Origin of the sequence: Promicromonospora sp. NPDC023805 (assembly GCF_040639635.1) — a bacterium.
Taxonomy (GTDB): Bacteria; Actinomycetota; Actinomycetes; order Actinomycetales; family Cellulomonadaceae; genus Promicromonospora.
Genome location: NZ_JBFAAH010000004.1, coordinates 56,323 through 113,837, shown reverse-complemented (window position 1 = coordinate 113,837; position 57,515 = coordinate 56,323). Strand labels below are relative to the sequence as shown.

The 57,515-nt window shown below is 70.9% G+C and carries 50 protein-coding genes (2 of these 50 only partly in view); 18 read left to right on the top strand and 32 right to left on the bottom strand.

Features of this window, described 5'->3' with window-relative positions; genetic code table 11:
* Positions 1-820: the start of a polysaccharide lyase 8 family protein gene (locus AB0F70_RS06685; RefSeq protein WP_357445052.1), read on the bottom strand. Its footprint begins 1,616 nt before the window's first position; 820 of the gene's 2,436 nt are visible here — the first part of the coding sequence; the start codon lies at positions 818-820; its stop codon lies beyond the left edge, outside the window.
* A gap of 187 nt (positions 821-1,007) precedes the next feature.
* On the opposite strand from AB0F70_RS06685, the gene AB0F70_RS06680 reads away from it, so the two are divergent.
* The 4 genes from AB0F70_RS06680 to AB0F70_RS06665 are packed head-to-tail and all read left to right on the top strand — an operon-like array spanning position 1,008 to position 7,977.
* Positions 1,008-3,962 carry a glycosyltransferase gene (locus AB0F70_RS06680; RefSeq protein ID WP_357445049.1) on the top strand — a complete coding sequence of 985 codons (2,955 nt, stop codon included), beginning with the start codon at positions 1,008-1,010 and terminating at the stop codon, positions 3,960-3,962.
* Entirely contained in the window at positions 3,955-5,508 is a 1,554-nt protein-coding gene (locus tag AB0F70_RS06675; RefSeq protein WP_357445046.1) for a polysaccharide pyruvyl transferase family protein, read from the top strand. The genes AB0F70_RS06680 and AB0F70_RS06675 overlap by 8 nt, the downstream gene beginning before the upstream one ends.
* 1 nt (position 5,509) lies before the next feature.
* Entirely contained in the window at positions 5,510-6,571 is a 1,062-nt protein-coding gene (locus AB0F70_RS06670) for a glycosyltransferase family 4 protein (protein ID WP_357445043.1), read from the top strand.
* Positions 6,568-7,977 (top strand): hypothetical protein, encoded by a 1,410-nt coding sequence (locus AB0F70_RS06665; RefSeq protein WP_357445040.1) that lies wholly within the window; start codon positions 6,568-6,570, stop codon positions 7,975-7,977. The genes AB0F70_RS06670 and AB0F70_RS06665 overlap by 4 nt, the downstream gene beginning before the upstream one ends.
* A 15-nt stretch (positions 7,978-7,992) precedes the next feature.
* Here AB0F70_RS06665 and AB0F70_RS06660 read toward each other — a convergent pair whose 3' ends face one another.
* The 11 genes from AB0F70_RS06660 to AB0F70_RS06610 are packed head-to-tail and all read right to left on the bottom strand — an operon-like array spanning position 7,993 to position 20,437.
* Entirely contained in the window at positions 7,993-9,099 is a 1,107-nt protein-coding gene (locus tag AB0F70_RS06660; RefSeq protein ID WP_357445037.1) for a hypothetical protein, read from the bottom strand.
* Positions 9,100-9,110: 11 nt separating this feature from the next.
* Positions 9,111-9,890 carry a hypothetical protein gene (locus tag AB0F70_RS06655; protein WP_357445034.1) on the bottom strand — a complete coding sequence of 260 codons (780 nt, stop codon included), beginning with the start codon at positions 9,888-9,890 and terminating at the stop codon, positions 9,111-9,113.
* On the bottom strand, positions 9,887-10,948 hold the full coding sequence (locus tag AB0F70_RS06650) for a GSCFA domain-containing protein (protein ID WP_357445031.1): 1,062 nt from the start codon (positions 10,946-10,948) through the stop codon (positions 9,887-9,889). The genes AB0F70_RS06655 and AB0F70_RS06650 overlap by 4 nt, the downstream gene beginning before the upstream one ends.
* A gap of 4 nt (positions 10,949-10,952) precedes the next feature.
* The gene (locus tag AB0F70_RS06645) at positions 10,953-11,777 is read right to left on the bottom strand and encodes a hypothetical protein (protein ID WP_357445028.1); all 825 of its coding nucleotides are present in this window, start codon (positions 11,775-11,777) and stop codon (positions 10,953-10,955) included.
* On the bottom strand, positions 11,746-12,423 hold the full coding sequence (locus AB0F70_RS06640; RefSeq protein ID WP_357445025.1) for a sulfotransferase: 678 nt from the start codon (positions 12,421-12,423) through the stop codon (positions 11,746-11,748). Before AB0F70_RS06640 ends, AB0F70_RS06645 begins: the two co-directional genes overlap by 32 nt.
* A 4-nt stretch (positions 12,424-12,427) precedes the next feature.
* On the bottom strand, positions 12,428-14,164 hold the full coding sequence (locus AB0F70_RS06635) for a DUF6270 domain-containing protein (RefSeq protein WP_357445022.1): 1,737 nt from the start codon (positions 14,162-14,164) through the stop codon (positions 12,428-12,430).
* Positions 14,161-15,354, bottom strand: a complete 1,194-nt coding sequence (wecB, locus tag AB0F70_RS06630) for a UDP-N-acetylglucosamine 2-epimerase (non-hydrolyzing) (RefSeq protein WP_357445369.1) — start codon at positions 15,352-15,354, stop codon at positions 14,161-14,163. The genes AB0F70_RS06635 and wecB overlap by 4 nt, the downstream gene beginning before the upstream one ends.
* A gap of 14 nt (positions 15,355-15,368) precedes the next feature.
* A complete protein-coding gene (locus AB0F70_RS06625) occupies positions 15,369-16,499 on the bottom strand; it encodes an ATP-binding cassette domain-containing protein (RefSeq protein WP_357445019.1) in 1,131 nt (376 codons plus the stop codon).
* Positions 16,489-17,391, bottom strand: coding sequence for an ABC transporter permease (locus AB0F70_RS06620; protein WP_357445016.1), 903 nt, complete (start codon positions 17,389-17,391; stop codon positions 16,489-16,491). The genes AB0F70_RS06625 and AB0F70_RS06620 overlap by 11 nt, the downstream gene beginning before the upstream one ends.
* Positions 17,388-19,127 carry a glycosyltransferase family 4 protein gene (locus tag AB0F70_RS06615; RefSeq protein WP_357445013.1) on the bottom strand — a complete coding sequence of 580 codons (1,740 nt, stop codon included), beginning with the start codon at positions 19,125-19,127 and terminating at the stop codon, positions 17,388-17,390. The genes AB0F70_RS06620 and AB0F70_RS06615 overlap by 4 nt, the downstream gene beginning before the upstream one ends.
* Entirely contained in the window at positions 19,127-20,437 is a 1,311-nt protein-coding gene (locus tag AB0F70_RS06610; RefSeq protein WP_357445010.1) for a glycosyltransferase family 4 protein, read from the bottom strand. The genes AB0F70_RS06615 and AB0F70_RS06610 overlap by 1 nt, the downstream gene beginning before the upstream one ends.
* A gap of 122 nt (positions 20,438-20,559) precedes the next feature.
* On the opposite strand from AB0F70_RS06610, the gene AB0F70_RS06605 reads away from it, so the two are divergent.
* A complete protein-coding gene (locus tag AB0F70_RS06605) occupies positions 20,560-21,633 on the top strand; it encodes an LCP family protein (RefSeq protein WP_357445007.1) in 1,074 nt (357 codons plus the stop codon).
* A 71-nt stretch (positions 21,634-21,704) separates the two neighbouring features.
* Here the strand turns inward: AB0F70_RS06605 and AB0F70_RS06600 are convergent, their stop codons facing one another.
* Together AB0F70_RS06600 and AB0F70_RS06595 are read right to left on the bottom strand one after the other, a co-directional pair.
* Positions 21,705-23,414: a phospho-sugar mutase gene (locus tag AB0F70_RS06600; protein ID WP_357445366.1), complete on the bottom strand. Its 1,710-nt coding sequence runs from the start codon at positions 23,412-23,414 to the stop codon at positions 21,705-21,707.
* Positions 23,415-23,491: 77 nt separating this feature from the next.
* Positions 23,492-24,331 carry a purine-nucleoside phosphorylase gene (locus AB0F70_RS06595; RefSeq protein ID WP_357445004.1) on the bottom strand — a complete coding sequence of 280 codons (840 nt, stop codon included), beginning with the start codon at positions 24,329-24,331 and terminating at the stop codon, positions 23,492-23,494.
* Between the two features lie 89 nt (positions 24,332-24,420).
* On the opposite strand from AB0F70_RS06595, the gene AB0F70_RS06590 reads away from it, so the two are divergent.
* Positions 24,421-25,983 (top strand): NAD(P)H-quinone dehydrogenase, encoded by a 1,563-nt coding sequence (locus AB0F70_RS06590; protein ID WP_357445002.1) that lies wholly within the window; start codon positions 24,421-24,423, stop codon positions 25,981-25,983.
* A gap of 8 nt (positions 25,984-25,991) precedes the next feature.
* Here the strand turns inward: AB0F70_RS06590 and AB0F70_RS06585 are convergent, their stop codons facing one another.
* The 4 genes from AB0F70_RS06585 to AB0F70_RS06570 all read right to left on the bottom strand — a co-directional run bounded on the left by AB0F70_RS06585 (position 25,992) and on the right by AB0F70_RS06570 (position 29,600).
* Complete coding sequence (locus AB0F70_RS06585; protein WP_357444999.1) at positions 25,992-26,456, bottom strand: hypothetical protein; 465 nt, start codon at positions 26,454-26,456, stop codon at positions 25,992-25,994.
* 9 nt (positions 26,457-26,465) lie between these two features.
* Positions 26,466-26,966, bottom strand: coding sequence for an NUDIX domain-containing protein (locus tag AB0F70_RS06580; protein WP_357444996.1), 501 nt, complete (start codon positions 26,964-26,966; stop codon positions 26,466-26,468).
* 239 nt (positions 26,967-27,205) lie between these two features.
* Entirely contained in the window at positions 27,206-27,670 is a 465-nt protein-coding gene (locus AB0F70_RS06575) for a hypothetical protein (protein ID WP_357444993.1), read from the bottom strand.
* A 124-nt stretch (positions 27,671-27,794) separates the two neighbouring features.
* Entirely contained in the window at positions 27,795-29,600 is a 1,806-nt protein-coding gene (locus AB0F70_RS06570; protein ID WP_357444990.1) for a biotin carboxylase N-terminal domain-containing protein, read from the bottom strand.
* A gap of 441 nt (positions 29,601-30,041) precedes the next feature.
* Between AB0F70_RS06570 and AB0F70_RS06565 the strand changes: the two genes are divergently transcribed.
* Complete coding sequence (locus AB0F70_RS06565; RefSeq protein WP_357444987.1) at positions 30,042-31,091, top strand: type IV toxin-antitoxin system AbiEi family antitoxin domain-containing protein; 1,050 nt, start codon at positions 30,042-30,044, stop codon at positions 31,089-31,091.
* 57 nt (positions 31,092-31,148) lie between these two features.
* On the opposite strand, the gene AB0F70_RS06560 is transcribed toward AB0F70_RS06565, so the two are convergent.
* The 5 genes from AB0F70_RS06560 to AB0F70_RS06540 all read right to left on the bottom strand — a co-directional run bounded on the left by AB0F70_RS06560 (position 31,149) and on the right by AB0F70_RS06540 (position 36,158).
* The gene (locus AB0F70_RS06560; protein ID WP_357444984.1) at positions 31,149-31,859 is read right to left on the bottom strand and encodes a nucleoside triphosphate pyrophosphatase; all 711 of its coding nucleotides are present in this window, start codon (positions 31,857-31,859) and stop codon (positions 31,149-31,151) included.
* A gap of 148 nt (positions 31,860-32,007) precedes the next feature.
* Positions 32,008-33,690, bottom strand: coding sequence for a DUF885 domain-containing protein (locus AB0F70_RS06555; RefSeq protein WP_357444981.1), 1,683 nt, complete (start codon positions 33,688-33,690; stop codon positions 32,008-32,010).
* 66 nt (positions 33,691-33,756) lie between these two features.
* Positions 33,757-33,996 (bottom strand): acyl-CoA carboxylase epsilon subunit, encoded by a 240-nt coding sequence (locus tag AB0F70_RS06550; protein ID WP_357444978.1) that lies wholly within the window; start codon positions 33,994-33,996, stop codon positions 33,757-33,759.
* Entirely contained in the window at positions 33,993-34,517 is a 525-nt protein-coding gene (locus tag AB0F70_RS06545; protein WP_357444975.1) for a hypothetical protein, read from the bottom strand. Before AB0F70_RS06545 ends, AB0F70_RS06550 begins: the two co-directional genes overlap by 4 nt.
* 42 nt (positions 34,518-34,559) lie before the next feature.
* Positions 34,560-36,158, bottom strand: a complete 1,599-nt coding sequence (locus AB0F70_RS06540) for an acyl-CoA carboxylase subunit beta (RefSeq protein WP_357444972.1) — start codon at positions 36,156-36,158, stop codon at positions 34,560-34,562.
* A 119-nt stretch (positions 36,159-36,277) separates the two neighbouring features.
* Here AB0F70_RS06540 and AB0F70_RS06535 point away from each other — a divergent pair, with 119 nt between their 5' ends.
* The 3 genes from AB0F70_RS06535 (at position 36,278) to AB0F70_RS06525 (ending at position 38,746) form a co-directional block, all read left to right on the top strand.
* Positions 36,278-37,129 carry a biotin--[acetyl-CoA-carboxylase] ligase gene (locus tag AB0F70_RS06535; protein WP_357444969.1) on the top strand — a complete coding sequence of 284 codons (852 nt, stop codon included), beginning with the start codon at positions 36,278-36,280 and terminating at the stop codon, positions 37,127-37,129.
* A 130-nt stretch (positions 37,130-37,259) separates the two neighbouring features.
* Positions 37,260-37,556 carry a hypothetical protein gene (locus tag AB0F70_RS06530; protein WP_357444966.1) on the top strand — a complete coding sequence of 99 codons (297 nt, stop codon included), beginning with the start codon at positions 37,260-37,262 and terminating at the stop codon, positions 37,554-37,556.
* Between the two features lie 122 nt (positions 37,557-37,678).
* Complete coding sequence (locus AB0F70_RS06525) at positions 37,679-38,746, top strand: adenylate/guanylate cyclase domain-containing protein (protein ID WP_357444963.1); 1,068 nt, start codon at positions 37,679-37,681, stop codon at positions 38,744-38,746.
* 7 nt (positions 38,747-38,753) lie between these two features.
* Here the strand turns inward: AB0F70_RS06525 and AB0F70_RS06520 are convergent, their stop codons facing one another.
* Positions 38,754-39,530, bottom strand: coding sequence for a crotonase/enoyl-CoA hydratase family protein (locus AB0F70_RS06520; protein WP_357444960.1), 777 nt, complete (start codon positions 39,528-39,530; stop codon positions 38,754-38,756).
* Positions 39,531-39,587: 57 nt separating this feature from the next.
* On the bottom strand, positions 39,588-41,312 hold the full coding sequence (locus AB0F70_RS06515) for a lysyl oxidase family protein (RefSeq protein ID WP_357444957.1): 1,725 nt from the start codon (positions 41,310-41,312) through the stop codon (positions 39,588-39,590).
* A gap of 132 nt (positions 41,313-41,444) precedes the next feature.
* Between AB0F70_RS06515 and AB0F70_RS06510 the strand changes: the two genes are divergently transcribed.
* Positions 41,445-42,116 carry an HAD family hydrolase gene (locus AB0F70_RS06510; protein WP_357444954.1) on the top strand — a complete coding sequence of 224 codons (672 nt, stop codon included), beginning with the start codon at positions 41,445-41,447 and terminating at the stop codon, positions 42,114-42,116.
* 154 nt (positions 42,117-42,270) lie between these two features.
* Here AB0F70_RS06510 and AB0F70_RS06505 read toward each other — a convergent pair whose 3' ends face one another.
* Entirely contained in the window at positions 42,271-43,029 is a 759-nt protein-coding gene (locus tag AB0F70_RS06505; RefSeq protein WP_357444951.1) for an SOS response-associated peptidase, read from the bottom strand.
* 116 nt (positions 43,030-43,145) lie between these two features.
* On the opposite strand from AB0F70_RS06505, the gene AB0F70_RS06500 reads away from it, so the two are divergent.
* From AB0F70_RS06500 to AB0F70_RS06485, 4 genes are all read left to right on the top strand, one after another.
* Entirely contained in the window at positions 43,146-44,405 is a 1,260-nt protein-coding gene (locus tag AB0F70_RS06500) for a multidrug effflux MFS transporter (RefSeq protein ID WP_357444948.1), read from the top strand.
* A gap of 64 nt (positions 44,406-44,469) precedes the next feature.
* Positions 44,470-46,716 carry an esterase-like activity of phytase family protein gene (locus AB0F70_RS06495; RefSeq protein ID WP_357444945.1) on the top strand — a complete coding sequence of 749 codons (2,247 nt, stop codon included), beginning with the start codon at positions 44,470-44,472 and terminating at the stop codon, positions 46,714-46,716.
* Positions 46,717-46,770: 54 nt separating this feature from the next.
* Positions 46,771-48,027 carry an LCP family protein gene (locus AB0F70_RS06490; protein ID WP_357444943.1) on the top strand — a complete coding sequence of 419 codons (1,257 nt, stop codon included), beginning with the start codon at positions 46,771-46,773 and terminating at the stop codon, positions 48,025-48,027.
* A 179-nt stretch (positions 48,028-48,206) separates the two neighbouring features.
* Entirely contained in the window at positions 48,207-49,517 is a 1,311-nt protein-coding gene (locus AB0F70_RS06485; RefSeq protein WP_357444940.1) for an LCP family protein, read from the top strand.
* Between the two features lie 4 nt (positions 49,518-49,521).
* Here AB0F70_RS06485 and AB0F70_RS06480 read toward each other — a convergent pair whose 3' ends face one another.
* Together AB0F70_RS06480 and AB0F70_RS06475 are read right to left on the bottom strand one after the other, a co-directional pair.
* Positions 49,522-50,130 (bottom strand): LysE/ArgO family amino acid transporter, encoded by a 609-nt coding sequence (locus AB0F70_RS06480; RefSeq protein ID WP_357444937.1) that lies wholly within the window; start codon positions 50,128-50,130, stop codon positions 49,522-49,524.
* Positions 50,131-50,226: 96 nt separating this feature from the next.
* Complete coding sequence (locus AB0F70_RS06475; RefSeq protein WP_357444934.1) at positions 50,227-51,153, bottom strand: LysR family transcriptional regulator ArgP; 927 nt, start codon at positions 51,151-51,153, stop codon at positions 50,227-50,229.
* A 90-nt stretch (positions 51,154-51,243) separates the two neighbouring features.
* Here AB0F70_RS06475 and AB0F70_RS06470 point away from each other — a divergent pair, with 90 nt between their 5' ends.
* Complete coding sequence (locus AB0F70_RS06470; RefSeq protein WP_357444932.1) at positions 51,244-51,861, top strand: LysE/ArgO family amino acid transporter; 618 nt, start codon at positions 51,244-51,246, stop codon at positions 51,859-51,861.
* Positions 51,862-51,890: 29 nt separating this feature from the next.
* Here the strand turns inward: AB0F70_RS06470 and AB0F70_RS06465 are convergent, their stop codons facing one another.
* From AB0F70_RS06465 to AB0F70_RS06450, 4 genes are all read right to left on the bottom strand, one after another.
* A complete protein-coding gene (locus AB0F70_RS06465; RefSeq protein ID WP_357444929.1) occupies positions 51,891-53,138 on the bottom strand; it encodes an aminotransferase class I/II-fold pyridoxal phosphate-dependent enzyme in 1,248 nt (415 codons plus the stop codon).
* Positions 53,139-53,324: 186 nt separating this feature from the next.
* Complete coding sequence (locus tag AB0F70_RS06460; RefSeq protein ID WP_357444926.1) at positions 53,325-54,155, bottom strand: hypothetical protein; 831 nt, start codon at positions 54,153-54,155, stop codon at positions 53,325-53,327.
* Positions 54,156-54,616: 461 nt separating this feature from the next.
* Positions 54,617-54,892 carry a DUF5615 family PIN-like protein gene (locus AB0F70_RS06455; RefSeq protein WP_357444923.1) on the bottom strand — a complete coding sequence of 92 codons (276 nt, stop codon included), beginning with the start codon at positions 54,890-54,892 and terminating at the stop codon, positions 54,617-54,619.
* A complete protein-coding gene (locus AB0F70_RS06450) occupies positions 54,889-55,119 on the bottom strand; it encodes a DUF433 domain-containing protein (RefSeq protein ID WP_357444920.1) in 231 nt (76 codons plus the stop codon). Before AB0F70_RS06450 ends, AB0F70_RS06455 begins: the two co-directional genes overlap by 4 nt.
* Before the next feature lie 322 nt (positions 55,120-55,441).
* Here AB0F70_RS06450 and AB0F70_RS06445 point away from each other — a divergent pair, with 322 nt between their 5' ends.
* Positions 55,442-56,818: an ATPase, T2SS/T4P/T4SS family gene (locus tag AB0F70_RS06445; RefSeq protein ID WP_357444917.1), complete on the top strand. Its 1,377-nt coding sequence runs from the start codon at positions 55,442-55,444 to the stop codon at positions 56,816-56,818.
* On the top strand, positions 56,818-57,515 hold the 5' portion of the coding sequence (locus AB0F70_RS06440) for a type II secretion system F family protein (RefSeq protein WP_357444914.1). 160 nt of this gene lie beyond the right edge of the window; the window shows 698 of its 858 coding nt (coding positions 1-698); its start codon is at positions 56,818-56,820; its stop codon lies off the right edge, out of view. Before AB0F70_RS06445 ends, AB0F70_RS06440 begins: the two co-directional genes overlap by 1 nt.

Below are 57,515 nucleotides of genomic sequence, written 5' to 3'. Positions count from 1 at the left end.
AGCCGTCGGGGTAGACGCCGTTGCCTGACGTCACGGTGCGGAGCGCCTGCTGCAGGCCCTCGCGAGCCGCGTCGAGCTTGGCGCCGTCGTCGAGGAGGATCGCGCGTTCGGCGACGACCTGAGAGGTCCAGACCAGGTTGGCCCCCTCCTTCGATGGCTCCGGCGTGAACGAGTCGACGGGTGCCAGGTACCGCTCGAGGCGGTCCGTGGCCAGGTCGTCACGCAGCAGCAGGCAGATCGAGGTGAGCGCGAGCGGGACGCTGATCTCCCGGTCGAACCAGGGTTCCTCCAGCGTGGTCTCGTAACCCGCGTAGCGTTCGTGCAGGAGGTCGAGCCCGTCGACGAGACGGGTCCGCAGCTCGCGGTCCCCGTACAGCGTGCTGCCTGCCGTCCCGTAGGCGAGGGCCATGGAGTTGAGGCGGCCCGACGTGTGGCGCAGCGCCACGGCGCGCGTGCGGCCGGTGCCGTCGAGGGGGAGGTCCGGCCAGACGCCTGCGCTGTCCCCGCGTGGGGACATGTCGGCGAGAGCATTCCTGGCAGCGGCGTCGACGCCTTCTACCGCCTGGGCGATCTCGGGTACCGACAGATCGACGTCACCGCCGGTGAGCTGGGCGTACCAGCGCGCCCGCAGCCGCGCGTACGGGGTAGTCGCAGTAACCTCGGCGGGTGGTGTCGGACTGCTCGTCGGGTCAGGTTCGCCCCGGCGCAGATACGTGACGCCGATGCCTGCCCCGGCCACGGCCAGACCACCCACGAGCAGTAGCTGGCGGCGGCCGATGATCGGGCGGCGGTTCGGCTGTTCGCCGTCGGTGGAGGTCATCAACGTGCGAGGGTACCCGTGCCGCGAGCGTTCGGTTCGCGGCGAGCGTCCCCGGGGGAGTTGGCTGCTTTCGCCGGTTGGACACATTTCCGTGCTGGTCAGCCGCTAGCATGGGCCGACCGCTGGCGCATCTTGAAACTGTGATTTTCCACGCTGGAAGCTGGATCACGAAGGGGAGCAGAAGATCTTGACGGGGACTCCCGGGATACGGGACGAGCAGATACCGCTCCTGTCGGTCGTGGTGCCGGTCTATGGGGTGGAGAGGTACCTGGACGACTGCTTGAACAGCCTCGTCGACGAGGACGTCTCGCAGGAGATCATCGTCGTCATCGACGCGTCACCGGACCGTTCGGTGCTGATCGCGCGTGAGTTCGAGGCAGCGTACGACCAGGTCCGCGTGGTGGAGAATCCCGTGAACATCGGGCTGGGCGCCGCCCGTAACGTAGGCCTGGGCCACGCACGGGGAAAGTACGTGACCTTCCCGGACAGCGACGACATGGTCGTTCCGGGTGCGTACGCGTCGCTGGTCGCCTCGCTCGAGCGGTCCGGCTCGGACTTCGCCACCGCCTACGCGGACGAGTTCGGCACGTCGTCGGGCCGGCACCGGTACTGGACCACGCGCCCCGCGGTGTACGCGACGGGTGCGGAGGGCGCGACGCTGGCCGACCTTCCTGAGCTGGTGTACGACCACACCGCCTGGACCAAGGTGTTCCGGCGCGAGTTCCTGGTGCACGAGGACATCCGCTGGCCGGAGGCCACCAAGTGCGAGGACGTCGTGCCGTCGGTGCGCGCCTACGCGGCGGCGTCGGCCTTCGACGTCGTGCCCCTCTGCATGTACCTGTACCGGCGCCGGCCGGGGTCCATCACGACCGCGCTGACGTCGTCCCGGACCATCCTGGACTGGGCGGTCCAGGTCCGAGAGGCGTTTCGCGTCCTCGCCGGGGCCAACGTCCCGGAAGCCGTCCAGCTCTTCGTGGAGAAGGTGCTGCGCTACGAGGTCGCGTCGCGCATCAAGTCGCTCGACGAGGTCGACGGCGAGACGCGGCTGATGGCCACGACGCTGGTGACGGAGCTGCTCGAGGCGAGCGAGGCCGCGACCCTGCTCAGGGTGCCGACGCCGACGCTCACGGCTGCCCTCTCTCTCCTGGCCGGCCCCGAGCCGGAGGCGCGGCACGACGGGCTGCCGGCGGCGTTGCTCGAGGCGCTCAGCCTGACCGCCGACGGTCCCGCCGCGGAGCGTCCGGCGTCCGAGCAGATCGCCCTCGGCTCTGACCCGGCCGCGCGGACGGGACCGATGGTCTCGGTCGTCATGCCCACGTTCGACGTGGACCCGTGGATCGACGCGTGCCTCCGCTCCGTGCTGGAGCAGACGATGGGCGACCTCGAGCTGATCGTCGTCGACGACCACTCGACGGACGGCACGTGGGAGAAGGTCCTCGACTGGGCGCGCCGGGATGCCCGGGTCGTGCCGGTGCGCAACCCCGGCAGCGGAGGTGCGCAGGCCAGGAACGCGGGGCTCGAGCTGGCCGCCGGCAGGTACGTCATCTTCTGCGACGGCGACGACCTCGTACCGCGGCACGCGTACCGGACGCTCCTCGACCTCGCGGAGAGCAGCGCGGCCGACGTCACCGTCGGCGGCTTCCAGCGGGTGTGGACCTCGACGACGTGGAGCGACCCGACGAAGTACGGGCTGGAGACGCGGCTCGAACGGACGACGCTCGACCTCAACCCCCGCCTGATCCGGAACCGGACCTGCTGGAACCGGCTCGTCCGCAGGGACTTCTGGGTGGAGCACAAGCTGCACTTCCCGACCACGCCGCGTGGCAACGACATGCTCCCCATGACCGCCGCCATGCGGTTCGCGCGGAGCATCGCCGTGACGCCGGAGGTGGTCTACCACTACCGTGCGCGCCCCGGCGCGAGCTCGATGACCGCGCGCCTCGGCGACGTGCGGTCGCTGATCGGCTACTTCGTGCAGGAACGCCTCTGCGCGGTGCTGGTGGCGGAGGACGACCGGAGCGAGCTCGCGCGCGAGTACTGGCATGCGGCGCTCGGCTCCGACGCGTGGGCGACGCTCGGGAAGCTGCTGCAGGACGGGTTCGACCAGCTGGAGAAGGAAGACCTCGTGGCGGTCTCGGCCGCCGTCGCCGGGCTGGTCTCGCTCGCACCCTTCGAGGCGCTGGAGCGGATCGGCGCGCGCCGCGCGCTCGTCTTCCACCTCGCCGCCCACGGTCACCTCGACCTGGCGCGCACCGTGTGGGAACGCGAGGTGGGCAAGAGCTTCGCCGGTGGTTCGGACACGATCACCAGGCTCGCCGAGGCGCTCTCGACCGCCATGGCCGACGGGTTCGACCGCCGTCTGGCCGGGAAGCTCTGGCGCAACGACGTGATGCGCCCGTTCATCGACGTGTCCCATGCCTGGGACGACGAGCTCGGCGAGCGGATGATGGTCTTCGCGAGCAAGTTCGATCCGGAGATCTCGCTGCGGTCGACGGCGACCCCGGCGACGAGGGAGGTCCGCGTCGCGGAGGCCCTGCTGCACGGGGAGCTGAACGACGTCTGGCGCGAGTCCCAGTACAACCCGTACAAGTACCGGCCGAAGTTCGCCGCCACCATCACGGGGATCCGGGGCCGCGTGCTGCACCTCAGGGGCAGCGGACCGGTCCGCCCGGGCGTGCGCGTGCTCCGGCTCGTCGCGCTCGGCTCCGTGGGCAAGCAGCGGGACGTGCACAGCCAGCGGCTCTTCGGCCGCGTCTCGGTGAACGAGAAGGGCTGGTCGGTCGACGCGGATCTCACGGCCCTCGAGCCGGGGTACGACTGGCGGCTTCGGGTGATCGTCCAGGACGCGTTCGGCGAGCTCGAGCTGCCGGTCCGCATCGAGTGGCCGGGTGGAGCCTCGTCGCTGAGCGTGGTCCGGCCCATGAGGCTGGCGGACGGCGACGAGCTCGGCCTGCGCACGTTCGCCTCCGGGACGGCACGCGTCGCCACCGCGGTGCGCTGGCGCGGTATCCGGGTCGGTCGGCGCGCCAGAAAGCTGCGCGCCTACCGCGCCGTCGAGTGGCGGATCCAGCGAGCCGCGAAGAACCGCAGGAACCGGAAGAAGGCTGAGCTACAGATTGCGTCTCGGAGGAACGATGCCTGACGTGAGCGGCCTGCTCGCAGAGCCGGGTACCGCTGTGCCCGCTGCTGCCGCCACGGTAGGTGCGCCCGGGGGAGACCGGGCCATCACCCGGATCGCAGGGGTACCGGTGGTGCACTGGAACCCGATCCGTTCCGGTGCACCGGTGGCGAACTTCGGCGACGTCCTGGGCCCGGCGATAGTGTCCCGCCTGGTCGGATCCTCCGCACGCACCGTCGCACCCGACGGACCGGCGCTCCTGTCGGTCGGCTCGATCCTGCACCTCGCGCCGGAGCGATCCGTCGTATGGGGGTCCGGGGTGAACGGCAAGATGCTCGCGGCGACCAAGGACATCCCGGACGGGGTGGCGTTCCGGGCCGTTCGTGGCCCGCTGAGCCGGCGCTTCCTGTCGGGCCACGGGTTCGACGTACCGGAGGTCTACGGCGACCCGGTCCTGCTCCTCGCCGACGTCATGCCGGAGCTGCTCCGGGTGAGCCGCGCTCCGGTGCGGGACGTGCTCTTCGTGCCCAACTTCAACGACAAGGACGACGTCTCCGCGGTGGCCGGTGACCACGTGCTGGAGACGCTCGACTCGCAGGACCACGTCGACTCGGTGCTCCTCCAGATCGCCTCGAGCCGGTTCGTGATCAGCACGTCGCTGCACGCCGTCATCGTCGCGGAGGCGCTCGGGATCCCGGCACGCTTCGTGCGGTCCGCGCACGAGCACCCGTTCAAGTACCGCGACTACCTCGCCGGCACGGGCAGGGCGTTCGAGCCGATCGCCGAGACCGTCGAGGAGGCGTTCGTGCTGGGCGGCCAGCCAGAGCCGAGATTCGACGCCGACGCGCTGCTCGAGGCGTTCCCCTGGGAGCTGTGGTCGTCGGGCGACGAGACGCCGTGGGCGGCTCCGGAACGAGGGCGAACGGACCCCGACGACCGGGACCGAATATGGATCGCCGCCATGGAGGACTCCCGTGGCGCGGCTCTCGACCGTGCGCGGGCCGAGTACGAGGGCCTCCTGCGCGCCCTCACCGACGAGGCCGGCCGCACCACCGGCGCGGCCGAGCTCGCTGACCTGCGGCAGTGGCACTACGCCGAGGTCGCGCCGGACTCCCTGCCGGCCGAGCTCAGGAGCGTCGACGCCGCGGTGCGCACGTTTTCCGTCGCACGGATCGAGGAGGCCGCCCGGCGGGTCCGGGACGGGCTGCGCGCCGTGGCGTACGCGGCGGTGTCCCGGCCGCGGGGGACCGTGCTGAGCCTCGCGCTGCTGCTGGCCGACACGCAGACCCCGATCGGCGAGGTGCGGCTCACGAACGAGGCGCTCGGCGAGCACGTCGCCGTGCCGCAGCACATGCTGCCGCCCAGGACCGCGCAGCTCGACCTCGACGTCGTCCTGCCGCCCGCCTGGGGTGCGCCGGAGGCCGTGCGGTGCCTGGTCTCCGTCCGGTACGACGACGGGACGGTCCGGACGACGGAGCTGGCCTGGTCCGAGGACCTGCCCCGGCTCGCGCCCGAACCGGTGCACGTACCGCCGTCGACCCTGGTCGGCGCCCAGGAACAGGAGCGATGACGTGGCCAGGATCAGTGTGTTCCCCTACTGGACCACGAACCCCTATCTGAACATGCTCTACATGGAGGCTCGTTCGCAGGGCTGGCGGGTCGACGGGAAGTGGCGCTACCACGAGCTGCTGAACGAGCTCAAGGCGCTCGAGGCCGGTGACATCCTGCACATCCACTGGACGAGCCCGGTCGCCGAGAACGTCAAGAACGCGGCAGAGCTCCGGTCGCGCATCGCGCGGCTCGACGGCGCGCTGTCCGATGCCCGGTCCCGTGGCGTGGAGGTCTTCTGGACCGTGCACAACACCATCTCCCACGACACGGGCTACCACGCGGAGGAGGTCGAGCTCGCGAAGGTGCTCGCCCGCCGGTCGTCCCGGATCATCGTGCTCAACTCCCAGACCGCCGAGGTGGTCTCGGAGTACTACGAGCTCCCGGCCGAGAAGGTGTCTCGAGTGCGGCACGCGAGCTACCAGGGTGTCTACGAGCCGTCACCAGGGCGTCGAGCGGCACGACGGCGGATCGGCACCATCCCTCCCGGTGACCTGGTCATCGGGATAGTGGGCGGGATCCGCCCGTACAAGGGCCTCGGGGACCTGCTGCGGGCGGCGGGCCTCCTCGCCGAGCGCAACCCCCGCGTCTCGATGCTGCTCGCCGGTGGCACCACCGCCGACGCGATGGCGGAGATCGAGGCGGCGATGCCGGGGAACGTCACGGTGCACCGGCGCCACGGACAGCTCACCGACGAGGAGGTGGTCACCTGGGCCTCCGCATGCGACCTGTTCGCGCTGCCCTACACGCGGATCCTGAACTCGGGGAGCATGTTGCTGGCCGCTACCCTCGGTGTCCCGTGCGTGGTTCCGGGAGAACCGCACCTGCTCGCGGAGTACGGCGACGAGCAGTGGATCGAGTTCTTCGACATCGAGGCCACGTCCCGGGTGGACGCGCTGGCCGAGGCCATCGAACGCGGTCTGGACCGGCAGAACGGTGCACGGGCACGGGCCGCTGAGCAGTTCGCGGCGTCCTACACGATGCACGACATGTCCGTGGACTTCGCGGAGCTGCTGCCGAGATGACCGTCGAAACAGGCAGGTCGGAGGACATCGTGAACGAGGTACCAGCACTGCCCCGGGGCACCACGCTGCTCCACATCGGCGCACCCAAGACCGGCACGACGTCGCTGCAGCAGTCGGCGGCCGGATCCCGGGCGCGGCTCCGTGAGGGCGGGGTGATGTACCCCGGTCGGCACGAGAACCATCGCCGGTTCGCGAGGTCGTTGCTCGGCTACCGCAAGGAACCCGGGCTCGCGGAGCTCGCGCCGGCCCACTGGTCGACGGGCATCCTCAAGCAGCTCGTGAACAACGAACGCGACTACGCGCTCGTGAGCAGCGAGGCCTTCTCGACCGCCGGCGCGCGCGACGTCGCGCGGGTCCGGGCGGCGTTCACGATGCCGACCCATGTAGTACTGACACTTCGGCCACTGCCCGGGATGCTCCTGTCCACGTGGCAGCAGTGCGTCAAGAGCGGAGAGTTCAAGCCCTTCGACGCCTGGCTGAACCATGCCTTCCGTGACCTGCCGATGCTGCACATGCCCGGCGCGGACGTCTTCGACGAGAGCGACGGCACGAACCTCGTGGGACGGTGGGCGGACGCCTTCGGCCCGGAGAACATGACGGTGGTCGTGCTCGATCCCACGGATCGCGACCACATCTTCCGGGTCTTCGAGGACCTGCTCGGACAGCGCCGCGGGGCGCTGGAGCGGGTCACCGCCAACTCGGGCATGAGCGCTGTCGAGACCGAGTTCTTCAGGCAGGCCGCCGAGCGGATCTTCCAGGAGACGGGGTCCCGCGCCCGCCGGGGACTCTTCCACGGCGGTGCGGTGAACACCGTCATCTCCGTGCGGCCGCGGCAGACGGACGAACCTTCGCTGCGGGTGCCGGAACGCGTGATCAGACATACGGCGACCGCGGCGATCCGGATCGCCGAACAGATCGAGTCCGCCGGAGTCCGCGTCGTCGGTGACCTCTCCGATCTCGCGGCGGCGGGACGGGTCGGTGACCAGGCGCCCTTGCCGGACGAGGTGCCGAGCGACCTCGCTCTGATCGCGGCCGGTGGACTGGCGCGACGCGCCGTCCAGCTCCGCGGGACGGGATCGGACGGCGCCACGACGGCCGACGTCTACCGGCCTGACGAGTCCGACGGGATCCCCGCCGGCAGGCTGAGCGCCGCCGAGGTCGAGCTCCTCGACGCCCTCGCCGAGCATCTGACCGGCGACGGGAACCTGGACGAGGCAGACGTGCGCCAGTTGCGCGCGTCCGCCGCACGGCGGATCGTCGGCGCACGGACGGAGGGCGCCGACGCGGGTCTGGCCACCGTGCCGCATCCGGGAACGGCTCCGGCAGGCCGGCCGGAGCGGATCCCGAGCGAGCTCGCGCTGCAGGCGGTCATAGGCGTCTACGAGGGCGCACAGCGCCTGAGCTGACCCGAACCAAGCCTTCTATTGCTTGAGCGGCGCGGTGTGGTCTGCCGTCCAGCCTGTTGAGCGGGCGAACATGCCCAGCAGTGCCTGTACCGCGAAGTCGAAGGGGACCGTGTCGGGGGGCGCGAGCGCCTCGTCGTCGGCGGTGGGTACAGGACGCTCCAGCTCTGCCAGGTCTCCGACGACCCGTACACCCGTCGACCGCACGCTGTCGGCCAGGATGCGCCCCGCCTCGGCGCACGACTCGGCGGCCCACCCCGGGATCCGCAGCTTGCCCTCGGACTCCGCGGGCTCGCGGCTGGACAGCAGGCGGCCCACGACGCCGTGGTGCACGAGGTTCCGGTGCTCGCGCGAGGAAGCGTGCCACTCGCCGATGATCTGTTCGTTGAGCCGGCGGACGAGCGCTGCTTCCGCCGCGGACATGCCCCGGTTGGCGCCGGCGCCGACCGGAGGCTCGGAGTGCAGGATCCCCGCCGGGAGGGCGAGCATCGACTCGAACGTGTCGAGCAGGCGCGTGGGACGGGCCTTCTCGAGGACGATGACCGTGACGTTCTCCGGGCCGACGATCTCGGACCAGCGTTCTACAAGACCTAGGCCGTCGCGTCGGTGGAAGGCCCCAGAGGCGTCCACGGCGGCGGGGTCCTTGAGAGCCCGTCGCAGATACTCTTCGAGCGACGCGCTGTTTCCCCGCTTGAGGCTCTCCTGCCAGTAGGACGGGAGAAACGTTCCGATATTGCGAAGTACCAGGGTCACATGGACGGGAATCCGCCCGCGGTCTCCGATCTCGTCGACCGTCCGCCGCGCACCATCGGAATCGGTAGTGCAGATCATCTCGAACGACAAGAATCCGCGGTGCTGCGGATGGAGGTCGAGCTCCCGTTCGAGATTCAGCCACCACCGTTCCTGCGGTGTCGGATCGGGGAGGTAGGCGACATTGAGGCCCGCGAGCCATGAGGCGCCCTTGTGGTGGTTTTCACCCTTGCCCGGATATAGCACGCCTTCACGCCGAAGCCTCTTCTTGAGCTGCGACGCAGCATATTGCAACGCTGTGGACCCGGTTTTCGGCAAACCGATATGTACCAGGCGAGCACCGGGCGGGATGGGATCGACCGTGTCGGCGGCCATGGGCGCAGGAATCATGGGTTCTGGCGGGCTACATGTTCGGCGATACGGGCAACCATGAGCTCCCCGTACAGCTCGTTCCCGTGGATGCGGTCGGCCTCGCCCTCTTCCCGCACATTCTCGAACTCGGGTCGCAGGAAGCCGTCGGCGTCGGCCGCTTCGGCGGGAGGCTCGATCAGCGCGAGGCCTCGGCCGGCGAGCCACTCGCGCCACACTTCCCGCGCGAGCGAGTCAAGGTGCAGCAGGAGTTCGGGTCGGTAGCCGTCCTCGGTCATGGCTGGGTGAGCGCGTCGAGGCTGTGGCCCGGAGATCGCGAAGGCGGGAATGCCGAGAACGGCGAGCCGTTCGTAGACCATCCGTGCGCCTCGGTGATCCGATTCGAGCATGGCTCTGATCGCGTCGTCCGTCACGGGGGTAAGTCCGCCCTGCGCCAGATGGGTCGGCGCGAAGGTCCGCCACATCGCGTCACGGTAGAGCCGCCGCGAGGCGTTTCCGACGTTGCAGAGGCCCCACGGGCTCGTCGCAGGGACCGTCTTCTCACCGGTCCATTCGGCAAGGTCCTGCTGGAAGCGTTGGTCGGTGAACTTGAGCGACCCCTGGTCGACAGCGCCGAAGATGCCCGGTGTGAGCAGGTCCTTCGTGATGCCGGTGAAGAAGATTCCGGTGTCACCGACCGCGAAGTGGCGTGGGGCGACCCGCTTGGCCTTGAGGTGGGTCGCACGGCCGGCGACGGACTCTCTGGCCGCGCCAACGAGGCAGATGACGTGGGAGTTGCCCGCGATGTATGCAGTCATCGTCCAAAAGCCTCAAGGATCAGTTCGTCGCAGACGACGTCGTCCGCAGTTTGCTCAGGCATCGTCGGGGCTACGGCCTTGTCCGCTTCTCGAACAGGTTCCGGCTTGCCGGCGTCGCCGTGCGCCGAGAAGAAGACATCCATCACCTGCGCGACGCCTGCGGCGGAGACCGACCGCAGGTTGGGCTCGTACGCCAGGGCTCGCATCGGATGCGAGGAAACGAGTTCGTAGGAGGGGAAGTAGTCCACGAAGTCGTACGTGTCGTGCAGCTCGCTGCACACAGCACGAAGGATCGACTTCGAAGCGACAGTGGCGGGAAGAACGTGGTTACCGGACGCCGTGGCGGTCAGGGGAACCGGTGACACCGTGATCAGGAATCGCATTGCCGGGTTGATCGACCGCGCGTAGGCGATGAAGGACTCGAAGTCCTCGAGCACCTGTCGAAACCTGAAGTTGACGAATCGGTGCCTGGTCTCGTCGAAGTCGCCGTGGACCGTGCCTGGGCACGTCGGGTAGATCGTCCCGTCCTCCAGGTTCTCCCACGCCTCGGTGAGTCCGAACGTGAAGACGAAGAGGTCGGTCTGGGCGAGGAGCGAGCTCACGGCTCTCAGGTGTGCGTCGCGGTGGATGCGAAGCTCCTCGAGGCTCGAGTACCCACGGGGCTCGATCGAAGGTCGGTACGGGTCATAGAAACGCTCACCGTCGGTCCAGTACTCGTCGACGGGTGTGTGCTCGCCGCGCGCACGCGCGAAGGTCTGCACGAGCTGCCGCGCGCTGTAGATGTTCCCGTATCGAGCGGAGTACATCCCGAAGCCGAACTTGTTGTGCTGTTCCTCTGGCAGTGCGACCGGGGCGGGCTCGACGTCCATGAACCGGTACCCGCGCTTCTTGAACTGCTTGCCGATGTGCTGCGCGAAGCAGCTGCCGGCAGCCGTGATCCGTGTAGTCCGGGAGATCTCGAAGCGCGGGACGTACACGTCAGCGAGCTCCATGGCGTTGCGCTGGGCGACCGCCTGCTTCCAGAACGCGCGGCTGGGGAGATCCTCGTAGGGGTGCACTGGTTCAGGCTGCCTTTCGGACGGTGTTCACGTGTTGGGTGATCTCGGTGACGAGCATGCGGCCGTACGCCGCGTTGCCGTGGGACACGTCCGGGGGCAGCGTGTCGCGGACGTGGTACAGCTCCTCCCGCAGGAAGCCGTCCTCGTCGACCGTTCGGGCGGGCGGCTCGATCACGGTGATACCGCGCTCGCCCAGCCACTCGTGCCAGATGTCCCTGGAGAGGGTGTCGAGGTAGAGCGCGAGGTCACGGCCGTACTGGGTGCGAGCGGTCGGGTGGTCGCGCCGGGGAGGGGGTGCGGAGATGGCGAAGAACTCCACTCCGACCTTCTTGAGCTGTTCGAAGAAGACTCGGACGCCGTGGTGGTCGTGCTCCACGATGGCACGCACGGCGTCGTACGAGAGCGGGCTCGCTCCGGGGTGCGCCAGGTGCGTGGGTGCGTACTTCTGCCACATCGGCCGGCGGAAGTTCCGCGAGTTGTTGTTGATGTTGCAGAAGCCCCAGAGATGTTCGGGGGAGACAAAAGGTGTCCCCGACAGCTTGCGAAACTGTTTCCGGTAGGCGGGGTCGATGAGCGTCACCTTGCCGTCGACGACCTTGCTGAAGACCTCGGTCTCGATCTTTCCGCTGCCGAACCGGGCGAAGGCGAGCGTGGTGTCATCGACCGTCCACCGCTTCTCCTCGCCGTCGCCCACCCAGTTCTTCCGTGGCGCGCCGAGGGAGCCCTCGCGCGCGAGGAGCATGGAGATCAGGTGCGAGTTGCCCGCGATCCAGGCGTCCGGCGTGGCCGTCGGGCTCTCAGTAGGAGTGCTTGCGAGTGAGGACGTCATTGATGCGTTCCTTGTCGAACGGTTCGCCGAGCCACTCGAAGAGGCTTTCGAGCGAGCTGGGGTCGGTGGTGTAGTCGTTGTAGTGCACACGGTGCGTGCGGTTCGGGTACGCGGCTTCCAGCTCGGCGAACTGGGCCTCCGCGCGATCGAGGATGGCGGCGCCGTTCTCCCGCTCCCTCCACCACTTGCTCGCCAGCACGTCGGCGTGGTCACGGGTGTTGATGACGAACCGCGCCCGGGGGAAGAGGCGGATCAGGAAGTCCGCGTAGGGGCGCCAGTTGGAGTGCACCCAGCGGATCTCCTTGAAGCCCGTCACGCGGGTTCCTGCCGGAGGCTGCAACAGCGAGGCCAGGACGAGTGAGCGCAGCAGAGCGAGCGTCGTCTCGGGCGAGAACTGGTTGATCCCGAACCACGGGTGCGACGGCGTGTCCGGCGACTTCTTCTTCGGGTCGGTGTGCTCGCGGCTCGCCTTGTCGAGCGTGTTGAAGTACGCGAACAGGCTGTACAAGGAGTCGCCGTTCTCGCCGCGGATCACGTAGCCGGGGATCGAGTTGAGGATCCCTTGGAGCAGGGTCGAACCGGATCGCCCGTACGTGACGATGAAGACGCAACCGAGAGGGTCGCGCGCGGCGGCTGAGTCGTACACGGTTCTACTTTCCTTCGGCGGTGTACTGCTTGACGAGGCGCCCGACGTTGTGCCATCTCGGCAGCTTGCGGCCGAGGAGTTCCTCCATGAACCGGATGTCGTCGGCGTAGAGCGCGTAGAGCGCCGCGATCTCCTGAGCGGTGATCGGGCTCTGCTTCCTGAACTGCGGGAGCCAGTCGACGTTACCGACCTTGACCTTGGGCTTGAGGGACTCCCAGAACTCCGGCGCGTCGTCGGCCCGCAGGGCGCCGAGCGCGTCCTGCAGGTACTCGCGCGGACGGTCGACGAGGTCGTCGAAGACGAGGACACGCAGGCGCTCCGGGCCGAGCGTGCGCGCCCAGTCCTCGTAGTGCCGCCGGTAGAAACCGAGGTCGACGATGCCGAGCCGGGCCGGGCTCTGGAAGATGCCGGCGCCCAGCTCGATCTGGGCGTTCGAGAAATGCCGCCAGTACGCCGAGATCGCTCGTTCGACGGGGCTGCGCAGGCTGAGCAGGACGGGAGCGCCCGGGTCCAGCATGTCCCGGATCGCGGCAGCCGTGTCGTGCTTCCGTGGCGGGGAGAACTCGCTCCGGGGATCGGCCACCCAGAAGTACCCGGGTGAGCGGTGGCCCCGCAGCGGCTTGCCGCCGTCCGCGAAGGGCTGGAGGAACTTCTGGATCTCCTCGTCCTTGGCGAGCCGCGTGGGCCGGCTGAAGAACGGAGCGGCGTCCTTGGCCACGTCAACCTGCGGATGACGGCTGAGCTGGTGCTGCAGCCACTGCGTCCCACCCTGCTGGGTGCCCGCGATGAGGAAGTTCGGACCGCCCTCCAGCCGCCGGAGCGGCGCGGCGGCACCCTGTGCGCCCTGCGTGTCCTGCGCGGCATCGGGGACCCGCTGCTGGACGGTTGCGCGTTCGGGCACGGCAGCGCTCGGGTCGGCCGCCGGGGCCGTGCCACCGGCGTCCTGCTGCACCGGCAGGTCCGCGGTCATCGTCCGGGTCGCGCCCGTCCCCCAGATCACCCGGCCCTCGGCACCCGTGAGCTGCTGCACGATGTTCAGGTACACGTTCTCCGCGTAGTGGAACGGCGCGTCGCCCCACGGATGGGTAGCGCTGGACACCACCTCGGACGGGTCCAGCGAGATCACCTGCCTGGCCAGTGTCTGCGCCGCGAACTGTGCGTACGACTGGAACACCGGGTTCGCGTCCCGGGCCGAGACGCCGAAGGACTCCGGCGTCTTCTCGCCGGTCTCGGACCACTCCGCCCACGGGATGTCCAGCAGCACCACGTTGGCCTGCGGCATGTAGTGCCGCACGCGTTCCCCGATGTAGCTGATCGCCGTCTGCCAGTACTCGAAGTGCTGCTGCGTGCCGAACGCGAGGTACTGGGCACCCTGGGGCAGGTACTGCTCGGAGCCGGACTGGATGAGCTCCAGCGAGCGGGTGATCACCGACCCGTCGGGCAGCAGGTAGGCGCCCAGGCGCTCGTCGACGAGGTCGACCAGCACGAGGTCGGTGCCCGCCGCGGCCGAGGCGATCTGCGGCCGCAGGCTCGACGCGAAGTCACCGGAGAGCATCCGCTGCTGGAACTGCGACTCGAGGGTCGGCGGCGCCATGAGCTCGACCGGGCGGGTGTAGGCGCTCAGCGCCGACTGGCGCGCCACGTACGCGACGAGCTCGAACTTCTCGGGATCGAGATGTTCGAACGTGTCCCGCGACACGCACGAGCCGTAGATGAAGACCCTGGTCTTGCTCTTGCTCATACCCCACCCTCTGCGGAAACTGCCTCTGCGGTCACGGCGGTGAACTGCTCGTCCACCAGGTCGAAGTCGGGCAGCACGTCGGGCAGCACCGGCGCGAGCACGCGCGCCGTCGCGTCCAGTACCCGCTTCGCGCTGTGCCCGTCCCCGTACGGGTTGACGGCCTGCGCCATGGCGGCGTAGGCCGCCTCGTTCGTCAGCAGCCGGTGCACCTCGGCCACCACACGCTCCTCGGCGGTCCCGATCAGGCGGGCCGTGCCTGCCTCGACGGCCTCGGGGCGCTCGGTGTTGTCCCGCATCACCAGCACCGGCTTGCCGAGGCTCGGCGCCTCCTCCTGGAGCCCGCCGGAATCGGTGAGCACCAGGGTGGAGAGCGACAGCAGATGGGTGAACTCGCCGTAGCCCAGCGGCTCGGTCACCGTGACGTTCGACAGCCCGGCGAGGTGCGGCAGCACGGCGTCCCGCACCACGGGGTTGCGGTGCACGGGCAGCACCACCTCGACGTCGGGGAACCGCCTGGCGATCCGCGCCAGGGCGCGGCCGACGCCCTGCATGGCATCGCCCCAGTTCTCCCGGCGATGGGTGGTCACGAGCACCACCCGGCGGCCCGACGACGCCACCCGGGCGACCGCCGGGTCCGTGAACGCCGTCCGGCGCTGCACCGCGAGGTAGAGGGCGTCGATGACCGTGTTGCCGGTCACCACTATGTTCTCCAGCTGGACGCCCTCGGCCACGAGGTTGGCGAGGCTCCGCAGGGTCGGCGCCAGGTGCAGCGCGGCGATCTGCGAGGTGATCTTGCGGTTCGCCTCCTCCGGGAACGGCGACATGATGTCGCCGCTGCGCAGCCCCGCCTCCAGGTGCACCACCGGGATCTGCCGGTAGAACGCGGCGAGCGCGGCGGCCGCCGACGTCGACGTGTCGCCCTGGACGATGACGGCGTCGGGCCGGTGCTCCGCGAGGATCGGGTCGAGCCGGCTCATGACACGGGCGAAGATCTGCCCGAGCGTCTGGCCGTGGCTCATGATGTCGAGGTCGTGGTCCGGCACGATGCCGAAGACCTCGTTGACCTGGTCGAGCATCTCCCGGTGCTGGCCGGTGACGACCGTCAGCGAGTCGAACCGGTCGTCGGCCTCGAGGGCAGCGATGACCGGCGCGACCTTGATGGCCTCGGGGCGCGTCCCGTAGACGGTCATGACGAGGGGCCGGTTCACAGGTCGCCCGCCTCCGTCTGGAGCGCCGCGATACGCGCTGCCCTGGTCTTCGCCTGCTTGGCGTCGCGGCCCCTGGGCCGGGCATGCCGCTCGCGTACCGGTCCCTTGGCCGGCTCGGGCGTGTCGAACCGCACCTCTGTCTCCCGTCGTTCGGCGAAGGCTTCTTCGAGGATCCGCTTGGCGTCGTCCGGCTTGTCCTTCGCGTGGGCCCACGCCCACTTGCGGTACCGGACGGCGACGTCCTGGGCCTCGCCGTCGAGCACGAGGCGGCCGTGGTGCAGCCAGATGGCGCGCGTGCACGACTCCTCGATGGTCTGTGCGGCGTGGCTCACGAGGAACACAGTTCCCGCTTCCTTCCGTAGGCGCTCCATGCGGACCTCGCTGCGTTCCTTGAACGCGGCGTCACCGGTGGCCAGGGCCTCGTCGATGAGCAGGATGTGGGGGCGTGCAGCCGTCGCGATGGCGAAGCGCAGGCGTGCCGCCATACCCGAGGAGTAGGTGCGCATGGGCAGGTAGATGGACTTGCCGAGGCCGGCCAGCTCGATGACGTCGGGGATGGCGGCCTGCGCCTCGGCGGGGGACAGGCCCATCGCCAGGCAGCCGAGCCGTACGTTCTCCTCGCCGGGCAGGTCGGGGACCAGCGCGGCGTTCACGCCGATGAGCACCGGCGTGCTCTCGGCCAGCACCTGGCCCTTGGTGGGCTTCTCCAGCCCCGCGATGATCCGCAGGAGCGTGCTCTTGCCGGAGCCGTTCTGGCCGACGATGCCTATCTGCTCGCCGGAGTTGGCGACGAACGAGATGTCCGTCAGCGCGCGCACCGTCACCTTGGGCTCCTGGCCCAGGGCGTTGAGCACCGTCCGCCTGAGCTTGGCGCGGCGGCCGCTGGACGTGTCCGTCGACGGCGTGCGGTAGAACATGCGCAGGCCCTGGACGGCGACCGTCGGCCACAGCACAGGAGTGCTCCCGGACCGCGGCGCGACGGCGGCGAGCTGGCCGGTGTGCGGCGGGGCCTGCACCGACATCGGGATCGCTCCCGTCAGCGGCCGCTGCACCGGCACAGGCATCGACGCGGGCCGGCCCTTGCTGAGCTGCGGCGGCGGCATGGGGTAGTCGAGGTCAGCGGCCATAGCTCTCCTCCGCCTGCCAGAAGGTGATGAACCCGATCAGCAGCATGCCGACGGCCCAGCCGCCGAGCCACACCCAGCGCATCGGGTCGGGCGTCGTGGCGTACAGGACGCAGTCGCGCACGATGTCCAGCACGATGAACATCGGGTTGGTCTCGAGCACCCTCTGTATGTCGGGCCGGTCCTCGAGAAGGGTGTCGAACGAGAAGAACACCGCTGACGCGTACAGCCAGATACGCATCGACATCCGGATGAGGTTCGCGACGTCGGGCAGCGCGGCCGCCCACCGGGCCACCAGGAGCGCGAGCCCCGTCGTGAACATGACCTGCAGTGCCAGGGCGGCGGGCACCAGGGCGAGGCGCCAGGTGTACTCCTCCACAGGGGCGATGAAGTAGATGAGGGCGGCCAGCGTCACGAGCGTGGGGCCGAGGTTGAGCAGGTTGCGCAGCACCACCGAGATCGGCAGCGCCGCCCGCGGGAAGGTGAACGCACGGATCAGGTTCTTGCCGGTCTGCACCGAGCGCGCACCACCGTTGATCGACGCGGTGGTGAACTGGAACAGGAACACACCGATCAGGAGGTACCCGATGAAGTTCTCGATACCTCGCCCACCCTTCATCAGCAGGCCGAACACCACGAAGTACACGGCACCGTTGATCAGCGGGTCCAGGACCAGCCAGGCCTGGCCCAGCAGGCTCTGCCGGGTTCCGCTGGTGACCTTGGCCCGCGCGTCCGCCCACAGGAAGTGCCGGCGCGCCCAGAGCAGGCGCACGTACTGCCCCAGCGGGGGCCGTGCGCCGACGCGGGACAGGTTGCCGAGCGTCACGAGCTTGGTGGTCGTCGGCGACGCGTCGAACAGGGCCGTGTACGACCCGGTCTCCGGGCCCGAGCTCATGCCTTGACCCCCAGACACTCCCGGTAGATCCCCAGATACGTCTCCGCGTTCCTCACCCATGTCCTCTCGATGGCCACCGCCCGGCCCAGCTCGACCAGCTCGGCACGCCGTCCGGCGTCGTCCAGGAGGGTAGCGACCACATCGGCCCAGCCGGTCAGATCATCCGCGCCGACGTGCAGCCCGGCGCCGCCGACGGCCTCCACCAGCGCGGGCAGGTCGCTGGCGACCACCGGGCGGCCTACGGCCATCGCCTCGACCGGCTTGAGCGGGGTCACCAGGCGCGTGACCTCGTGGTCGCGGCGCGGCACCAGCACGACGTCGAGCGCGGCCAGCCAGGTCTGTGCCACACCGGGCGGCACCCGTCCGGGCAGCACCACGTGGTCGGCGACGCCGAGCTCGTCCGCGAGGCGGGCCAGGCCGGGCCGCGAGACGCCGTCGCCCACCAGCAGGCCCGTGACCTCGTGCCCGCGGGCGCGCAGCGTCGCCACCGTGCGGACCACCGTCTCCAGACCCTCGTAGTCGACAAGGCTGCTCACCGTCCCGATCGCCGGACCGGCAGGCAGGCCGAGCGCGGCCCGCGCCGCCTCCGGCGTCGGGTGCTGGGCGGCGAGCAGGCTGTCGGGTACCGCGTTGGGCACCACGGTGATGTGGTCGGCGGGGACGCCGCGCGTCACCAGCGCGTCGCGCATGGTTCCGCTGAGCGTCACCACGGCGTCGGCCGCGAGCGCGAGCTCGGTCTCCTTGGCCTGCATCAGTGCCCGACGGCGGGACGCCGCCGCCCGGGCGCGCGCCGCGGGCGTGCCGTGCGACGCCACCCAGGTCTCCTCGGGCAGCCCGCGCACCTCGTAGACCCACGGGATCCCGAGCCGCCGTGCGGCGGCGCGCGCCAGGCTGCCGTTGGTCGACGGCGTGGTGGTGTGCAGGGCGTCCGCGCCCGCGTCCCGCGCGGCCTCGGTGAGCAGGTCCGTCTCCTGCGCGATCCGGCGCGCGACGTCGGACGCCACGCGGTCAGGGACCAGGCGGTGGTAGGTGACGCCGTCGACGACGTCGGTCCCGCGGGCCGTGAGCGACCCGATGGTCAGCGGGTAGCCGGGGCGCGTGGTCGCGACCGCGGGCGTCCCCGCGGCGCGCTGCGCCAGCAGGATCGCGTGCGAGCGGAGCGTGTAGCCGCTCTGCGTGTGCGGCAGGGAGTTGGTCAGGTGGTGCAGCACGGTGATGCCGCCCGGGCCCGGTGGTCCCGGCAGCCCCGGCACGGTGCCGGGTGCCTGGCTCCCTCCGTCGTCTGCTGGCTCCGGCTGCAGCACGGCCAGCTGGGCGCGGAGCCCGGCGGGTGCGTCCGGTCCGATGGAGTCGGCGTCGCCCAGCAGCCAGGCCGCCCGGTAGCGCGCGGGTCCGGCCTCGTCGATGTCGTCGAGCAGCTCAGGTCTGCCCACCGCGACGGCTACCTCTGCCGCGACCCGGCGGCCGCGGCCGTCGTGCCGTTCCAGCAGCTGCTCCGCCTCGTCCGCCGCGTGTGCCGTGTCGCCGGCCAGCATCAGCCCCAGCGCGTGCGGGGCCGACGGCGACTGCGCGAACCCAAGTGCACGCACCAGGGGCCGGCGCAGCGGCTCCGGAGCCCGCCGGGCCGCCTGGACGGCGAGCCACAGCGGGTCCTCGACGAGCGTGCGCGCCACGAACGACGCGGTGAAACGGAGGTTGCGCGCGAGCTCGCCCGCGCGCTGGAACGGCAGCGCCATCAGACCCTTGCCCTCCGGTCGAGCGGGGCGTCCGGCACCGGGCTCGGGAACAGGGCGTCGAGGAGCTCGGCGTACCGGTGGCCCAGCACCCCGTCGCTCGCGTGCTCGGCGACCCAGGCCGCGGCGTCGGACGATGCGGCGGGCACAACGCCGTCGGACAGCCAGCCGCACCACAGGTCGGCGAGGCCCTCGACGTCGCCGGGGCGCACGACAGCGCCCGCGCCGTTCATCGTGACCAGGTTCGCTGCCTCGCCGGCCAGGCTCGCCGAGGCGAGGACGCCGGACGCCATCACCTCGTACAGCTTGGACGGGACCGTCCATTCGAACGGTTCCCAGTCCCGCAGGGAGACGACGACGGTGTCCGCCCACGCGTACAGCTCGCGCACCTGGGTGGACGGCACCGACGGCTCGACGCGTACCGGCGCGCCGAGCTCGGCCGCCAGGCGCCGGAGCGGCTCCAGCTCGTTGCCGTGCCCGACTATGCGGACGTCCAGCGCGTGACCGCGCTCCTGGACCAGTGCGGCGGCGCGTACGGCGACGTCGAGGCCCTGCGACCGGCCGACGGTGCCCGCGTAGACGACCCGCAGCGGGCGGCCGGCAAGACGCACCGGAGCGTTCCCGCGCACCGGTTCGAACGCCGTCCCGTTGCGGACAACCGCCACGTTGCGGACGCCACGTGCGCGCAGGATCTCGGCGAAGGCGGCGGTGGTGGTGACCACGAGGTCCGCCCGGGTCTGGAGGCGCGTGACGGTGCGGTGCACCACGCGCGCCACGAGATCACGGAGCCGACGGCGCAGGCCGCCGGGCCGGTCCCGGCGCAGGAGGATGCCGCTGGGCTGGATGAGGTCCGGCCAGGCGTCACGCATCTCGACCACGAACCGGGACCGGTGCCAGCGGGCGAGCGCCCAGCCGGCGACGACGCTCGGGATTCCGGGGACCGTCGCGATCACCACGGCCGGCCGGCCGGCGGAAGGCCGGATGCCGTACAGGACCGAGCTGATCGCTGCGACCGTCTGGTCCGCGGCCCGAGAACCGAGCCCATGAGAATGCTCGCGAAAATTCACCCGGATGATCTTCTCGCCGTTGGTGCCCTTCTGCACGGAACCAGGCAGGTGCGAAGGTGAAGAGTGGGTGATCTTTCCCGACGGGTAGTGTGGCGGAGGCGTCAGGACGGTCACCGGAAAACCCGCTGTGACCAGGTGTTCGGTGAGTGCTCCCCAGCGCCGCTGGGGGGCTCCCGTCTCGGGTGCGAAATGGTGCGTGACCAGGAGGATCGAGCGGTCCTGCGGCTGTTTCGCGGCAGCGTTCACTGCGACTCCCCTCGCTGTTCGGTGCCACCTGGGCGGGCACCGAGATTCACCCCTGAAACGACGCTCCGGTTGCAGGCCAGGCTCAAGAGTAGTAGTCACGTTCGCCACTATGATCAACACCTATGGCCGCACCCGATCGAATGAGCGATCTTCTCGCCCCGCCCAACCCGGTGGACGGCGATCTTCGTCACGCCCGGCGCGCACCTCGGAGCCGCGGATTTGTCGCCGGCCTCGTGGTCGGTGCTCTGCTGCTCGTGGGCGGGGGAGGCGTCGCGGCCTACTACGCGTACCGGATGTCGCTCGACGACAACCTGGAGCGGATCGACGACCCGTTCGCCGACGTAGATCCCTCGACGCGGCCCAGCGCCCCCGCGGTCGAGGGCCCGACCGCACCCGTGAACATCCTGGTGCTCGGCTCCGACAGCCGGATCTCGGCCGGCGACCCGACCGCATGGAAGGCCGGTGCGCAGCGCACCGACGCGATCATGCTCGTGCACCTGGCAGCGGACCGGAAGTCGGCGGCGGCGATCTCCATCCCCCGCGACTCCTGGGTTCCCGTCCCCGGCTACGGCGAGGCCAAGATCAACGCCGCGTTCTCCTACGGCGGCCCGGCCCTGATGATCCAGACTGTCGAGAACCTGACGGGCGTCCGGATCGACCACTTCGCGGTGACGGACTTCGAGTCGTTCGAGGCTCTTACCGACTCCCTGGACGGTGTCGAGATCACCGTGCCCGACGGCAACGGCGGCTCCGTGCGGCAGGCGATGACCGGCGAGGAAGCACTTGAGTTCGCGCGTGAGCGGTACGCGCTGGCGAACGGCGACTTCGGCCGTGTGCAGCGGCAGCAGGCCTGGATGCGGGCGATCGTGGCCAAGGCGAAGAACAGCATGAGCGAACCCCTGAAGATGGCCAACTTCCTCGAGGCCATCACCAGCTCGGTGGCCGTCGACGAGGGCCTCACTATCGACAAGATCCAGGATCTCGTCATGGGCGCCCAGGGCATGGCCACGAACGACATCACGTTCATGACCGCGCCCTACTCCGGCACCGGGCGCAGCGCCGACGGGCAGTCCATAGTCGTGCTGGACCGGGCGGTGTTCGACCCGCTCATGCAGGCGGTGGCCAAGGACGAGGTGCCGGAGTTCGTCGAGGCCAACCCGGACGCCATGGACGTCCTGCCGGCGGTCGTGCAGTAGCTCGTCCAGCCGCTCGTCCGACAGCAGCTGACCGGTCCCGCCACCCCGCGAGGGTGGCGGGACCGCTGTCGTCAGAGGCCCAGCGCCGACCGGAGGTCCGCCTGCACCCGGGCCAGGCGGTCGCGCGCGGCCACCCGCGCCGCGGACAGGGTGTTGGCCGAGGCGTCCGGAGCGACCGGCGACACCACCTCGATGTAGCACTTGACCTTGGGCTCGGTGCCGCTCGGCCGCACGATCACGCGGGTGTCGTCGGCCGTCAGCAGCACGACGCCGTCGGTGGGCGGCAGGCCGTCGAGGCCTTCGGCGAGGTCGCGCACCGAGTCGACGGGCGAACCCGCCAGGACGGCCGGCGGCGACGTGCGGAGCGCCGTCATCGTCGACTCGATCAGCGCGAGGTCCTCGAACCGGGCCGACACCTGGCCGGTGACGTGCAGCCCGCAGGTGCGGGCGACGTCGTCCAGGCGGTCCAGGAGCGTGCGGCCGTCCGCGGCGAGGCGGTTGGCCAGCTGGGCGACGGCGACCGCCGCCGAGAGCCCGTCCTTGTCCCGCACGTGCTCGGGGTCGACGCAGTAGCCCAGGGCCTCCTCGTACCCGAACACGAGGTCCGGGGTGCGCGAGATCCACTTGAAGCCGGTGAGCGTCGTGGCGTGCGCCAGGCCGTGCCGGGCGGCGATGGCCGCCAGCGCGCGCGACGACACGATCGAGCAGGCCAGCGTGCCACCCGTGCCCGCGCGGGCCGTGCGCTCGGCCGCGTCCCAGCCGAGCAGCATGCCCACCTCGTCGCCGTGCAGCATCCGCCAGCCCTGCGAGGACGCGGTCTCCGCGCCCTGGTACGTCCCGTACTGCGGGTCGAGGACCGCGACGGCGCAGCGGTCGGCGTCCGGGTCGTTCGCGATGACGAGCTGCGCGTGGGCGTCCTGGGCGAGGGCGAGCGCCATGTCGATGGCGCCGGGCTCCTCCGGGTTGGGGAACGCCACGGTGGGGAAGTCCGGGTCGGGCTCGGCCTGCTCCTCGACCGGTACGACGTCGGCGAAGCCTGCCTCGGCCAGCACCCGCGCGACGGCCACGCCGCCCACGCCGTGCAGCGACGTGGTGACGATACGGAGCTTGTTGCGCGGTTCGCCGTCGTGCAGGGTGGCCACCGCCGCGTGGTAGTCCTCGGTGATCTCGCGGCCGAGCACGGTCCAGCCGGACTCGGCGCGCGGCACGTCCTTCGCGGCGCGTACGAGCGCGATCTCACCGGCGATCAGGGCGTCGTACGGGGGGACGATCTGCGCGCCCTGACCCGCGTCGGTGACGACGCGGCCGCCGAGGTACACCTTGTAGCCGTTGTCGGCCGCGGGGTTGTGGCTCGCGGTGACCATGACGCCGGCGTCGGCGGACAGGTGCCGCACCGCGAACGCCAGGACGGGCGTGGGGCCCGGTGCGGGCATGAGCTGCACCTCGGCGCCGGCAGCGACCAGCACCGCCGCGGTGTCGCGGGCGAACTGGGCGGACCGGTGCCGGGCGTCGAACCCGACCACGACGCGCGGGGTGCCGCGGCCGATCTCCTTGGTGAGGAAGGCAGCGAGGCCGGCGGCGGCGGCGATCACCACCGCGCGGTTCATCCGGTTCGGGCCGGCGGCCATGGCTCCGCGCAGGCCGGCCGTGCCGAACTGCAGCAGGCCGGAGAACCGGTCGGCGAGCTCGGCGACGGCCAGGTCGCCCACCCGCTCGTCGGTGGTGCGGGCGACCAGGTTGCGCAATTCGGCGACGTCGGCAGCGTCGACGTCGGCGGCCATCCAGGCCTCGGCGCGCGCGACGAGATCGGGCGCGGAGAGCGCCTCGGTGGTGGTAGGCAGGTTGGCGGACACTGGCGTCAGATCTGCTTGATCACCCGAGCGAGCAGGTCGCTGATCCGCGGCCCGGCTTCCCGGCCCGCCTCCAGCACCTCCTCGTGCGAGAGCGGGTGGGGGCTGATCCCGGCCGCGAGGTTCGTGGCCAGCGAGATGCCGAGCACGTCCATGCGGCAGTGCCGGGCGGCGATGGCCTCGAGCGCCGTCGACATGCCGACGAGGTCGGCGCCCATCAGGGAGGCCATCTTGACCTCGGCGGGCGTCTCGTACTGCGGGCCGTGGAACTGCGCGTAGACGCCCTCCGGCAGGTCCGCGTCCACGCTCCGGGCGACGTCGCGCAGGCGCGGCGTGTACACGTCCGTCATGTCGGCGAACTTGGCGCCCTCGAGCGGCGTCTGGCCGGTGAGGTTCAGGTGGTCCTTGATGAGGACGGGCTGGCCGGGACGCCAGCCGATGTGCACGCTGCCGCAGCCGTTCGTGAGGATCACGGTCTCGCAGCCGGCGGCCGCGGCGGTGCGGACGCCGTGCACCACACGACGCGGCCCGAGGCCCTCGTAGAGGTGCGTGCGGGAGCCGAGGACGAGCGCGTGGCGCACCGCGCCGTCGGGCCGCTCGAAGCGGATGGACCGCGTGGTGGCCAGGTGGCCCTTGACCGCGGGCTTGAGGAAGCCGGGGATCTCGGCGGTGGGGATCTCGGCGACGACATCACCGATCAGCTCTGCCGCACCGCCCCAGCCGGAGCCGAGGACGAGCGCGATGTCGTGCCCTGGCACCCCCGTCTTCGCCGCGATGTATTCGGCGGCCGCCGCAGCGACGTCGAACGGGTCGGTCGTCGGGTCGTCAAGATCGAGGTCCGTGCTCATGGTCCGAGGTTAACGCCACTTTCACCGTGGCACGCGCGCACGGCCCCCGGCGAATCCTCGACAGCCGTGGACGATGCGAGAATGAGATCGTGACCCCCCTCGATCCCACCGCTGTCCCGCCCCACGTCGTCGTCGTGGGAGGTGGACCCGGCGGTTACGAGGCGGCGCTCGTGGCACGCAGCCACGGCGCCCAGGTCACCGTGGTCGAGCAGCAGGGCATGGGCGGTGCGGCGGTCCTCACCGACGTCGTCCCCTCCAAGACCCTCATCGCCACCGCCGAGTGGATGACCATCGCGGACCGCGCCCCCGAGCTCGGCATCCGCATGCCCGACGACGTGGTGGACCCGCTGTCCGACGTCGACGTCTCGCTGGCGACCGGCGGCATCCCCGTGGTGTCCGCGTACGCGGCTCCCGCGTCGGCGCAGGCGCTGGGCGGCGCGGGCGTGCAGGCTGCCGCGTCCGCCGCCGGGACGGCCGAGGAGAAGCGCAAGCACTTCGTGGACCTGCAGGCCGTGAACAAGCGTGTGCTCGCGCTCGCGCGGGCGCAGAGCGCCGACATCCGCGGCCGGCTGGAGCGCGAGGGCATCCGGATCGTCCACGGCAAGGGGCGCCTGGACGGGCCGGCGCGCGTGGTCGCGGAGCTGGCCGACGGCACCACCGAGGTGCTGGAGGCGGACTCGATCCTCCTCGCCCTCGGCGCGACCCCGCGCACGCTGCCCACCGCGGTGCCGGACGGCGAGCGCATCCTCACCTGGACGCAGATGTACAACCTGCGCGAGCTGCCCGAGCGGCTGATCGTCGTGGGCTCCGGTGTGACGGGCGCCGAGTTCGCGGGCGCGTACAACGCGCTCGGGTCGGACGTGGTGCTCGTCTCCAGTCGCGACCGGGTGCTGCCCGGCGAGGACGAGGACGCCGCCGAGCTGCTCGAAGGCGTGTTCCGCTCGCGAGGCATGACCGTGCTGTCCCGCTCGCGCGCCGCGGGCGCCGTGCGGACGGACGACGGCGTCGAGGTGACGCTGTCCGACGGCCGCGTGGTGCACGGCTCGCACGTGCTCGTGGCGGTCGGCGGGGTGCCCTCGACGTCGGGCCTCGGGCTCGAGGAGGCGGGGGTGCGGCTCTCGGGGTCGGGGCACGTCGTCGTGGACCGCGTATCGCGCACCTCCGTGCGCGGCGTCTACGCGTCGGGCGACTGCACGGGTGTGCTGCCGCTCGCGTCGGTCGCCGCGATGCAGGGCCGGATCGCCGTCGCGCACGCGCTGGGCGACGCCGTCCAGCCGCTCGCGCTGCGCACCGTCGCGTCCAACATCTTCACCGCGCCCGAGATCGCCACCGTCGGCTACAGCGAGGAGAAGCTGCGCGCGCAGAACTCCAAGTTCATCACCACGACGCTGCCGCTCGCGCGCAACCCGCGCGCCAAGATGCTCGGCATCAAGGACGGGTTCGTGAAGCTCTTCGCGCACCCCGAGGCGGGCGTGGTGCTGGGCGGCGTCGTGGTGGCGCCGCGCGCGTCCGAGCTGATCTTCCCGATCACGCTGGCCGTGCAGCACCGGCTCACGGTGGAGGACGTGGCCTCCGCGTTCACGATCTACCCGTCGCTGTCGGGCTCGATCGCCGAGGGCGCCCGCGTCCTGGACGCGCGAGTAGGCAAGTAGGGCGAGGCCTACGCGACGGACGCGTCGAGGATGATGCGGCCGTCCTCGATCTTCACGTGCGAGACCGTCAGGCCCGGGACCTTGGCCTCGAGCAGGCGTTCGACGTCGACGGCGATCCGGGCGTCCGGCTGCACGTCCACGACGCCCGGCGGCAGACCCTGCTTCGCGACCTCGTTCTCGATCGGCGCGGCGGCGAGGCTGAGCAGCCGGTGCGCCGGCAGGCCTGCGGCGTTCACCTCGACGGTGAGCGTCGCGACGCCGCGCTCGAAGGAGGCCAGGTGGACGTCGGCCCGCACGATCGGCGCGATCTTCACGGCCAGCTTGAGCGGCCCCGGCAGGTCCTCGAGCCGGCGCAGGTCCGCGACCACGCGGATCACGTCTCCGTCGCCGACGACGGACGTGATGATGGGCGGGGCCTGCTTGGCGATCCTCGCCAGGCCAAGCACCTCTTCGGGCGCGATCCGGATGTGCACGAATCGACCCTAACCCAGCATCGTGAGCAGCCGCGGCAGGGCCTCGCCGAACGCCGGCAGCAGCGTCAGCGAGCCGAGGTCCGCCAGGCCGACCCAGCGGACCTCGAGGCTCTCCGGATCGGCCGCGCGCGGCTCGATGCGGTACCCGGGGGCGACGTCGGCCACGACCGTCGTGTACGTCCAGGCCGGGTGCTCCAGCACGTGCGTGCCGACGACGTGCACGGCGGCCGGGTCGATCGCCGCCTCCTCGGCAGCCTCGCGCAGGGCGCCGGCCGCGGGCTTCTCGTCCGGCGCCAGCGCGCCGCCGGGGATGCCCCAGGTGCCGCCCATGTGCGACCACAGGGCACGGTGCTGGAGCACCACGTCCGACGGCGCCCCGTCGGCGTCCCGGCGGACGAGCAGCAGCCCGGCCGCCCCGAACAGACCCCAGTGCCGGTGGTCCCCGCAGGTCACCCAGCCGTCCCCGCCATGCCGGTGCAGATCGGTCGGGGGTACGGTCGCGTTCGGCACTGCGTCAGTCTGTCAGGTCGGGGCGGTGCGTGTCAGCGATCCGCCTCCTGCACACCTCAGGTCAGGCTCTACTTGTACCGCCTGAGCCTGCGGTTCCGCTCAGGGCGCGTGCCTCGTTCCTCGGCCCGCACCCTGCGCTGCACCTCCGGCTCAGGCTCTACTTGTACCGCCTGAGCCTGCGGTTCCGCTCCGGGCGCGTGCCTCGTTCCTCGGCCCGCACCCTGCGCTGCACCTCCGGCTCAGGCGGCGATGCCCTCGACGACGACCTTGCCGCCCTCGAAACGGAAGTCCGTCACCTCGGCGAACGAGCCGCGCATCAGGGCGCGCACGTCGAGGGAGATGGTGCCGTCCTTGCGGAGCTGCACGGCGTTCTCCGGCAGCCCGTTCTTGCGTGCCATCTTCGCGATGGTCCCGGAAGCGAGCGGGAGCAGCTTCGTGGCGGGCAGGCCGGCGGCGTCGGCGTCGACCTGCAGCACCGCGATGTTCTCGTGGAACGACGTGATCCGGGCCGAGCCGTGCACGACCGGGACGGCCTTTGCCGCGATCTTGACGGGCAGCGGGGCATAGGTCAGGCGGCGCAGGTCACCGGTCAGCGAGATGACCCCTTCGTCGCAGGTCAGGTCACTGACGAACGACGGAAGCGTCTTGCGCGGGCGGACAAGGGCGATGGCCTCTTCAGGGCTCAGTACTACGACGTGTGTCACGTCGCAGAACTTAGCCGATCAAAAGGGACCTTCTGGCCGCGGTCCGGAGGCAAACCGACCCGCTGAGCCTTTTTCACCCGCCCGCTGAGAAAATTCACCCGGCAGAGGCAGCGAAAACCGAGCTTCAGTCGACGATCTCGCAGATGGGAGCACCCGCCGACACACCTGCGCCGGGCTCGGCGGTCAGGGATCGCACGGTCCCCGCGCGGTGCGCCAGGATCGGCTGCTCCATCTTCATGGCCTCCAGCACGACGATGAGGTCGCCCTCGGCCACGGTCGCGCCGTCCTCGACGGCCACCTTGACGATGGTGCCCTGCATGGGTGACGCCAGCGTGTTCCCGGCGGTCCCCGACGTCTTGGTTCCGGCTGCTCGCCGGGCAGGACGACGGGCGGCGTTCGCGGTACGTGCTCGACCGGCGGCGACCCCCAGACCGGCGGGCAGCACGACCTCGAGCCGGCGTCCGCCCACCTCGACGACGACGCGCTCGGCGGCCACCTCTTCCTCCTCGTCCTCCGGCGCGGCCAAAGGCTTGGCAGGCGCGAGGGTCTTGAGGGTGTCGGCGAACTCCGTCTCGATCCAGCGGGTGTGCACCCGGAACGGCGAGCCGTCGGCGGGGACGAACGCGTCGGCCTCGAGGACGGCCTTGTGGAACGGGACCACCGTGGGGATGCCCTCGACGACGAGCTCGCGCAGGGCACGGCGGGCCCGCTCGACGGCCTGGGTGCGCGTGGCCCCCGTGACGATGAGCTTGGCGATCATGGAGTCGAACGCGCCGGAGACCGAGTCGCCGGCGACGACGCCCGTGTCGACGCGTACGCCCGGGCCGGTCGGCCACGCGATGGTGTTCAGGCGGCCCGGCGCCGGCAGGAAGCCCTTCGCCGGGTCCTCGCCGTTGATACGGAACTCGATGGAGTGCCCGCGAACCACCGGGGAGTGGTAGCCGAGCGGCTCGCCGGCCGCGATGCGCAGCTGCTCGCGCACCAGGTCGATGCCCGTGACCTCCTCGGTCACCGGGTGCTCGACCTGGAGGCGCGTGTTCACCTCGAGGAAGGAGATGGTGCCGTCGACCCCGACGAGGAACTCGCACGTGCCAGCGCCGACGTAGCCGGCCTCCCGCAGGATGGCCTCCGACGCCGCGTACAGGGACTTCTCCTGCTCCGGCGTGAGGAACGGCGCGGGCGCCTCCTCGACCAGCTTCTGGTGGCGGCGCTGCAGGGAGCAGTCCCTGGTCGACACCACTACGACGTTGCCGTAGGTGTCGGCGAGGCACTGGGTCTCGACGTGGCGCGGCTTGTCCAGGTAGCGCTCCACGAAGCACTCGCCCCGGCCGAAGGCCGCGACCGCCTCGCGGACCGCCGAGTCGAACATCTCGTCGATCTCGTCGAACGTGCGCGCGACCTTCAGGCCGCGGCCGCCGCCGCCGAACGCCGCCTTGATGGCGATGGGCAGCCCGAACTGCTCGGCGAAGGCCTTGACCTCGCTGCTGTCCTTGACCGGGTCCGGCGTGCCGGGGACCAGCGGGGCGCCCGCGCGCTGCGCGATGTGGCGCGCGCTCACCTTGTCGCCGAGCGACCTGATGGCCGACGGCGGCGGGCCGATCCAGGTCAGCCCTGCATCGATGACCGCCTGGGCGAACTCGGCGTTCTCCGACAGGAAGCCGTAGCCCGGGTGCACGGCGTCGGCGCCGGAACGGCGGGCGACGTCGAGCAGCTTGGCCGGGTCGAGGTACGTGTCCGCGGCACGGGCACCGCCCAGCGCGAACGCCTCGTCGGCGAGGTGCACGTGCAGGGACTCGCGGTCCTGGTCGGCGTAGACGGCGACGGATGTCAGCCCCGCGTCGGCGCATCCACGGGCCACGCGGACGGCGATCTCACCGCGGTTGGCGATGAGCACCTTCGAGATGGTTCGGGGCAGGCTGGTACTGGGCACGGCTCACCGTAACCCGGTGATAAGCGACCGAAGTACCGCCCCCGGGCACGTCGCGAAAAGTCTGGAGAGCAGACCAACCCCGACGCGGGCCGTTTGGAGGGTTCAGACATGGCGTCCGGCCAGATCCGTCGGATTGGCTGGGCGAGGTTGTGGACACCCCCCAGATCCCCGGCGGCAACGTAGGAGTGGTCGTCGAACGTAGAAGTGGTCGCTGCATGAGCCTTTTTGAGACGACGACGTCTACGTTCGACGGGTTGGAGCGACTGAGCCTACGTTCGGGACGGGTGGCCGTGCCGAGGCCGGAAGTCCTCCAGCCGTCTGAGGTCGGGTGGCGGTGGGATCGGCATGCGAGTTCGACCACAGGGACCGTGCTGATGCCGTTGTCCACAATTCCGCCGGAGTGATCTCCGCGGAGCCGATCATCAGAGTGGGATCGGCGACATGAGACCCAAGAGGACCCTGCCGCACCCGCTGCTGTCCCTCGCCGCGGCGCAGGAAGGCCTGGTGAACAAAGCGCAGTGCGACGCGGCGGGGGTCAACAAGCACGCCGTGGCGCTGCTGATCCGGCAGGGCCGGTGGGCCCGCGTCACCCGGTGCGTCTACGACACCGACCCCGAACCGGTCGAGCTGCGGCTACGAGACGGTCGGCACGACGACGTCCGACGCAGGGCGGCCTGGATCGGCATGCTCGCGGTCCCGGACGGGATCGCCACGGGGGCGTGCGCGCTGGCGCTGCTCGGGGTCGGTGGACTACCTGCCGACCTGGTGCCGGAGGCAGCTCGACCGGGCGGTATGTACGCGTCCGTCGGTGCGGGGATCGTGCTCCGTAGGTACCGATCCTTCGCGGACGTGCCCTACCGGGGGCGTCAGATCGCGGCGCTGGTGCCCGCGCTGGCGCAGGCGCTCCCGTACCTTCCTCGCTACGAGGCGGTGGCCGTGCTCAGCGATGCGCTGCACAAGGGTCTCCTCGACGAGGCCGGGCTCGAGAGCGTCCGCGAGCTCGTGCGTGGGCGGCGTGGTGCCGCCCAGGTGCACTGCCTGTTCGACCTGGTCGAGGAGCGCGACGGGTCCACCGCCGAGACGTACGCCCGCTTGTCCTTCATCGACAACGGGGTGCCGCCGGACGGGCAGCAGGTCACATTCGTCACTGGGGGTCTCGTCCTGGCGCGGGTGGATTTCGTCTGGACCCTGCCCGACGGCCGGTACGTGGTCGTCGAGATCGACGGTCGCGCGTTCCACTCGGGGGAAGCGATGCTCGCCGACGATGCGGCACGCCAGAACGGGCTGCTCGCCACCGGCAGGGTGATCGTCCTCCGGTTCCCGGCGGCCAGGGCACTGGGCGACGGCGGACGCAGCGTCGGTGACGAGATGGCAGAACGCCTGGCTCGCCTCGGTTGGCGCCCGGGCTCCCCGGTGAGCCCGAGAATAGACCTAGACCTCCCCGCACCGTCGCCAGCAGCGGCATTGAACGTAGGGGTGGTCGCCGGATGAGCCCCTATGAGGCGATTCGGCCTACGCTCGACGGATCAAGTGCGACCCGGCCTACGTTCACGGGGTGCGGAGGGAGCGCCAGGGGACGCCCAGCTCGGCCAGGAGCTCGCGCAGCAGCGGCAGGCTGAGGCCGACGACGCCGTGGTGGTCGCCCTCGATGCGCTCGACGTACGGGCCGCCGAGGCCGTCGATCGTGAACGCCCCCGCCACGTGCAGCGGCTCGCCCGTGGCGATGTAGGCGTCGATCTCGTCGTCGTCGATGTCGGCGAACCAGACGGTGGTCGAGCTCGTCGAGCCGAGGGTGCCGCCGGTGCCTCCGGCGTCGTTGTCGCGCAGGTCGACCACCCAGTGGCCCGAGTGCAGCACACCCTTGCCGCCGCGCATCGACCGCCAGCGTTCACGCGCGACCTCGGCGTCGGCGGGCTTGCCCACGACGGCGCCGTCGAACTCCAGCATGGAGTCGCAGCCGACGACTATGACGTCGGCGGGGTTCTCGATGGGCTCGGCCGACGACCCGTCGTCGCCGTCCGACACGCCGGCCTCGGCGTTGTCGCGGGCGTCCTCCAGCCGGGACGCCACCTCCTCGGCCTTGGCCTGTGCCAGCACGAGCACGGCATCGGCGGGATCAAGCTCGCCGAAGCGTTCGGTGGCGTCGGCGAGGACCTTGTCCTCGTCCACGCCGGACACGACTACTTCCGGGATGACTCCGGCGGACTTCAGCGTCGCGAGTCGGGCGGGGGACTGTGAGGCGAGGACCAGGCGAGGCACGCGCGCCACAGTAACGAGAAAGTGGCCGCGCGAAACGGCAAATTCCAAAATCCCCCCGACGTGACCCACGTCACCCTCTTGTTCTGGGCGTGACCGTCGCGCCGGGAACGGGCGCACAGTCGCGACGGTCACACCCAGAACGGGCAGGTCAGGCCAGGGCCTCGCGCAGGGTGTCCAGGCCCACCGAGCCCAGGTTGAGCGCCCGCGCGTGGAACGCCTTGGCGTCGAAGCTCTCGCCCCCGGCGGCCTTGGCGGCGTCGCGCGTCTGCTCCCACAGCCGCTGGCCCACCTTGTACGACGGCGCCTGCCCCGGCCAGCCCAGGTACCGGTTGAACTCGAAGCGGATGAACGACTCGGGCATGTTCACGTTGGCCATGAGGAACGGCCAGCCCTTCTCGGCGGTCCAGGTGCCGCCGCCCCACTGCTCCGGCGCCTCGAGGCCCAGGTGCACACCGATGTCGAACACGACGCGGGCGGCGCGCATGCGCTGGGCGTCGAGCATGCCGAGGCGGTCGCCGGGGTCGTCCATGTAGCCGAGGTCGGCCATGAGCCGCTCCGCGTAGAGCGCCCAGCCCTCACCGTGCCCGGACACCCAGCAGGCGAGCCGGCGCCAGTTGTTGAGCGTCGCGCGCGCGAACACCGCCTGACCGCACTGCAGGTGGTGGCCCGGAACGCCCTCGTGGTAGACGGTCGTCTTCTCGCGCCAGGTGTTGAACTCCGTGACGTCGGACGGCACCGACCACCACATCCGGCCCGGCCGGGACCAGTCGTCGCTCGGTGGGGTGTAGTAGATGCCGCCCGACTGGGTGGGCGCGATCATGCACTCCAGGTCGAGCACGGGCTCCGGCACGTCGAAGTGGGTGCCGTTCAGCGCGGTGATCGCGTCGTCGGAGGTCTCCTGCATCCAGGCCTTCAGGGCCGCCGTGCCGATGAGCTTGCGCGACGGGTCGGCATCGAGCACCGCGACGGCCTCCTCGACGCTCGCACCCCGGCCGGCGATCGTGGCCGCCACCGACTCCTGCTCGGCGACGATCCGGGCGAGCTCCTCCAGACCCCACTGGTAGGTCTCGTCGAGGTCGACCTTCGCGCCCAGGAAGTACCGTGACCAGAGGGTGTACCGGTCCCGGCCCACGGCGTCGGCCTCCGGCGCCTGCGGCGCGAGGTCGCGCTCCAGGAAGTCCGCAAGCTTGCCGTACGCGGCCTGCGCACCCTGCGCCGCCCGCGCCAGGTCACCGGACAGCGCGTGCCCCTCGCCGAGCGTGGCGCTCGCGGCCTCACCCGTCACGAATGCCGTGAAGAACGAGTCGCCGGCAGCCAGCTCCCGTGCCTGGGTGACGCACTCACGCACCTGGCGGATGGCGGCGACGTCGCCCTTGGCCGCGGCGGCGGTGAGCGACTCGATGTACCCGTCGACGGCGCCAGGGAGCTCGCTCATCCGGGAGGCGATGTTCTCCCATGCCTCTACCGAGTCGGTGGCCATCATGTCGAAGACCTCGCGGAGCCCTTGCACCGGCGACTCGATGTTGTTGAGCTTGCGGAGGTACTCGCCGGCCTCGTGCAGCTCCAGGTCGAGTCCTACGCGCTCGCGCATCGCGGAGAGGGTTACCCGGTCGACGTCGTCCGCGGGCTTAAGTCCTTCGAGCTTCGCGAGCACCTCGCGGTTCGCCTGGGCGGTGGCTTCGCGGCCTGCCGGCGAGAGGTCGTCCATCTCGTGGTCGTGGCCGGGCAGGCCCATACCGGTGGCGGACATCGGGGAGAGCTCGGTGAGGCGGTTGACGTAGTCGTCGGCGACAGCGTCGATCGCGGTAGGGGTACGTGTGGGGGAGGTCATGAGGGCGAGCCTACGGCTGCCCCTTGGCCCCCGAGCAGACGTTGTTCTCCGGCCGGCCGGCCTCTCCTACGACCGCAGGCTCCAGCGCCAGGCGTCCGCGTTGTGCCGCCCCGAACGCCCACCGAAGTTCTTGGCCGTCGACGCGCCGTTCCCGCGCAGCACCCGGGAGTGGTTGGTCCACTCGTCGAGCGGCGCGGCGTCGTCGGGCTCGGGGCCCGCCGCGGCCACCGCGGCGAGGCCCGCGACCAGGGCGGCCACCTCGACGTCGTCGGGCTCGCCGCGGACAACACGTACCTCGGAGCTCACTCGTCGTCCTCCTCGTAGAAACCGAAACCGGGAGCCTCGCCGCGCGAGGCGGCCCACTCGGCGATGTCGTATCCGCCCTCGGTGAGGTGCGTCGCGACGGACTCGCCGGCCGCGTCGAGCAGGTCGATGACGCCGTCCAGGCTGGCGTCACCGCCGCGCGCCGCGACGACGAAGCCGAGGTAGAACGACTCGCCACCCTCGGGCAGCTCGGACTCGATGATCTCGTCGGGGTCGGCGCCGTCCTCCGGCTCCCACACCGACGACGTGAGGTCCGGGTGCATGCCGAGCGAACCGTGCAGCGTGTCGAACAGGGCGGCGTTCAGGTGCCCCACTTTCGACTCGAGGGCCAGCACCCGCGGGTCCTCGTCCGCCTCCGCCGCACCGAACTCGGCGCGCACGCCCACAGCCGTCCCCACGTAGTCGTGCAGCGCAGCCGCCAGCGCATCGACGGCACGGTGCATCGGCTCCGTGTCGACGCGGCCCATCGGCGCCGGGCCGTGGGTGGCGTCCTCGTGACTCATCTAGTTCCTCATCCCGTCCGAACTGCCTCGGTCCTCCCGCCGTCAGAGCGGGATGTTGCCGTGCTTCTTCGGAGGAAGCGTAGATCGCTTGGTGCGCAGCGCGCGAAGCGCACGCACGACCTGCACGCGGGTCTCGGACGGGCGGATGACCGCGTCGACGTACCCGCGCTCGGCGGCGTCCCACGGGTTGACGATGGCGTCCTCGTACTCGGCGGTCAGCCGGGCGCGCTCGGCGTCGACGTCCCCGCCGGCCTCCGCGACCGTCTTCAGCGCGCCGCGCTGCAGGATGTTCACCGCGCCGCTCGCGCCCATCACGGCGATCTGGGCGGTCGGCCAGGCCAGGTTGACGTCGGCGCCGAGCTGCTTGGAGCCCATCACGATGTAGGCACCGCCGTAGGCCTTGCGCGTGATGACGGTGATCAGCGGCACGGTGGCCTCGGCGTACGCGTAGATCAGCTTGGCGCCGCGGCGGATGATGCCCTGGTGCTCCTGCCCGACGCCGGGGAGGAAGCCCGGCACGTCGACGAACGTCAGCACGGCGATGTTGAAGGCGTCGCAGGTCCGCACGAACCGCGCGGCCTTCTCCGCGGCGTCGATGTCGAGCGTGCCCGCCATGGACTGCGGCTGGTTGGCGACGATGCCTACCGACTGGCCCTCCACGTGCCCGAACCCGATCAGCACGTTGGTCGCGAACATCGGCTGCACCTCGAGGAACGACTCCGGGTCCAGTACCGCCTCGATGGCCGTGCGCATGTCGTACGGCTGGTTGTCGCTGTCCGGGATCAGCTCGTCGAGCGCCTCGTCGTCGGCGGTGACCTCGAGCGGCACGTCGTCCTCCGGCGGGAACGCCGGCGCGTCGGAGAGGTTGTTCTGCGGCAGGTAGCCGATGAGGTGGCGCACGTAGTCGATGGCGTCGTCCTCGTCGCTGCCCATGTAGTGCGCCACGCCGGACTTCGAGTTGTGCGTCCGGGCGCCGCCCAGGGTCTCGAAGTCGACGTCCTCGCCCGTCACCGTGCGGATGACGTCCGGGCCGGTGATGAACATGTTCGACGTCTGGTCGGCCATCACGATGAAGTCGGTCAGGGCGGGGGAGTACACCGCGCCGCCCGCGCTCGGGCCAAGGATCAGGGAGATCTGCGGGATCACGCCCGACGCCGCGACGTTGCGCCGGAACATCTCGGCGAACTGCGTCAGGGCCGCGACGCCCTCCTGGATGCGGGCGCCGCCGCCGTCGCTGATGCCGATGAGCGGCACACCCGTACGGAGCGCGAGGTCCTGGACCTTCGTGATCTTCTGGCCGTGCACCTCACCGAGGCTCCCGCCGAACACCGTGAAGTCCTGGGAGTAGATGCACACCTGGCGGCCGTCGATGGTGCCGTAGCCGGTGACCACACCGTCGCCCGCTATCCGCTTCTTCTCGAGACCGAAGTTGCGGCTGCGGTGCTTGGCGAGCGCGTCCAGCTCGGTGAAGCTGCCCTCGTCCAGCAGGGCGTCGATGCGCTCGCGGGCGGTCTTCTTGCCCCGCTTGTGCTGCTTCTCCTGGGCCGTCTGCTCGGGGACGTCGATGGCGGCCGCTCGGCGGGCGTCGAGGTCGTCGAGCTTGGCGCGCGTGCCGGCAAGGGTGGTGATGGCGTCGTTCACAGTTCGAGCGTAGTTGTCGGATGCCTCCCGCTCGATGCGTGAGCATCCAGCGGGTCACGCTGCTGCGTTGTGGGTTTCCTCCAAGGGCAGGTTCGGGGGCGAGGGGAGAGTATGGAGGGATGCGCCAGTCTCTGTACCGCGACAAGTATCGCGACAAGCTGACAGTCCCGGGGTTCGCGAGGGTCGAGGTCGTCGAGACCTCCCCCTCCACCAACGCCGAGCTCGTCACGGCGGTCCGGTCCGACCCGGCCGGCTGGCCGGCGCCGTCGGCCCTCGTCGCGGAGCACCAGACCGCGGGCAAAGGACGCGCCGGGCGCTCCTGGGAGACGCCCGCTCGCGCCGGCCTCACCGTGTCGGTGCTGCTGCGTCCGCAGGTTCCTGCCGAGGCGCTGGGCTGGCTCCCGCTGCTGGCGGGGCTCGCGGTGGTGCGCACGGTGTCCGACGGCGGGGTCACCGCCGCCGTGAAGTGGCCCAACGACGTGCTGCTCCCCGCCGTCGACACGATCGCCGGGCTGGGGCTCTACCGCAAGGTCGCGGGCATCCTCGCCCAGGTACTACCCGAGGCGCAGGGCACGCCGGGACCCGGGGCCCCGGCCGTGGTGCTCGGGATAGGCCTCAACGTCTCGCAGTCCGCGGACGAGCTGCCCGTACCCACGGCGACGTCGCTGGCGCTCGCCGGCTACCCGCGGCCCGACCGGACCGACGTCCTCGTGCGGCTGCTGGGTGAGGTGCACGCCGTCGTCCGGCGGTGGGAGAAGGCGGGGGGCGACGCCGCAGCGGCCGGTCTGCTGGACGAGTACACGGCGGTGTCCGCGACGCTCGGCACCCGCGTCCGCGCCGAGCTCGCGGGGGGAGCCGGCACGCTGGCGGGCGAGGCGGTCGGTCTGGACCGGTCCGGGGCGCTGGTGGTGCGCACGGAGTCCGGCGACGAGCGCACGGTGACCGCCGGCGACATCTGGCACCTGCGGTAGCCCTCCGGGTGAACTGGCCGGTCAGACGGGGTGAAGTCGGCGGCAATCCCTGCCGCATGCCGTAGCGCCTCCGGTAATGTCCGCCGGAGCGATGGCAGGCAAGTACGGGCGTGCGACGGCAGGAGACGCCATGGAGGCAGGTCGAACCACGGCCGCGGTGGCCAAGGCGATCGTTTGCGCGGCGGCCATCGTCGCGGTGTACCTGATCAGCACGGTCCGCCTGGACCGGGGGATCGTCCAGACCGACGGAACTCCGACGGCGGGCCTCGTCGCCGCCGGTATCGCCTGGCTCCTGGTCGTCTGGGTCCTGCTCTCCCGCGACGACGGCGTGCGCGGTGTGCGGCTGGGACTGTGGAACGTCGTCACCGTCGTCGGGATGCTGATCGTGCTCATGGGCATCCCGCTCGTGCTGACGCTCATAGCCTGACGCTCATTGCCTGACGCTCATTGCCTGACGCTCATTGCCTGACGCTCACTGCCTGACGCTCACTGCCTGACGTCCCGCGGATCCATGCGGGTGCATGAGGCCTGCGCGCCTACAGTGGTGACGTGCTCCACAATTCCGAAACCACTCACACCCACCACGACGCACCGGGTGCTGACACCGCGGCCCGGCTCGACGAGACGCTGCTCGGCGGCGCCCGCCGGTACACGCTGTCGCAGGTGGTGGAGCTGACGGGGCTGGACGAGCAGTTCGTCACCCGGTACTGGCGCTGGATCGGCCTGCCCGTCACGCACCCGACCGAGACGTGGTTCACCGACGCCGACGTCGAGGCGCTCAAGGACGCGGCGGGCCTGTTCGACGAGGAACAGATGGACGAGCGCGCCCAGATGACGTTCATCCGGTCCGTCGGCCACACCTCCGAGCGGCTGGCGCTGTGGCAGGTCGAGGCGCTCGTGGAGCACCTCGCGCGACGGTACGAGCTCGACGAGACGTCGGCCCGTCTGCTGGCCCTGGACCGGCTTCCCGAGATGTCCGAGATGCTCAGCCGCCAGCTCGAGCACGCCTGGCGGCGTCAGCTCGCGGCGCTCACGGGACGCACGGCCATCGAGTTCGCCGGCTCCCGGGGCGACGACCGCAACGACTCCCACCAGCTGCCGCTGCTGCGCGCTGTCGGCTTCGCGGACATCGTGTCGTTCACGAAGCGCACCGCGGGCCTGGGCTCGGAGGAGCTGGCGGAGTTCGTGCAGCGGTTCGAGGCCGGTGCGCGCGACGTGATCGTCAACGCGGGCGGCCGCGTGGTCAAGACCATCGGCGACGCGGTCCTCTTCGTGACCGACGACATCTCCACCGGCGCGGAGGTGGCGCTCGGCCTGGCGGAGACCTCCGGCGCGGCCCTTGGCACCGCGGCTCCGGGCGATCCGGAGATTCCGGTGCGGGTCGGGCTGGTGTGGGGACGGGTGCTGTCCCGGTTCGGCGACATCTTCGGTCCGACGGTCAACCTTGCGTCCCGCCTCACCGAGCAGTCGGACCCCTCGACGGTCCTGGTCGACAAGGAGACCGCCGCGAAGCTCGCGACGAGCTCCCGCTACGCGCTCACGGCTCAGCCCATCCGTGAGATCCCCGGCATCGGTCCGATGGCGCCGGTGCGTCTCCAGCACGCCTACCGGGGCTGACCCGGAGTCAGCGCAGCGATCGCATCGCGCCTGGTAGGAGCTTCAGCTGTGCCCGCCGCTCGGCGGCGAACGTGCGCCGGTCGCCCGACGACCAGTGGCGGTCGAACAGCCGTTTCGCGGCCGCGACGGCCTCGTGGCGCCGCTCGGCGATCCGGCCGGCCAGTGCGAAGGCCTCGTCCAGCGGCGAGTCGGTGACCGTCCCGGCGAGGCCGAGCCGGCCGGCGTCGGCCCCCGTGAACTCCTCGGCGGTGAAGGTGAGGCGCTTCGCCGTCTCGATGCCCACCAGCTGCGTCAGCGCGCGGATCCCCGACATGTCGGGGACGAGGCCGCGCTCGACCTCCTTGACGCACCAGCGGGCGTCCGGGGTCGTGAGGCGCAGGTCGGCGGCGAGGGCGATCTGCACGCCGGCGCCGAACACGTGGCCGTGCACGGCGGCGACCACCGGGACGGGCAGGCGCCGCCAGGCCCAGCAGGCCTCCTGGAACAGGTTGGTGCCGCGGGGTGTCGGCACGAAGGCTCGCGCCACAGCCGCCGGGTTGCGGGCCGCGGCGCCGAGGTCGAGTCCCGCGCAGAACGAGCGGCCGTTGCCCGAGACGACCACCGCGCGCAGCCCCGGGGTCCGCCCGAGCCTGCGCGCGGTCGCCCTGAGCTCGCCGAGCATGTCGAGCGACAGCGCGTTGAGCTTGTCGGGCCGGTCGAGGTGGACGTCGGCGATCCCGTCCGAGATGCTGCAGGTGATGCGGCTCCCGGACGGGACCGTCGACTGCGTGGGGCTGGCGCTCATGGGGCGCAGCCTACGCACCGCTGCCGATCAGCGGCGTGGTGATGCGGGTGGAGCTGGTCAGTCCTCCACGGGCTCCGGCACCTCCGTGTCGAAGCCCTCGTACGGCGGAACCTTCACGGTGCGCGCACCGGGCTTGCCGCCGAGCACGATGGTCCGGTAGCTGACGTTGTTCGACGCAGTCCGCTCGTGCAGGTTGCCGTTCGGGTTCACGGTGATCTTGATCTGGTAGGTCCCGTTGCGCACACCGGTCAGGTCGAACGCCTGGGTCTGGTACTGGCTGTAGGTGTCGCCCCAGCCCGCGGGCAGGACCTCGCGCAGCCACAGGGCGGACCGGTCACCGCAGGCGCTGTCGAGGCCGGTGGCCTCGGGCCGCCAGACGGCGCCCTTCACCGACAGGTCTACGGGGTCGGTCGGCACGAGGCACCACGACTGCTTGCCGCTGGTCGTCACCAGCTTGCCCTTCGGCGTCACGAGCTCGTAGCTCGCGAAGTCGAGGAAGTGCCAGTGGTCGTGCTCGGGCGCCTCGTGGTACTCCATGGTGCCGGTCTTGGTGTTACCCACCTCCTTGCCGTCCCGGTAGAACATCTGGTAGGCGTCCATGACTTCGGCCGAGCCGCGACGGTAGCCCTCGACGACCAGCGGGCCGGGTCCTGCGTTCCACTCGTGGGCGTGGAAGGTGAGCCGGTCGATACCCGCCTCGTCCACCTCGTTGCCGATCTGCCACGCCGGTACGGACACGAGGTCCGGGAGGCTGTCCTTGGCCGGCTTCTTCGTCGACGGCGTGGTGCCCGCCTGGCCGAGCGACGGGACGTCGCCGGTGTGCTCCTGGTTGTCCAGCGTGAACAGGTTCGTGCGGTGCTCGTTGCCCGAGCTCTTGGAGTGGCTGCCGTGGGCGCCGCCCTGCGCACGCAGGTTCTCTGCCCGGGTGGCCAGCGCGTCGTCCTCCGCGAGGGTGCTGAAGCCTTCGGCGGGCTCGCCGAGGAGCTCGCTCGCGATCTCCTCGCACCCCCATACCTGGCACTCGTCGACGAGCTCGATCTGCTGTGTCACGGAACGCCCCTTGGCGGGCAGACCGAGGAAGTCCGCCACCTGGCCGTTGATGGTGGTCGTCATGACGAGGTCGGTGCGCTTGGTCTCGATCTCGAAGTACGCGTCGAGCTTGGCGGCCCAGCCCTCCTCGACGCCGAACACTGTCGACTTCGTGAACCAGTTGCCGCCGCAGAACGCGGGGTAGAGCGGCTCGGTGCGGCCGGTCGGCTGGATGCGCTGGCGTTCACCGCCACCGGTGCAGAGGCTGCGGGTCTCCTCGAGCAGCACCTCGCCCTTGGACGTGGCGATCTTGACGGTGAGGCCGCCCTTGAAGCCGTTGAGCCCGTCGACGATGGCGGCGGGGGCCTGCGTGGTGGTGCGCTTGTTACCGCGGATCACGGTCTTGGTGAGCTTGACCGGAGCGGACGCCGTCGCGCGCTTGGCCTGGAACTCGTAGCCCTGGCCGTACGCGCCGATCCAGACCGGCGAGTCGATGTAGACGAACCCGTCGTACGTGTAGCCCTGCGCAGTGTCACCCGTCGGGACGAGGTTGAGACCGCGCCGAGGTGCGGCCGACTCCGTGGTGGTGTCGGCGACGGTGGTCGTCGCGGCGGTGGTGGTCGGCTGCGTGGCTGCGGAGGCGGACACGACGTTCGCCGCGGCTCCCTCTCCGAGCAGCCCGAGCGCGAGTGTCGCGGCGACGCCCATCGTGAGCAGACGAGGCGATGGACGGGACAAACTGCGTGCGGTCATGAATCCCCCAGGGGTGAGGACAGAAAGCCTGTCGCACGTAGGGACGCGCGGGCCGACCGAACCGTTGCCCTCCTGGGGGAGTTCACCCCGCCTTGTCACCTAGAGCACGGAGTCGTATGACACGATGCGAACGTGCTGAAAGTCGTTCTCTTCGATCTCGACGACACACTCGTGGACCAGGAGGGCGCCTCGCGCACGGCGCTCCTGGACTGGCTGCCCGAGCTGGGGCTGGGCCTCGACGACCCGGACGAGCTGGTCACCGCCTGGTCCACCATCGCGGAGGACGCCTTTGCGCGCTACCAGCGGCGCGAGATCACCTTCCAGGACCAGCGGCGGGTCCGGGTACGCGAGTTCCTGGGCGCTGACGCCACCGACGCCGAGGCGGACGAGCTCTTCTCGGGGTACCTGTCCCGCTACGAGCGGGCCTGGATCGCGTTCGACGACGCCGTGCCCGCGCTGCGCAGGGTGCGCGACGCGGGCCTGGTCGTCGCACTGCTCACCAACGGCGACTCGGCCCACCAGCGAAGCAAGCTGGAGCGGACCGGCCTGGCCGAGCATCTCGACGTCGTCGTCGCGTCGGACGACCTGCCGGCGGGCAAGCCCGAACCCCGCGCGTACGCCGCGGCGTGCGAGGTCCTCGGCGTCTCGCCGGGCGACGTGCTGATGGTCGGCAACGACGTCGAGAAGGACTTCCAGGGTCCGCGCGACGCCGGGATGGGCGCCGTGCTGCTGGACCGGCACGACCGGCACCCGGAGGTCGTGGACAGGATCCGGACGCTGGCCGACGTGCCGCTGGCCGGGTAGGCGGCCTTATCCGTCGAAGCGGCGTTGATGGCGGGTTCGAGGCAGGCGTCGCGGCGAGTGATTCGTGCAGCAGGCTGCTGCACAAATCGAGTGCATCGGCTCAGGCGCCGATCGGTCAACGAGCTGTTGACCAATTGCATCGACGCCGATCGCTTCAGACCAATACCGGCTCCGGGTCCCTCGGCTCCGGGTCTTCCTCGATCAGCGACGGCCCGTTGTTCTGTACCTTCCCGACGGCATCACCCACGAGCCGCGTGGTCAGCGGTGCGTTGTCCACCGTCAGTAGCTCGGACGCGTCGCGGACGGCAGGGTCCAGCCACGTGTCCCAGGCGTCCCGCGGCAGCACGAGCGGCATACGGTCGTGGATCGCCGCCATGGCGTCCGACGCCGGCCGGGTCACGACGGTGGTCGACACCAGCCAGCGGTCCGGGTCGGTCTCGCTCGCCGCGGGGTTGCGCCAGAACTCGTACAGGCCGGCGAAGGCGGCCACGCCGGCGTCCGCGGGATGGATCCAGTACGGCTGCTTCGGCACCTTCTTCGAACCAGGCGCCGTGAGCGACACCAGCTTGCGCCACTCGTAGTAGCCGTCGGCGAGCACGAGGCAGCGCCGGGCCACGAACGGCTTGGCGAACGCCGGCTTGTCGTGCAGGGACTCGGACCGTGCGTTGATCATGCGCGCGCCCACGCCAGGATCCTTGGCCCAGGACGGCACGAGCCCCCAGCGGGCCAGCCGCATGGACCGCGCCACCTCCGTTGAGCCCTTGGCGGCGCGCTCGACCACTATCCGGACCGGGTCGGTGGGCGCCACGTTCCAGGACGGCGGCAAGAGCCGCGCGTCCTCGGCGAGCTCGGCGATCGCGAGCTCGTCAGCGAGGTCCTGGGTGTCCGTGAAAGAGGCGAAGCGTCCGCACATGAGACCAGCATGCCCTGAGCCACCGACACTCGCGGGCCCGGTGAACGGGGCTCGCACGAGGTGGGAGATCGAGATCACCCTGTTCACGGTCGTATCGATTCGATAGAATGGGAGCCATGCCATCCGAAGCGCCGTCGAGCGTGCCCTCAGTCATGCCCGCGCGCCGCGCTCCGTCGCCTCGATCGGCCCTCAAGTGGGTGATCATGCTCGGTGCGCTGGCGTGTCTGCCCGCCCTCACCGTCGACATGTACCTCCCCGCGCTGCCGCAGGTCGCCTCCGACCTCGGTACCTCCGACGCGCTCGCCCAGCTCACCGTCTCCTGCATGCTCATCGGTGGTGCGCTCGGCCAGCTGGTCATCGGCCCGCTGACCGACCGCTTCGGCCGTCGCCTGCCGCTGATGATCGGCATCGGCATGCACGTCCTGGTCTCGCTGGCCTGCGCCGTCGTGGACGACATCCACCTGCTCATCGGCCTGCGCCTGGTGCAGGGCTTCTTCAACTCGGCGGCGAGCGTCGCGGCCATGGCCACCGTGCGTGACCGGTTCGTCGGCGCCGAGGCCGCCCGCATCCTGTCGCGCCTCATGCTCGTGATCGGTGTGGCACCGATGCTCGCGCCGTCGCTCGGGTCGATAGTGCTGGAGGCGTTCGCCTGGCGCTGGATCTTCGTGGTGCTCGCGCTGATCGGCGCCACGCTCGCGGTGATCGTGTTCTTCGTGATGCCGGAGACGAACCCGGTGGCCCGTCGCACCACCGGCGGCGCGTCGTCGGTGGTGCGCGGCTATCGCACGCTGCTCCGCGACAAGCACTTCATGGCGCTGGCGCTCATCCCCGGGCTCGCGATGGGGGCGCTCCTGAGCTACGTGGTGGGCTCGCCCTTCGTGTTCCAGCAGGGGTACGGCCTGACGCACGGGCAGTTCTCGCTCCTGTTCGCGATCAACGGGCTCGGCCTGGTGCTCTCCGCGCAGGTCAACGCGACGCTGGTGCGGCGGGTCGCACCCATCCGCCTGCTCCGCACGGCCCTCGTGGCGCAGCTCGTGATGTCCCTTGTCCTGCTCGCGGTCGCGATCACGGAGTTCGGCGGCCTGATCGGTCTGCTGGTGGCGCTGTGGCTGGTCCTGGCGTTCCAGGGCCTCATCCCGGCCAACGCGTCGGCCCTGGCCATGTCGCGGCACGGCGAGATCGCGGGGACGTCAGCGGCGATGATCGGTGCCATCCAGTCGCTGCTGGCCGGCGTGGTGTCGCCGATCGTCGGCCTGTTCGGCAGCGACACCGTCGCCATGTCCTCGGTGATGCTCGGCGCGGGCCTTGCCGCGTTCGTCGTGCTGGCCTCGGCCACCCCGGCGTACCGCAAGGGCGGCTGGCACGCGCCGATCTGACTGTTCATCCCGAGGTCGGGCGGGATTCACCAGGACGTCGGCTCCGCAGTCTTGGCTCGCACGTATGAGTACACCCATGCGCACCCGCGCCTCGCGCGCGGTGGCCGCCGCCGCGGCCGCCTCGCTGCTGCTCCCCGCGGCCGTCGCCGTCGCAGCGCCCCAGCAGGGCCCCGGTTCGAGCTCTGAGCACCACGCCGGCACCTACCTCGCCGCCACCCTTGCCGGTCGTGCCACGCTGTCGGCCGACTACCTGGCCGAAGGCCCGCCGTCGGGCGCCGCCGCCTCGCCCGGCAACGGGCGGCAGGGCCCCTGGGACGGCCAGGTGATCCCCGGCTTCTCCGCGATGGTCGACAACCACGACGGCACCTTCTGGGCCCAGCCGGACAACGGCTTCGGGGCCAAGGGCAACTCCGCCGACTTCCTCCTGCGCAACTACCTCGTGCGCCCCCAGTGGAACACCGGCAGCAAGGGCTCCGGCGCGATCAAGGTCCTCGACTTCGTCGAGTACAACGACCGCAACGACGTCCTCGACTTCGACATAGTGAACGAGGACACCGACGAGCGGCTGCTGACCGGCGCCGACCTCGACATCGAGTCCCTCGTCCGGGCCGCGGACGGCACGTTCTGGGTGGGCGAGGAGTTCGGCCCGTTCCTGCTGCACTTCGACGAGGACGGCACGCTCCTGGAGGCCCCGTACGAGTTCCCGGACGGCAGGTCGCCCGGCAACCCGTACCTGGAGCCCGGCGAGAAGCCGAACGTCGGCGGGAGCCGCGGCTTCGAGGCGATGGCCTCGAGCGGCCGCTACCTCTACCCGGTGGTCGAGGGCGCCCTGGCCGACGACGCCGACGTCCGCCGCCGCTGGATCTACGAGTTCGACACCCGCCGCGGCGAGTACACGGGCAAGCGCTGGGCGTACCAGACCGACCAGCAGGCCAACGTCATCGGTGACGCGTTCGCCACCGGCCGCGACACCATGCTCGTCATCGAGCGCGACGACTTCGAGGGTGACCAGGCGGTCACCAAGCGCGTGTACGAGATCGACCTTGGCCGGAAGGACCGCGACGGCTTCGTCCGCAAGGAGCTCGTGGTCGACGCCCTGCGGATCGCGAACCCGCGCGGCATCGACAAGGGCGAGGGCTACGGCCTCGGCGAGACCTTCAGCCTGCCCGTGCAGTCCTTCGAGACGGTCCTGTTCGTCGACCGGGACACGCTGCTGATCGGCAACGACAACAACTACCCGGGCAACGACGCGCGCGTCACCGGCACGCCGGACGACACGGAGATGGCCCTCGTCGACCTCAAGAAGAAGCGCGTGACGGACGACGGCGTCACCGTCGTCGGGCACCGCGGGGCCTCCGGCTACCGGCCCGAGCACACGCTCGCCGCGTACGAGACCGCCATCAACCAGTGCGCGGACTACATCGAGCCCGACGTGGTCTCCACCAAGGACGGCGTGCTCGTCGCCCGGCACGAGAACGAGATCAGCGGCACGACCGACGTCGCAGCCCACCCGGAGTTCGCCGCCCGCCGCACCGCCAAGACCATCGACGGCACGTCGATCACCGGCTGGTTCACCGAGGACTTCACGCTCGCCGAGCTGCGCACCCTGCGTGCCAAGGAGCGCCTGCCGCAGGTCCGGCCGCAGAACGTCCCGTTCGACGGGCTCTACCTCGTCCCGACCCTCGACGAGGTCCTCGACCTGGCCCGTAACAGCCGCACCTGCGACGGCGCGCCCGTCGGCGTCTACCCGGAGACCAAGCACCCGACGTACTTCGACTCGATCGGCCTGTCGCTGGAGGAGCCGCTCGTGCGCGAGCTGGGCCGGAACGGCTTCGACCGCGCCGACGCCCCGGTCATCGTGCAGTCCTTCGAGGTCGGCAACCTGCAGGACCTCGACGACCTGACCGACGTCCGCCTCGGCCAGCTCATCAGCAGCAGCGGCGCACCCTACGACTTCGTGGCCGACGGCGACCCGCGCACCTACGCGGACATGGTCACCCGGAGCGGGCTGCGCGAGATCGCGTCCTACGCCGACGGCATCGGCGCGGAGAAGAACGTGCTGATCCCGCGCAAGGCCGACGGCACGCTCGGCGCCCCGAGCACCGTGATCCGCGACGCGCACCGTGTCGGGCTCGAGGTGCACACCTGGACGTTCCGGCGGGAGAACCAGTTCATGTCCGCCGAGTTCCGGTCCTCGACCGACCCGAACGGGATCGGCGACCTCGTGGGCGAGATCCGCGTCTTCATGAAGGCGGGCCTGGACGGCTTCTTCACCGACAACCCGGACCTCGGCGTCGCCGCGGTGAGCTGACCAGCACTCCCACTTAACGGGCCCCGTGCCGGGGTACATGCTTATGCTCCGCATGTGCCCCGGCACCTCAGCAACCAGCGCAGTCACCGCGTCGCGCGAGCGGTGACGCTCTTCGTCGTCGGTGCGGTCACTCTCGTAGCCGTCGCCGGCGCGGCCGTGTACCTGGACCTCAAGGAGCAGATCGGCGTCAGCGACGTCTCCGGCCTGGTCCAGGTGCAGAAGCCCGCGGATCCCGACGACCCGTTCACCGGGCGCAGCCTCAACATCCTCGTGCTCGGCACCGACCTGCGCGGAGGCGAGAACACCGAGATAGCCGGCGAGGGCGACGGCGGTATGCGGTCGGACACCACGATGCTCGTCCACGTCTCCGGGGACCGGTCACGTATCGAGGTCGTGTCCATCCCGCGCGACTCGCTGGTCGACATCCCCTCCTGCAAGCTGCCCGACGGCACTGAGTCCGGCGCCTCGTACGGCATGTTCAACAGCGCGTTCACCATCGGCGGCGGCGCCGAGGAGGACCTCACGTACGCCGCCGCCTGCACCATCTCCGCGGTGCAGACCCTCACCGGCGTTCCCGTCACCAACCACATGGTGGTGCAGATGGACGGTGTGGTCGAGGTCGTCGACGCGCTCGGCGGGGTGCGCATGTGCCTGCCCGAACCGCTCGTGCAGAACCCGGCGTACGGGCGCTTCGAGCTGCCCGCCGGGGAGCAGACCCTCGACGGACGCCAGGCCATCAGCTTCCTGCGGGCCCGCCACGGCACGGGCCTCGGCCTGGAGCAGGGCAGCGACCTCACGCGGATCGCGCGGCAGCAGGCGTTCGTCGACTCGCTGGTGCGCCAGGTGCTGGACCAGAACGTCGTGACCAACTCGCCGCAGCTCTACCGCACCATCCGGGCGGTGCTCCACGCGATCTCCGCGGACCCGAGCCTTGCCGACCCGGCGGCGCTCGCCGGCCTCGCCCTCAGCATCCGGGACATCGACCCGGCGAACATCGTCTTCACCGAGCTGCCCGTCGTGGCTGCCCCGACGGACTCCAACCGGGTGGTCTGGACCGAGGACGCCGCGGCGATCTGGGCGCGGCTGGCTGCCGACGAACCGCCGCCGGGGCACGAGGCTCCCGGACCGGGCGCTGCCGGCGGTGGCAAGGAGTCGGGGACGCCGTCGGGCGGGTCGTCAGGTCCGGCGAACGGCTCGGGCGCGGGCGAGGAGAGCGGTTCGGAGGGCGGCCCAGGGGACACGACGACGCCGTCGAACCGGCCGAACCCGTCCCCGTCGCCCTCGCTGCTGCCCGGCGTCTGTGCCGACTGAAGTCCTTGCACGAACTGGAACCTGCCTGGGAAGCCCAGGACTTATTTACACGATTGTTGCACTGAGGCCATAGTCTCCGGTGCGTGGCGAGTGACTTCTGGACGGCAGTCCGACCTGTCGGCGAGATTATCCAAGGGGTACCCCGGCACGCTCGATCGGGCGAACGCCAGCCCCGTCACGTGCGTAGCTGGCGCAAGATGTTCGTGCTCCGGGGCGTCACGATGAGCGTCGTGGGGGTGATGGCGTTCGGTTCCGCGGCGGCGGCGACGGCGTACCACAACGCGATCTCGCAGATCGATGTCCAGGATCTGGACGGCCTGGTGGCCGAGCAGGTCAAGCCGAAGGACCCGTCGGACCCGTTCAAGGACGAGCCGGTCAACCTGCTCCTGATGGGCACCGACATCCGCGACGGCACGAACGCCGACATCGGCGGCACGGTCACCGGTATGCGGTCCGACACGACGATGCTGGTGCACATCGCGGCGGACCGGGAGTGGATCGAGATCGTGTCGCTGCCACGCGACACCTTCGTGGACATCCCGTCGTGCGAGCTGCCCGACGGCAGCCAGACCCAGCCGTACCGCGACAAGTTCAACGCGTCGTTCGAGGTCGGCAGTGGCGACACGTCGCTCATGCATGCCGCCGCGTGCACGATCAACACGGTCAACGCGATCACTGGCGTGACCGTCACCAACCATGCAGTGGTCAAGATGAACGGCGTGATCGACGTCGTCGACGCGATCGGCGGCGTGAAGATGTGCCTGCCCGAGGCGATGCACGGCAACCCGGAGTCGGCGCGGATCGATCTGCCCGCCGGCGAGAACCGGCTCGACGGCAAGACCGCCATCCAGTTTCTCCGGGTGCGCAAGGGCACCGGCATGGGGCTCGAGATGGGCAGCGACCTGACTCGGATCGAGCGGCAGCAGTCGTTCATCAACGCCACGCTGCGTCAGATCCTGTCCGCCGAGACGCTCGCCGACCCGACCAAGACCTTCCGCCTGATCAATGCGGCGCTGGGCTCGCTGAGCGCGGACCCGGACATCGCCGACCCCGGCAAGGTCGCGGGCCTCGCCTGGTCGCTCCGGGAGATCGAGAAGCGCAACATCGTGATGACGAAGATCCCGGTCTACGACACCACCGAGGGGATCAAGAGCGGGCTCGCCTGGGGCCCCGAGGCCGCCGAGATCTTCGAGCGCATGGCGGCCGACATCCCGCCGGACAAGGTGGTGCTGCCCGAGGCGGAGCCGTCCGGCTCACCGAGCGCGAGCGGCGGTGGGACCGAGGGCGGCTCGGAGGGTGGTGGTGACGCCGGAACCGGCGAGACCGACGCGGGTACCGGAGACGCGGGTACGGGCGACGGAGGGGCCGAGACCGGCGGCGACGCCGGTGACCCGGCTGACGAGACCGGCACGTCCGACGGGACTACGAAGCCCGTGACGCCGAAGCCCAGCCCGAGCCCCGAGGAACTGCTCGACGGCGTCTGCGCCTGACGGCTCAGGCCCCGCCGAGGACGAGCGACAGCGCCACGACCACCATGGTCAGCGCGACGACGCTGTCGAGGACGCGCCACGCGCCAGGCTTCTCCAGCAGCGGCGCGAGGTAGCGCGCCCCGTAGCCGAGCGCGACGAACCAGGCGGTGCTGGCTACGCAGGCGCCGAGCCCGAACCACCAGCGGTCGTCGCCGTGCGTCGCGGCGAGCCCGCCCACGAGCACCACGGTGTCGAGGTAGACGTGGGGGTTCAGCCAGGTCAGGGCGAGTGTCGTGGCGACGGCGGCGCCCACCGTCCGGTTCGTGACGCTGTGCCGGCCCATGACCACCCGCTGACCCTTCACGGCGCGGTACCCGGCCATACCCCCGTAGACGAGGACGACGAGGGCGCCTGCCCAGCGCGCGATCTCGACGACGAGCGGCGCGCTCTGGATCATGGAGCCCAGCCCGCCGACCCCTGCCGTGATCAGCAAGAGGTCACTCACCGCGCAGATGCCGGCGACGAGCCCCACGTGCTCACGGCGCAGCCCCTGGCGGAGAACGAAGATGTTCTGCGCCCCGACAGCGACGATGAGCGATAGACCGAAGGCCATGCCTGCGAGGGCGGAGAGCATGGCTGAACGGTAAGAACTTGGGCGCGGGATGTCCGGTTCATGATTCGGAAGTGCAGAAGACTGAATCACGGTTAATGATGGGGGTACGTCCAGATTTCACACAGGTAGCAGTTCCCGTGGTGCTTCTTTTCGCAGAGCTGCCGTGACGCTGTCCAGCACGGCTGAGCGCAGCTTCCACTGCTGCAGGTGGAGCGGGACGTCGACCGTCGTGCCGGGCTCCAGCAGTGCGATGTCGTCTCCGGCGGCGCGCCCGCCGAGGGAGGGCGTGTCCAGGAGCATCCCCCAGCCGAGGCCGAGGTAGATGCTCTCCTCGTACTCGACGGTGCTCGGCACGTGGTGCCGCGGTGGCCTGGCCCCCGGAGCTCGCTCGCGCAGGAACATGTCCTGCAGGTCGTCCGTCCGGTCGAAGACGATCACCGGTGCTGCGGCCAGGGCCTCCGGCGTCGGGCCGTGGGGGAACCAGCGCCGCGCGAAGGCGCGCGTGCAGGCCGGCCGGTAGCGCATGATGCCGAGCGGAGTGCTGCGGCAGCCCTGGACCTGCGCCGTCTGGGAGGTGACCGCCGCCATGACGACGCCCTCGCGGAGCAGGTCCGCGGTGCGGCTGTCGTCCGCACGGTGCAGGTCGAACGTGACCCCCTCGACCTGCGCGAGGGCCGGCAGCACCCAGGTGGCCAGCGAGTCGGCGCTGACGGCGAGGGGCACGGTCACGAAGCCGCCGGGCGCGCCGCCGTCGGCCTCCCGGCCGTCCGGGTGCGCACGCGGATCGTCCGCGCCGAGCTCGGCCGCGACCTCCGCGCCGAGCAGCTCCGTCTGGCGGGCGAGGCGCAGCAGCGCCTGGCCCGACGCCGTGGCGACCACCGGCCGGGCACGCCGCACGAGCACGCTCCCCGCCGCGTTCTCCAGCGCGCGGATGCGCTGGCTGACGGCGGACGGCGTCACGTGCAGCACCCCCGCCGCCGCGTCGAACGAACCCTCGGCGACCACGGCGGCCAGCGCCTCGAGCTGGCGGGAGTCCCATCGCATGCCACCAGTCTGACCTATCTTCAGTTCTGCTCACGCGGCCTGAGAAACATGAACTGGTCTTCACTGGCTTGGTTGCCTAGCGTGGAAGACATGCTCACCCTGCTCGCCGGACTCGGATTCGGTCTCTCGCTCATCGTCGCCATCGGTGCCCAGAACGCGTTCGTGCTGCGCCAGGGGCTGCGCCGTGAGCACGTGGCCGTCGTCGCGGCGATCTGCGCCGTCTCCGACGCGTTGCTCTACGCGGCGGGCGGCGCGGGGTTCGGGCCGCTGGTGGAGCGCTGGCCCGACGCGGTGGAGGTGATGCGCTGGCTGGGCGCCGCCGTCGTGCTCGGCTACGGGGCGATGGCCGCCCGGCGCGCCGTGCGCGGGGACACCAAGCTCGCGGCGGCCGAGGACGGCGCACTGGGCGACAGGCCGGGCCGGCGCCTGCGTCCGGTGGTCCTCACGACGCTCGCGCTCACCTGGCTGAACCCGCACGTCTACCTCGACACCGTGCTGCTGCAGGGTTCGGTCGCGGCGACCTACGGTGACGACCGCTGGCTCTTCACCGCTGGCGCGATGGTGTCGAGCATCATCTGGTTCTGTGGCCTCGGCTACGGCGCGCGCCTGCTCGCGCCGGTGCTGAAGCGTCCTGGCGCCTGGCGCGTGGTCGACGGCGTGATCGCGCTGATCATGCTGGCCGTGGCGGTCTCGCTGCTCGCGGGCTGACTGGCTGACGGGCCGACCGGCGCGGCCGGCTAGCTCAGCGGGACCCCCAGTCCGGCCAGGCGGGTCGCCGCCTCGCGCAGTACGGACTCCTGTTTGACGAAGGTAAATCTGATGTGCGAGGCGAGCGTCCTCCCCGACGGCGAGCCCGCGCGGCAGAAAGCCGACGCCGGGATCGCCACCACGCCGGCGAGCTCGGGCAGACGGCGGCACAGCTCGACGCCGTCGCGCAGCCCGAGGCGACCGATCAGGTTCGACGCATCGGCCATCACGAAGTACGTGCCGGCCGGGCTGTTCACCGTGAAACCAGCCGCTTCCAGTCCCGCGCAGAGGAGGTCCCGACGCTCGGCGAGGGCCGCAGCCAGGGCGCGGGGGGTGTCGTCGTCGGCAAGGGCCTGGGCGATGGCGGGCTGGAACGGTGCGCCGGACGTGTACGTGAGGAACTGCTTGACCGTGCGAACGGCCGTGACCAGGTCGGCGGGCCCGTGCAGCCATCCGACCTTCCAGCCGGTGAACGAGAACGTCTTGCCCGACGACGAGATGGTCAGCGTCCGCTCGGCCATGCCCGGCAGCGTGGCGATCGGGATGTGCTCGGCGCCGAACGTGAGGTGCTCGTATACCTCGTCGGTCACCACTATCGCGTCACGCTCCTGAGCCACCGCGGCGACGGCGGCCAGCTCGTCCCTGGTGAGCACCGCCCCTGTCGGGTTGTGCGGGGAGTTGAGCACGATCATCCGCAGGCGAGGCGATGCGGCCGCACGGAGCGCCTCGACGTCGAGCCGGAAGCCGTCCGGCCCGGGGACCAGGGGAGCGGTCACGTGCGTGGCGCCGGACATGCCGATCGAGGCCGCGTGCGAGTCGTAGAACGGCTCCAGCGTGAGCACCTCGTCGCCGGCGCGGGTCAGCGCGAGGATGGTGGCGGCCAGCGCCTCCGTGGCGCCGGTGGTCACGAGCACCTCGGTGTCGGGGTCGACGTCCAGCCCGTAGTGCCGCTTCTGGTGGTCCGCGATCGCGCGGCGCAGCTCCGGCACGCCGTCGCCCGGCGCGTACTGGTTACGGCCCTCCTCGATCGCCCGGATCGCCGCCTGCTTGACGTACTCGGGGCCGTCGACGTCGGGGAACCCCTGGCCGAGGTTGATCGCGCCGGTGCGGACGGCAAGGGCCGACATCTCGGCGAAGATCGTCGCGGCGACGGTGCCGTCGTCGGCGAGGAGGCCCGCCGCGCTCGCGGTGTCCTGCCAGCGGTCCCGGCCGCGGCCAGGTGAATGGAGGGAGCTCATGGGGTCGACGATATCCATCCCGCGTCTACCTCGAGTTCATCTCGGGCATGCCGGACAACCCTCTTTACCTGCGCGTATGTGGACAACCCTGTGGATGTGGTGGATAACTCCGGGCCTCGGGGAAAGTTATCCACAGGGCGCCCTGCGAAGGTGAACATTTAGCTCCGGCGTGGCCGGCCTTGAGCGTCACCGAGTCCCGACAGCTGCTTCGCTCGCCGGGGGCGGCAGGCCGAGCTCGGCGGCGGCCTGTCGGACGAGCAGGTCGACGTCGGGCCACACCACTTCCTGCGCGAGCCCCGCCAGCTCGCGCAGAGCTGGGCTGTTCATGCCGAGCGCCAGAGCGCCCGTCGCCGACCTCGTGATCCGGTCCCGGTCGCGTTCGACGTCGTCCAGCCACAGACCCCACGTGATGTTCAGTTCGGTGGTGAGTGCCGTGGCGTTGCCGTGGTCGACGGCGACGAGCGGCCACCAGTGCCGTTCGCCCAGGTACTCGGCGGCGTCGTCGTGGTCGAGCCATATGCCGTCGAGGACGGCCACGGCGTGATCGAGGACCCGGTACACGGCGAAGTGCGCGACCGGTGCCGGCCAGTCGTACCGGGTACCCACCGGGACCGTGTTGCGGACACAGCCGACGAGCTCGGTCGCCGCGACCTGTCCGAACACCGCGGTGGTGAGCTGTTCGACGGCGGTCTGCGGGCTGCCCTCGGGCACGGGTGCGGTGGGGAGGTCCCAACCCGGCCTGTCACCGGTACGGGGCCTGCAGAAGATTCGGCCGTCCGAGTCGGTGACCAGCAGTCGCACGAGCCCTAGCGGGCTGGGTGCCGGGTCCTCGGGGTCGTGGACGACGACGTCAGCGCGGCCGCCGGGGGGCAGCCACGGCGCATCGGGCAGACAGGACAGGACGAGCACGCGCCCCACCGTAGCGGCGAGTGGCGCACCGACGAGGTCGACGGGAGATGGATCCCCGCCGAGGGAGAGGCCGCGGTGGGGATCCTGCGCAACCTGGTCGAGCGGCACGGCATCTCCCCGACGGGCATCCTGGTGCTCGCGCCGTTTCGAGCGGTGGCCAAGCAGCTCGAGGACCTCGCCAGGAAGAAGATCCCCGCTCCTGGGCCGCTGAGCGGCCCAACCTGCTCAACGTCGCGGTCTCCCGCGCCGAGCACCGCCTCTACGTCGTTGGCAACCGGGAGAACTGGGCCGACAAGCGCTACTTCAGCACCCTCGCCGGACGGCTTCCGGTGCGGCGGTACGTCGGCGACACACAGGAGTGGGCCTGACGGCTGGCTCCGCCTGAGCGGTTCTGTGCCACGGTGCTGGGCTGACAATCTCTGGACGCTCCAGACACAGGCGCGCTGGTCAGGCGTCGTTCGCGGACTCCCGTGCGCGGCCGATCGGCAACGACCGGATGCGGATCTCTTCCTCGCCGACGACGGCGATCGCACCCGCCTCCAGATCGTTGGCGATCACAGGGAGGTTCGCTACGAGCAGCTGAGCGAGCTCCTCCGCGCGCCGGCCGTTCTCGTCCGCCGCAGCAGTACGAACGACGGTCCCGAACGGTTCCCGGCCGCAAGGAGCGCGCCAAAGTCCGAGTCCGCCGAGACGAGCACCTGACCCGCGGTGGCCGCGGCGTCGAGCACTACCGCGTCGGTGGCCGCGGCCAGCCCGAGGTCGCGGACGTGCTGCACCTCGAGACCGGCGGCCGACAGGAGCTCGACGAGCCGCACCGACAGGTTGTTGTCGAGCAGGAGCCTCATGCGGCCGAAGTCAGGGGGACGTGCCGCTCACTGGCAAGGTCGGCCGCGAACCGCAGGGCAGCGGTGACGTCCTCGGGAGTCAGGTCGGGCAGGTCCGCGACGATCTCGTCCGTGCTCATCCCGTCCGCGAGCATCGCGACGACTGTGGCAGCAGGGATACGAAGGCCCCGGATCGTCGGGACGCCACCCATGACCGCCGGGTCCACAGTGATATGCGAGGTCGTCATGGAACCACCATAGGGCGCGACGCCGCCTCCCGTCCGCTTTCTGTCCTCGGCTGGGCGCGCGGATATCGCGGGGCTGCCCACTTGCTCGTATGGGATGTCTCGGGCTGGCAGGGAGTTATCCACAGGCAGTCCGTCGTGACGCGCGGTTCCGGACGGATGCTCCTAAAGTCGGTTCGGCGGCGATCCATAGAGGGATTGCCGGCGGGGGTTGCCAGTACGAGGTCAGGGGAGGGCCATGCCCGCTGCGGTGGAACGGACGGGAATGCGCCAGGTGGCTGCGGTCGATGCTGGGGACGCAAGCATGGCAGCCCAGGGACGGGGGGTGGCACGAACCGACGGGGTCGCTCTGCTGGAGAGCGAAGTGCGTGAGCTCGTCCGGCGTCGTGGTGTGGACCCGATGGCCGAACCGGAACGGTTCGCCGAGCTGGTGCGCGAAGCAGCTGCGGACTATGCGGACCGCTCTGCGCGCGGCCTTCTCCTCGGCTTGACCGACATGGAGCGCGTGGTTCGGGACGTCACGAACGCGGTGGGTGGCTTCGGCCCGCTGCAGCCCTACCTCGACGACCCGGAGATCGAGGAGGTCTGGCTCAACGCCCCGACCCACGTGTACGTGGCGCGGCGCGGGGTGCCGGAGCTGACCAGCACCGTGCTGACCACCGAGCAGGTCAGTGACCTGGTGGAGCGGATGCTCAAGACGTCGGGCAGGCGGCTCGACCTGTCGAGCCCCTTCGTCGACGCGCGGCTGCCCGGTGGGGAGCGGCTGCACGTGGTGCTCCCCGAGATGACCGGGGGCGGGATGGCCGTGAACATCCGCAAGCACGTGGTGCGGGCCCGCGCACTCGCCGACATGGTGCGTCTCGGGTCGCTGACCGGACAGGCCGCGGCCTTCCTCGACGCCGCGGTCCGGGCCGGCCTGAACATACTCGTGTCCGGCCAGACCCAGGCGGGCAAGACGACGATGCTGAACGCCCTCGCGGGGTCGATCCCGGGATCCGAGCGGGTCATCTCGGCGGAGGAGGTCTGGGAGCTGCGCCTCCCGGTCCGCGACCACGTGGCCCTGCAGACGCGCCCGGCGAGCCTCGAGGGCACGGGAGAGGTGCCGCTGCGACGTCTGGTCAAGGAGGCGCTGCGGATGCGCCCCGACCGGATAGTGATCGGCGAGGTGCGCGAGGCGGAGGCCTTCGACCTGCTCATCGCCCTGAACAGCGGCATCCCCGGGATGTGCACGCTCCATGCCAACACCGCGCGCGAGGCGGTGGCCAAGATGACGACGCTGCCCCTGTTGGCCGGCGAGAACGTGTCCGACCGGTTCGTGGTGCCCACCGTCGCCTCGGCGGTGGACCTCGTGGTGCACCTCGGCCTGAGCCGTGCCGCGGACGGCGTGGTCCGGCGCCAGGTCCGCGAGATCGTCGCCGTCACCGGGCGCGTCGAGGAGGGCCGGATCGAGACCGCTGGCATCTTCGACAGGGACGCCGACGGCGACCTGCGGCGCGGCGACGGCATGCCGCCCGGCGAGGACCGGTTCGAGCGTGCAGGGTTCGACGTGCGGGCGTTGCTCGCGGACCCCCGGGTCGTTCCGGCCGGAACGCGTCCTGGGACGGGCGCCGCCGCCGGTCCGTGGGCGGGTGCGGGTGCCCGGTCGGGTGCGGACGCCCGGGCGGACGGGCGCGCGGGCGTCGGACCCTGGACGGCGCGCTGATGGGTGTGGTCGTAGGGCTGCTCCTGGGTGCAGGGGTGTTCTGCGTGTGGTGGTCGTTCTGGACCCCGGTACCGCGCCCCGCGGGCCGGGTCACGTGGCAGATGCGGACCCGGGACCTGCTGACCCAGGCGGGCGCGCCGTCGGTCACGCCGGCGATGCTCGTGGGCGCCTGCGCGACGCTCGGCCTCGTGACGCTGCTGCTCGGGCTCGCCCTGACCCGCTCGCCCGCGATCGCCGCATGCTTCGCCGTCCTGACGGCACCCGGTCCGGTGGTGCTGGTGCGGGCGCGGGCCCGCCGCCGTCGCCGGGCGCTGCGGGAGGTCTGGCCGGAAGTCGTGGACCACCTCGCATCCGGGGTACGCGCAGGGTTGTCCCTGCCGGAGGCGGTCGCCCAGCTCGGGCAGCGCGGACCGGTCGAGCTGCGGGAGCAGTTCGGCCGCTTCGCCCACGACTACCGGGCCGGCGGCCGGTTCGGTGACGCGCTCGACGCGCTCAAGGAGCGCCTCGCCGACCCGGTGGCCGACCGCATAGTGGAGGCCCTCCGTCTCACGCGCGAGGTCGGCGGGCAGGACCTGGGCCGGCTGCTCCGCACGCTCAGCGGCTTCCTCCGGGAGGACGCCGCCACCCGCGGCGAGCTGGAGGCCCGGCAGAGCTGGACCGTGAACGGTGCCCGGGTGGCGGTCGCCGGGCCGTGGGT

Bases quoted from the DNA above. Each gene is read 5' to 3' on its own strand.
- AB0F70_RS06600 (WP_357445366.1), bottom strand. From the start codon at position 23,414: ATGGCCGCCGACGTCGACGCTGCCGACGTCGCCGAATTGCGCAACCTG.
- AB0F70_RS06535 (WP_357444969.1), top strand. From the start codon at position 36,278: ATGCGCCAGTCTCTGTACCGCGACAAGTATCGCGACAAGCTGACAGTC.
- AB0F70_RS06480 (WP_357444937.1), bottom strand. From the start codon at position 50,130: ATGCTCTCCGCCCTCGCAGGCATGGCCTTCGGTCTATCGCTCATCGTC.
- AB0F70_RS06470 (WP_357444932.1), top strand. From the start codon at position 51,244: ATGCTCACCCTGCTCGCCGGACTCGGATTCGGTCTCTCGCTCATCGTC.
- AB0F70_RS06665 (WP_357445040.1), top strand. From the start codon at position 6,568: ATGACCGTCGAAACAGGCAGGTCGGAGGACATCGTGAACGAGGTACCA.
- AB0F70_RS06500 (WP_357444948.1), top strand. From the start codon at position 43,146: ATGCCATCCGAAGCGCCGTCGAGCGTGCCCTCAGTCATGCCCGCGCGC.
- AB0F70_RS06505 (WP_357444951.1), bottom strand. From the start codon at position 43,029: ATGTGCGGACGCTTCGCCTCTTTCACGGACACCCAGGACCTCGCTGAC.
- AB0F70_RS06615 (WP_357445013.1), bottom strand. From the start codon at position 19,127: ATGGCGCTGCCGTTCCAGCGCGCGGGCGAGCTCGCGCGCAACCTCCGT.
- AB0F70_RS06495 (WP_357444945.1), top strand. From the start codon at position 44,470: ATGAGTACACCCATGCGCACCCGCGCCTCGCGCGCGGTGGCCGCCGCC.
- AB0F70_RS06520 (WP_357444960.1), bottom strand. From the start codon at position 39,530: ATGAGCGCCAGCCCCACGCAGTCGACGGTCCCGTCCGGGAGCCGCATC.
- AB0F70_RS06675 (WP_357445046.1), top strand. From the start codon at position 3,955: ATGCCTGACGTGAGCGGCCTGCTCGCAGAGCCGGGTACCGCTGTGCCC.
- AB0F70_RS06660 (WP_357445037.1), bottom strand. From the start codon at position 9,099: ATGGCCGCCGACACGGTCGATCCCATCCCGCCCGGTGCTCGCCTGGTA.
- AB0F70_RS06635 (WP_357445022.1), bottom strand. From the start codon at position 14,164: ATGAGCAAGAGCAAGACCAGGGTCTTCATCTACGGCTCGTGCGTGTCG.
- AB0F70_RS06475 (WP_357444934.1), bottom strand. From the start codon at position 51,153: ATGCGATGGGACTCCCGCCAGCTCGAGGCGCTGGCCGCCGTGGTCGCC.
- AB0F70_RS06620 (WP_357445016.1), bottom strand. From the start codon at position 17,391: ATGAGCTCGGGCCCGGAGACCGGGTCGTACACGGCCCTGTTCGACGCG.
- wecB (WP_357445369.1), bottom strand. From the start codon at position 15,354: ATGACCGTCTACGGGACGCGCCCCGAGGCCATCAAGGTCGCGCCGGTC.
- AB0F70_RS06565 (WP_357444987.1), top strand. From the start codon at position 30,042: ATGAGACCCAAGAGGACCCTGCCGCACCCGCTGCTGTCCCTCGCCGCG.
- AB0F70_RS06605 (WP_357445007.1), top strand. From the start codon at position 20,560: ATGGCCGCACCCGATCGAATGAGCGATCTTCTCGCCCCGCCCAACCCG.
- AB0F70_RS06530 (WP_357444966.1), top strand. From the start codon at position 37,260: ATGGAGGCAGGTCGAACCACGGCCGCGGTGGCCAAGGCGATCGTTTGC.
- AB0F70_RS06450 (WP_357444920.1), bottom strand. From the start codon at position 55,119: ATGACGACCTCGCATATCACTGTGGACCCGGCGGTCATGGGTGGCGTC.
- AB0F70_RS06455 (WP_357444923.1), bottom strand. From the start codon at position 54,892: ATGAGGCTCCTGCTCGACAACAACCTGTCGGTGCGGCTCGTCGAGCTC.
- AB0F70_RS06515 (WP_357444957.1), bottom strand. From the start codon at position 41,312: ATGACCGCACGCAGTTTGTCCCGTCCATCGCCTCGTCTGCTCACGATG.
- AB0F70_RS06465 (WP_357444929.1), bottom strand. From the start codon at position 53,138: ATGAGCTCCCTCCATTCACCTGGCCGCGGCCGGGACCGCTGGCAGGAC.
- AB0F70_RS06655 (WP_357445034.1), bottom strand. From the start codon at position 9,890: ATGACTGCATACATCGCGGGCAACTCCCACGTCATCTGCCTCGTTGGC.
- AB0F70_RS06555 (WP_357444981.1), bottom strand. From the start codon at position 33,690: ATGACCTCCCCCACACGTACCCCTACCGCGATCGACGCTGTCGCCGAC.
- AB0F70_RS06545 (WP_357444975.1), bottom strand. From the start codon at position 34,517: ATGAGTCACGAGGACGCCACCCACGGCCCGGCGCCGATGGGCCGCGTC.
- AB0F70_RS06625 (WP_357445019.1), bottom strand. From the start codon at position 16,499: ATGGCCGCTGACCTCGACTACCCCATGCCGCCGCCGCAGCTCAGCAAG.
- AB0F70_RS06645 (WP_357445028.1), bottom strand. From the start codon at position 11,777: ATGACGTCCTCACTCGCAAGCACTCCTACTGAGAGCCCGACGGCCACG.
- AB0F70_RS06595 (WP_357445004.1), bottom strand. From the start codon at position 24,331: ATGAGCACGGACCTCGATCTTGACGACCCGACGACCGACCCGTTCGAC.